The organism is Halobacillus sp. B23F22_5 (genome assembly GCF_043497085.1).
Classification (GTDB): Bacteria; Bacillota; Bacilli; order Bacillales; family Halobacillaceae; genus Thalassobacillus.
On record NZ_JBIEKI010000003.1, the window covers coordinates 173,014 to 230,684 of the forward strand.

55 protein-coding genes (2 of these 55 only partly in view) are annotated in these 57,671 nt (G+C 43.9%); 2 read left to right on the forward strand and 53 right to left on the reverse strand.

Features of this window, described 5'->3' with window-relative positions; genetic code table 11:
• From ACGTN9_RS06240 to ACGTN9_RS06425, 38 genes are all read right to left on the reverse strand, one after another.
• Nucleotides 1-738 carry the 5' portion of an ABC transporter ATP-binding protein gene (locus ACGTN9_RS06240; RefSeq protein WP_499591492.1) on the reverse strand. Its footprint begins 246 nt before the window's first position, so the window shows 738 of its 984 coding nt (coding positions 1-738); the start codon lies at nt 736-738; its stop codon lies beyond the left edge, outside the window.
• 16 nt (nt 739-754) lie between these two features.
• Nucleotides 755-1,582: an ABC transporter permease gene (locus tag ACGTN9_RS06245; RefSeq protein WP_499591493.1), complete on the reverse strand. Its 828-nt coding sequence runs from the start codon at nt 1,580-1,582 to the stop codon at nt 755-757.
• A gap of 20 nt (nt 1,583-1,602) precedes the next feature.
• Nucleotides 1,603-2,547 carry an ABC transporter permease gene (locus ACGTN9_RS06250; RefSeq protein WP_499591494.1) on the reverse strand — a complete coding sequence of 315 codons (945 nt, stop codon included), beginning with the start codon at nt 2,545-2,547 and terminating at the stop codon, nt 1,603-1,605.
• 65 nt (nt 2,548-2,612) lie between these two features.
• Nucleotides 2,613-4,172, reverse strand: a complete 1,560-nt coding sequence (locus ACGTN9_RS06255) for an ABC transporter substrate-binding protein (protein ID WP_499591495.1) — start codon at nt 4,170-4,172, stop codon at nt 2,613-2,615.
• Nucleotides 4,169-5,251 carry a serine hydrolase domain-containing protein gene (locus ACGTN9_RS06260; protein WP_499591496.1) on the reverse strand — a complete coding sequence of 361 codons (1,083 nt, stop codon included), beginning with the start codon at nt 5,249-5,251 and terminating at the stop codon, nt 4,169-4,171. The genes ACGTN9_RS06255 and ACGTN9_RS06260 overlap by 4 nt, the downstream gene beginning before the upstream one ends.
• 19 nt (nt 5,252-5,270) lie before the next feature.
• A complete protein-coding gene (locus ACGTN9_RS06265) occupies nt 5,271-6,440 on the reverse strand; it encodes an anhydro-N-acetylmuramic acid kinase (protein WP_499591644.1) in 1,170 nt (389 codons plus the stop codon).
• A 319-nt stretch (nt 6,441-6,759) separates the two neighbouring features.
• Nucleotides 6,760-7,695 carry a malate dehydrogenase gene (gene mdh / locus ACGTN9_RS06270; protein WP_499591497.1) on the reverse strand — a complete coding sequence of 312 codons (936 nt, stop codon included), beginning with the start codon at nt 7,693-7,695 and terminating at the stop codon, nt 6,760-6,762.
• Nucleotides 7,696-7,727: 32 nt separating this feature from the next.
• Entirely contained in the window at nt 7,728-8,129 is a 402-nt protein-coding gene (locus tag ACGTN9_RS06275) for a BMC domain-containing protein (protein ID WP_499591498.1), read from the reverse strand.
• Nucleotides 8,122-8,406 (reverse strand): EutN/CcmL family microcompartment protein, encoded by a 285-nt coding sequence (locus ACGTN9_RS06280; protein WP_499591499.1) that lies wholly within the window; start codon nt 8,404-8,406, stop codon nt 8,122-8,124. The genes ACGTN9_RS06275 and ACGTN9_RS06280 overlap by 8 nt, the downstream gene beginning before the upstream one ends.
• Entirely contained in the window at nt 8,403-9,056 is a 654-nt protein-coding gene (locus tag ACGTN9_RS06285) for a hypothetical protein (protein ID WP_499591500.1), read from the reverse strand. The genes ACGTN9_RS06280 and ACGTN9_RS06285 overlap by 4 nt, the downstream gene beginning before the upstream one ends.
• The gene (gene pduL, locus ACGTN9_RS06290; protein ID WP_499591501.1) at nt 9,049-9,708 is read right to left on the reverse strand and encodes a phosphate propanoyltransferase; all 660 of its coding nucleotides are present in this window, start codon (nt 9,706-9,708) and stop codon (nt 9,049-9,051) included. The genes ACGTN9_RS06285 and pduL overlap by 8 nt, the downstream gene beginning before the upstream one ends.
• 41 nt (nt 9,709-9,749) lie before the next feature.
• Nucleotides 9,750-10,040, reverse strand: coding sequence for a BMC domain-containing protein (locus ACGTN9_RS06295; protein ID WP_028783834.1), 291 nt, complete (start codon nt 10,038-10,040; stop codon nt 9,750-9,752).
• A 19-nt stretch (nt 10,041-10,059) separates the two neighbouring features.
• Nucleotides 10,060-11,580, reverse strand: coding sequence for an aldehyde dehydrogenase family protein (locus ACGTN9_RS06300; RefSeq protein ID WP_499591502.1), 1,521 nt, complete (start codon nt 11,578-11,580; stop codon nt 10,060-10,062).
• Nucleotides 11,581-11,709: 129 nt separating this feature from the next.
• Nucleotides 11,710-12,363: an ethanolamine utilization microcompartment protein EutL gene (eutL, locus tag ACGTN9_RS06305; RefSeq protein WP_499591503.1), complete on the reverse strand. Its 654-nt coding sequence runs from the start codon at nt 12,361-12,363 to the stop codon at nt 11,710-11,712.
• A gap of 11 nt (nt 12,364-12,374) precedes the next feature.
• Nucleotides 12,375-13,343 carry an ethanolamine ammonia-lyase subunit EutC gene (gene eutC, locus ACGTN9_RS06310; RefSeq protein ID WP_499591504.1) on the reverse strand — a complete coding sequence of 323 codons (969 nt, stop codon included), beginning with the start codon at nt 13,341-13,343 and terminating at the stop codon, nt 12,375-12,377.
• 12 nt (nt 13,344-13,355) lie between these two features.
• The gene (locus tag ACGTN9_RS06315) at nt 13,356-14,720 is read right to left on the reverse strand and encodes an ethanolamine ammonia-lyase subunit EutB (protein WP_499591505.1); all 1,365 of its coding nucleotides are present in this window, start codon (nt 14,718-14,720) and stop codon (nt 13,356-13,358) included.
• An 18-nt stretch (nt 14,721-14,738) separates the two neighbouring features.
• Complete coding sequence (locus tag ACGTN9_RS06320; protein WP_499591506.1) at nt 14,739-16,166, reverse strand: ethanolamine ammonia-lyase reactivating factor EutA; 1,428 nt, start codon at nt 16,164-16,166, stop codon at nt 14,739-14,741.
• A gap of 135 nt (nt 16,167-16,301) precedes the next feature.
• Nucleotides 16,302-16,817 carry a EutP/PduV family microcompartment system protein gene (locus ACGTN9_RS06325; protein WP_499591507.1) on the reverse strand — a complete coding sequence of 172 codons (516 nt, stop codon included), beginning with the start codon at nt 16,815-16,817 and terminating at the stop codon, nt 16,302-16,304.
• Nucleotides 16,818-16,837: 20 nt separating this feature from the next.
• Nucleotides 16,838-17,179 (reverse strand): ethanolamine utilization microcompartment protein EutS, encoded by a 342-nt coding sequence (gene eutS, locus ACGTN9_RS06330; RefSeq protein WP_028783841.1) that lies wholly within the window; start codon nt 17,177-17,179, stop codon nt 16,838-16,840.
• Nucleotides 17,179-18,456 (reverse strand): ethanolamine utilization protein EutH, encoded by a 1,278-nt coding sequence (gene eutH / locus ACGTN9_RS06335; protein ID WP_499591508.1) that lies wholly within the window; start codon nt 18,454-18,456, stop codon nt 17,179-17,181. Before eutH ends, eutS begins: the two co-directional genes overlap by 1 nt.
• Before the next feature lie 171 nt (nt 18,457-18,627).
• Nucleotides 18,628-19,224, reverse strand: coding sequence for an ANTAR domain-containing response regulator (locus tag ACGTN9_RS06340; protein ID WP_499591509.1), 597 nt, complete (start codon nt 19,222-19,224; stop codon nt 18,628-18,630).
• Nucleotides 19,225-19,227: 3 nt separating this feature from the next.
• Nucleotides 19,228-20,652 (reverse strand): GAF domain-containing sensor histidine kinase, encoded by a 1,425-nt coding sequence (locus tag ACGTN9_RS06345; RefSeq protein ID WP_499591510.1) that lies wholly within the window; start codon nt 20,650-20,652, stop codon nt 19,228-19,230.
• Between the two features lie 111 nt (nt 20,653-20,763).
• Nucleotides 20,764-21,609: an ethanolamine ammonia-lyase subunit EutC gene (eutC, locus tag ACGTN9_RS06350; protein ID WP_499591511.1), complete on the reverse strand. Its 846-nt coding sequence runs from the start codon at nt 21,607-21,609 to the stop codon at nt 20,764-20,766.
• 30 nt (nt 21,610-21,639) lie between these two features.
• The gene (locus ACGTN9_RS06355; RefSeq protein WP_499591512.1) at nt 21,640-23,001 is read right to left on the reverse strand and encodes an ethanolamine ammonia-lyase subunit EutB; all 1,362 of its coding nucleotides are present in this window, start codon (nt 22,999-23,001) and stop codon (nt 21,640-21,642) included.
• Between the two features lie 311 nt (nt 23,002-23,312).
• Nucleotides 23,313-24,770, reverse strand: a complete 1,458-nt coding sequence (locus ACGTN9_RS06360) for a sodium:solute symporter family protein (RefSeq protein WP_499591513.1) — start codon at nt 24,768-24,770, stop codon at nt 23,313-23,315.
• A gap of 34 nt (nt 24,771-24,804) precedes the next feature.
• On the reverse strand, nt 24,805-26,424 hold the full coding sequence (locus ACGTN9_RS06365; protein ID WP_499591514.1) for an N-acyl-D-amino-acid deacylase family protein: 1,620 nt from the start codon (nt 26,422-26,424) through the stop codon (nt 24,805-24,807).
• Nucleotides 26,417-27,631, reverse strand: a complete 1,215-nt coding sequence (locus ACGTN9_RS06370) for a YgeY family selenium metabolism-linked hydrolase (protein ID WP_499591515.1) — start codon at nt 27,629-27,631, stop codon at nt 26,417-26,419. The genes ACGTN9_RS06365 and ACGTN9_RS06370 overlap by 8 nt, the downstream gene beginning before the upstream one ends.
• 21 nt (nt 27,632-27,652) lie before the next feature.
• Entirely contained in the window at nt 27,653-28,882 is a 1,230-nt protein-coding gene (gene dpaL, locus ACGTN9_RS06375; protein WP_499591516.1) for a diaminopropionate ammonia-lyase, read from the reverse strand.
• An 11-nt stretch (nt 28,883-28,893) separates the two neighbouring features.
• The gene (locus tag ACGTN9_RS06380; RefSeq protein ID WP_499591645.1) at nt 28,894-29,271 is read right to left on the reverse strand and encodes a RidA family protein; all 378 of its coding nucleotides are present in this window, start codon (nt 29,269-29,271) and stop codon (nt 28,894-28,896) included.
• A 143-nt stretch (nt 29,272-29,414) separates the two neighbouring features.
• The gene (locus ACGTN9_RS06385; protein WP_499591517.1) at nt 29,415-31,196 is read right to left on the reverse strand and encodes a sigma-54-dependent Fis family transcriptional regulator; all 1,782 of its coding nucleotides are present in this window, start codon (nt 31,194-31,196) and stop codon (nt 29,415-29,417) included.
• 322 nt (nt 31,197-31,518) lie between these two features.
• Entirely contained in the window at nt 31,519-32,304 is a 786-nt protein-coding gene (locus ACGTN9_RS06390) for an SDR family oxidoreductase (protein ID WP_499591518.1), read from the reverse strand.
• Nucleotides 32,305-32,334: 30 nt separating this feature from the next.
• Nucleotides 32,335-33,336 (reverse strand): 2-hydroxyacid dehydrogenase, encoded by a 1,002-nt coding sequence (locus ACGTN9_RS06395; RefSeq protein WP_499591519.1) that lies wholly within the window; start codon nt 33,334-33,336, stop codon nt 32,335-32,337.
• Between the two features lie 16 nt (nt 33,337-33,352).
• The gene (locus ACGTN9_RS06400; protein ID WP_499591520.1) at nt 33,353-34,885 is read right to left on the reverse strand and encodes a tripartite tricarboxylate transporter permease; all 1,533 of its coding nucleotides are present in this window, start codon (nt 34,883-34,885) and stop codon (nt 33,353-33,355) included.
• A 12-nt stretch (nt 34,886-34,897) separates the two neighbouring features.
• Nucleotides 34,898-35,371: a tripartite tricarboxylate transporter TctB family protein gene (locus ACGTN9_RS06405; protein ID WP_499591521.1), complete on the reverse strand. Its 474-nt coding sequence runs from the start codon at nt 35,369-35,371 to the stop codon at nt 34,898-34,900.
• Between the two features lie 56 nt (nt 35,372-35,427).
• Nucleotides 35,428-36,447 (reverse strand): tripartite tricarboxylate transporter substrate binding protein, encoded by a 1,020-nt coding sequence (locus ACGTN9_RS06410; RefSeq protein ID WP_499591522.1) that lies wholly within the window; start codon nt 36,445-36,447, stop codon nt 35,428-35,430.
• Between the two features lie 127 nt (nt 36,448-36,574).
• The gene (locus ACGTN9_RS06415) at nt 36,575-37,744 is read right to left on the reverse strand and encodes a UxaA family hydrolase (protein WP_499591523.1); all 1,170 of its coding nucleotides are present in this window, start codon (nt 37,742-37,744) and stop codon (nt 36,575-36,577) included.
• 1 nt (nt 37,745) lies between these two features.
• Nucleotides 37,746-38,045 (reverse strand): UxaA family hydrolase, encoded by a 300-nt coding sequence (locus ACGTN9_RS06420; RefSeq protein WP_499591524.1) that lies wholly within the window; start codon nt 38,043-38,045, stop codon nt 37,746-37,748.
• 15 nt (nt 38,046-38,060) lie between these two features.
• Nucleotides 38,061-39,326, reverse strand: a complete 1,266-nt coding sequence (locus ACGTN9_RS06425; protein WP_499591525.1) for a nickel pincer cofactor-dependent isomerase, group 22 — start codon at nt 39,324-39,326, stop codon at nt 38,061-38,063.
• A 317-nt stretch (nt 39,327-39,643) separates the two neighbouring features.
• On the opposite strand from ACGTN9_RS06425, the gene ACGTN9_RS06430 reads away from it, so the two are divergent.
• A complete protein-coding gene (locus ACGTN9_RS06430) occupies nt 39,644-41,359 on the forward strand; it encodes an IlvD/Edd family dehydratase (RefSeq protein ID WP_499591526.1) in 1,716 nt (571 codons plus the stop codon).
• Between the two features lie 629 nt (nt 41,360-41,988).
• Here the strand turns inward: ACGTN9_RS06430 and ACGTN9_RS06435 are convergent.
• The 4 genes from ACGTN9_RS06435 to ACGTN9_RS06450 are packed head-to-tail and all read right to left on the reverse strand — an operon-like array spanning nt 41,989 to nt 45,463.
• A complete protein-coding gene (locus ACGTN9_RS06435) occupies nt 41,989-42,897 on the reverse strand; it encodes a fumarylacetoacetate hydrolase family protein (RefSeq protein WP_499591527.1) in 909 nt (302 codons plus the stop codon).
• A 24-nt stretch (nt 42,898-42,921) separates the two neighbouring features.
• Nucleotides 42,922-43,995, reverse strand: a complete 1,074-nt coding sequence (locus ACGTN9_RS06440) for an Ldh family oxidoreductase (RefSeq protein WP_499591528.1) — start codon at nt 43,993-43,995, stop codon at nt 42,922-42,924.
• Nucleotides 43,988-44,671, reverse strand: a complete 684-nt coding sequence (locus ACGTN9_RS06445; protein ID WP_499591529.1) for an RraA family protein — start codon at nt 44,669-44,671, stop codon at nt 43,988-43,990. Before ACGTN9_RS06445 ends, ACGTN9_RS06440 begins: the two co-directional genes overlap by 8 nt.
• A gap of 57 nt (nt 44,672-44,728) precedes the next feature.
• Complete coding sequence (locus tag ACGTN9_RS06450) at nt 44,729-45,463, reverse strand: FadR/GntR family transcriptional regulator (protein WP_499591530.1); 735 nt, start codon at nt 45,461-45,463, stop codon at nt 44,729-44,731.
• A gap of 187 nt (nt 45,464-45,650) precedes the next feature.
• Between ACGTN9_RS06450 and ACGTN9_RS06455 the strand changes: the two genes are divergently transcribed.
• Nucleotides 45,651-46,316: a FadR/GntR family transcriptional regulator gene (locus ACGTN9_RS06455; RefSeq protein WP_499591531.1), complete on the forward strand. Its 666-nt coding sequence runs from the start codon at nt 45,651-45,653 to the stop codon at nt 46,314-46,316.
• Here the strand turns inward: ACGTN9_RS06455 and ACGTN9_RS06460 are convergent.
• The 11 genes from ACGTN9_RS06460 to ACGTN9_RS06510 form a co-directional block, all read right to left on the reverse strand.
• Nucleotides 46,269-47,243, reverse strand: a complete 975-nt coding sequence (locus tag ACGTN9_RS06460) for a hypothetical protein (protein ID WP_499591532.1) — start codon at nt 47,241-47,243, stop codon at nt 46,269-46,271. The two genes, ACGTN9_RS06455 and ACGTN9_RS06460, sit on opposite strands and share 48 nt — an antisense overlap.
• A gap of 492 nt (nt 47,244-47,735) precedes the next feature.
• Nucleotides 47,736-48,698, reverse strand: a complete 963-nt coding sequence (locus ACGTN9_RS06465; RefSeq protein WP_499591533.1) for a 2-hydroxyacid dehydrogenase — start codon at nt 48,696-48,698, stop codon at nt 47,736-47,738.
• Nucleotides 48,699-48,731: 33 nt separating this feature from the next.
• Nucleotides 48,732-49,766 carry a LacI family DNA-binding transcriptional regulator gene (locus ACGTN9_RS06470; RefSeq protein ID WP_499591534.1) on the reverse strand — a complete coding sequence of 345 codons (1,035 nt, stop codon included), beginning with the start codon at nt 49,764-49,766 and terminating at the stop codon, nt 48,732-48,734.
• Nucleotides 49,767-49,977: 211 nt separating this feature from the next.
• Entirely contained in the window at nt 49,978-51,228 is a 1,251-nt protein-coding gene (gene larC, locus ACGTN9_RS06475; protein WP_499591535.1) for a nickel pincer cofactor biosynthesis protein LarC, read from the reverse strand.
• A complete protein-coding gene (larB, locus tag ACGTN9_RS06480; protein ID WP_499591536.1) occupies nt 51,209-51,904 on the reverse strand; it encodes a nickel pincer cofactor biosynthesis protein LarB in 696 nt (231 codons plus the stop codon). The genes larC and larB overlap by 20 nt, the downstream gene beginning before the upstream one ends.
• Nucleotides 51,905-51,928: 24 nt before the next feature.
• Nucleotides 51,929-52,564 carry an urease accessory protein UreH gene (locus ACGTN9_RS06485; RefSeq protein ID WP_499591537.1) on the reverse strand — a complete coding sequence of 212 codons (636 nt, stop codon included), beginning with the start codon at nt 52,562-52,564 and terminating at the stop codon, nt 51,929-51,931.
• Nucleotides 52,565-52,568: 4 nt separating this feature from the next.
• Nucleotides 52,569-53,381 carry an ATP-dependent sacrificial sulfur transferase LarE gene (larE, locus tag ACGTN9_RS06490; RefSeq protein ID WP_499591538.1) on the reverse strand — a complete coding sequence of 271 codons (813 nt, stop codon included), beginning with the start codon at nt 53,379-53,381 and terminating at the stop codon, nt 52,569-52,571.
• A 90-nt stretch (nt 53,382-53,471) separates the two neighbouring features.
• A complete protein-coding gene (larA, locus tag ACGTN9_RS06495) occupies nt 53,472-54,734 on the reverse strand; it encodes a nickel-dependent lactate racemase (RefSeq protein WP_499591539.1) in 1,263 nt (420 codons plus the stop codon).
• 150 nt (nt 54,735-54,884) lie between these two features.
• Entirely contained in the window at nt 54,885-55,685 is an 801-nt protein-coding gene (locus ACGTN9_RS06500) for an enoyl-CoA hydratase/isomerase family protein (RefSeq protein ID WP_499591540.1), read from the reverse strand.
• Nucleotides 55,663-56,880: a CaiB/BaiF CoA transferase family protein gene (locus ACGTN9_RS06505; protein ID WP_499591541.1), complete on the reverse strand. Its 1,218-nt coding sequence runs from the start codon at nt 56,878-56,880 to the stop codon at nt 55,663-55,665. The genes ACGTN9_RS06500 and ACGTN9_RS06505 overlap by 23 nt, the downstream gene beginning before the upstream one ends.
• An 83-nt stretch (nt 56,881-56,963) precedes the next feature.
• On the reverse strand, nt 56,964-57,671 hold the 3' portion of the coding sequence (locus tag ACGTN9_RS06510) for a tripartite tricarboxylate transporter substrate binding protein (protein WP_499591542.1). It continues 267 nt past the right edge of the window; 708 of the gene's 975 nt are visible here — the last part of the coding sequence; the start codon falls outside the window, past its right edge — the gene reads right to left on this strand; its stop codon occupies nt 56,964-56,966.

Consider the following 57,671-nt stretch of genomic DNA (forward strand, 5'->3'; position numbering starts at 1 on the left):
ATGAAACAGGCTGACGACATCGGTCTCCTCTACGATTTCACCGGCATACATGACGGCCACCCGCTGGCAGGTCTCCGCTATCACTCCTAAGTCATGTGTAATCATGAGGATGGACGTTTCGAAATCATCCCGGAGCTCTTTCATCAAGTCCAAAATTTGTGCTTGAATGGTTACATCGAGCGCCGTTGTCGGCTCATCAGCAATCAATAGTTTTGGGTTGCATAACATGGCAATGGCGATCATGATGCGCTGCCGCATTCCTCCGGACAACTGATGTGGATACTCTTTCATAATTTGCTCAGGGCGTGGGATACCTACCCTCTCTATGATTTGCACGCACGCTCGTTTCATTTCTTTTTTAGATAGCTTCGTATGGAACTTCAGTGATTCCATCAATTGGTCTTCGATAGTAAAAAGGGGATCAAGCGCGGACATCGGTTCCTGGAAGATCATCGAAATTTGATTGCCACGAATTTTGCGTAGCTGCTTCGAAGATAATTTCAATAAGTCCTTTTCCTCTTCAAATACAATCTCCCCTTTGGAAACTTGTAAGGGGGGACTTGCGAGCAACCCCATAATAGCTAACGAAGTTAAACTTTTTCCACTGCCGGATTCACCGACAATGCCATAAATCTCCCTTTTTCCTATTTCTAAGTTGATATTTTTAACGACATTCAATACCTCTTCATCCATTTTCACATCGATTTGCAAGTCCTTGATTTGTAAAATAGGTTCCATCCTGACTGCCCCCTCTCTATTTCAATTTTGGATCCAATAAGTCTCGTAAACTATCCCCAAGCAGATTGAAACAGAAAATCGTGATAATGATGAACAAAGCAGGAAATATCGCGATCCACGGAGCAATCTCCATATACTGGCGGCTCTCATTCAACATCGCACCCCACGAAGGATTTGGAGGCTGGATGCCAAGACCCAGGAAACTTAAGGCGGCTTCTGTCAAAATCGCTCCAGACAGTGCTAATGTACTTTGAACGATAAATGGGGCCAGCACATTCGGTGACACGTGCCGGAATATGACTTTGTGCGTTTTGACCCCGATTGCTTTTGCGCTGGTAATGAACTCCATTTCCTTGACCGCAATGACAGCGGCACGCACCGTACGCGTAAATACAGGCGTAAAAACAATCCCGATGGCAATCATGGTATTTTCTAAATTAGGTCCCAGTACTGCCACAATGGTCAGTGCAAGTAGAATATCCGGGAAAGCGAACAATATATCCATGATTCGCATAATCACATTATCTATCCAGTTCTGAAAGAAGCCCGCGATCAATCCGAACACAAAGCCTAACGAAGCACCGATTCCAACAGAAATCAGCCCTACATACAACGAAACCCTCGCCCCTTCTACAACCCGGCTGAAAATATCTCTGCCGAATTCATCCGTACCGAACCAATAAGTTGCGCTCGGTCCTTCCAACATATGCTCTTTATACATCTCCGTCGAATCATGCGGGGAAAGCCACGGACCGAAAAGACCAAGCAATAGCACAAGGCCTACCCCGATGACACCAACAATTCCAACCTTATCTTTCTTTAATCTAGCCATGATTTCTTTCATAGTTACCACTCCGAAATCAATTATTTATATGTAATCCTCGGGTCCAAATACGAATAAAGAATATCAACGAATAGATTGATAAGCACAAAAACGGTCGCTATGAACAGGACAGCTCCCTGAACAACTGGATAGTCACGCTGGTTGATCGCTGTCAAAACCATCTGACCTAATCCTGGCAATGAAAATATTTGTTCAATGATGACCGTACCACCAAGCAACGTACCGATTTGCATACCGATAATCGTCAAAATAGGAATCATCGCGTTTTTCAATGCATGATTAAAAATGACAATCCGCTCACTGGCACCTTTGGCACGTATTGTCCGGATAAAATCCTGGCGCAGCACTTCTAAAATCGACGACCGGGTCATCCGCATGACCGCTCCAGCCATCGCAGTCCCTAACACAAACGCCGGCAACATCATCATCTGCAGGTTCTTCATAGGGTCTTCGAATAACGAGACATAACCAGCTGGTGGATAATAGGAAAACGCCAGCGATAATACCAGTAATAGCAACGTAGCCAAAGCAAAGTTTGGTACCGAAACGCCAAGCAGGGAAATGATCCGGACCCCGAAGTCTGTACTGGTATTCCTTTTCAAGGCGGCTACAATTCCGAGTGGAATAGCGATAATCCAGGAGATGAACGCAGATAACATTGTCAACTCTAAAGTCAATCCGAAGCGGCTGAGGATATCACCCAAAATCGGTTTCCCTGTACGTAATGACACTCCAAAATCACCTGTAAGCACACCGCCCATCCACTGCAGGTACTGCTGATAGATTGGAAGATTAAGCCCGAATTGTTTTTCTAATTGTCTCCTGGCTTCATCCGTTGCTTCCGTTCCAAGTATCGTACTGACTACGTCACCGGGAATCATTTTCATAATCAAAAAGATGAATACAGAGATACCGAATAACACCGGTATCAACATAAGTAATCGTCGTAAGATATATGCTAACATGAGGACTTCACACCTTTATCAAAGTGATGAAAAAAGGGCAGAAATCGCTCTCTGCCCTGTGATTTTTATTCCATGATGACGACATCGTTGAAATTCTCAGGCTCATTAGCCGTTGGTGAATAATTATCTACATTATCACGTACAATGAAAAACTTTTCCGGAGAGACTAAGAACAAGTTTGGCGTCTGCTCAATGACACGTTTTTGCGCTTCATTATAAATCTCTACGCGTTTCTCTGGATCGATCGTTGTACGCCCTTCTTCGGCTAGCTGATCAATTTTTTCATCCGAAAATCCCCAGACGTTGGCTGATCCATCGGTGGAGAAGAAAAAGCCGATTGACCGATCCGGGTCCGATCCTGAACTGTTACGCCCGACCAGCATTTCGTGATCTCCGTTCGTCCAGGTATCAATGTATTGACCCCATTCCAGCTGCTTGATTTCTGCCTTGATGCCGATTGCTTCTAATTGCTGTTGTAAAAGCTGAGCGGTGTCAACCATATCCGGGTAAGTAGATGCTGTAGAAATCACCGTTTCAAAACCATCTTCATAGCCTGCCTCTGCTAACAATTCCTTCGCTTTTTCGATGTTCTGCTGGTAAAGTTCTTCCTGAGTGACGTCGATAGCCCATTGACCCATAGATTCCGGAATAGGTCCTGATAAAACGGCATCTCCCTTCCAGACGACATCAGCAACTTCCTTACGATCGACGGCCAGGCTGATTGCCTGTCGTACTTTTACATCATTGAACGGTTCTTTATTCACATTGAATCCGACATAGCTATATTCCGTAGATTGATAGCTTTTGATTTCTACTCCGTCGCTTTTTTCAGCAAGCGGAATCGACTGGGAAGATAACGTAGTTACATGTACCTCTCCCGTACGGATAGCAGCAAGACGTGCAGATTCATCTTTCATCGTCAAATAAGTGACACCATCCAATTTCGGCTGTCCATCTTTATAGTAATCTTCGTTTTTCGATAGTTTGACATGGTTGTCAGGTAGCCATTCATCTAATTTAAATGGACCTGTTCCGACGGCTGCCTGATTCAAGTCACCATTTTCTTCTACCACTTCTTTTGCCACAATCGCTGCATTCGTACTTGCAACATAAGAAAGGAAAGGAGCGTATGGCTCAGAAAGAGTGAATTTGATTTCAGTAGGACTGATCACTTCAATGGATTCGACTTTGTCAAAATAGGATTTAGCGATAGAAGCTGTCTCTTCATCCATGATCCGCTCAAAGCTATATTTAACATCGTCTGCTGTCATTTCCCGGCCATTATGAAACTTGACGCCTTCCCGCAGTGTGAACACGTAGGTAGTTTCATCCGGCTGTTCCCACTTCTCTGCCAGTTCCGGCTGTACTTTCATGTCTTCATCAAACGTTAATAGGCTGTCATAAATTTTTTCATAAATACGAATCGAGGAATGCGCAGGGACTTTATGCGGATCAAGCCCAGCAGGCTCCTGGTCATTCCCTATTTTCAAAACCTGTTCAGCGGCAGCCTCGCCACTTCCACCATCTGCACCCGCTTCATTGCTCGAACCTTCATTAGAACAGGCACTTAATAAAAGTGTCGCCATGACAATCCCCATCAATAAAGCCATCCAATTTTTCTTCATTTATTTACCTCCTTTTTATAAAACGCTTTCAAAATTTCCTGATGCACATCCTGTCGTAACTCATTCAACGCTTTGGGCTTTTCCGTGTGTAAACGGTTCGTCAGCAGCACTGTAATCAACTGATGGCTATCGGAAATCCATAAGGATGTCCCGGTAAAACCTGTGTGTCCATAGCCTTCAGGAAACATCGGTGCAAACTGCCATCCTAACCCTCTAGCGCCTCCGTAATCCTGTTTGGCAGCCTGTATGACACTTTTATCTATCCACTGCTCGCCATGCCACACTCCTTCATTCAAATAAAGCTGTCCCAGTTTAGCGACATCTTCTGCATTTGCAAACAATCCAGCATGACTTGCCACACCATTGAAATAGTAAAAACCATTCCCATCATTGACCTGGCCGTGAATGGGCTGGTCGACAGGCCGCCATTCATCAAAAGTCAGTCCTCGTTCCCGGCACATCCCCTGCTCGATTTGATTGCCGTACTCTGTCGCTGCTATTCTATCCTTCGGTGTATGTAAAGGGTTATAAAAAAGGGTAGGTAATCCTAACGGTTTGGAGATGTAATGCTCGACAGCATCCTTCAAGGAAAGAGAGGTTTCCGTTTCTATGATTTTCCCAAGCAGCATGAAATTCAAATCACTGTAGACCGAGCAATTTTCCTTTGGGTACTCGGTCAGGATATCAGCTAGAATCGTAAAAAAATCTTCTTCCTTACGCGTATAAAATGGGTACCAGGCCGGCAGTCCAGAGCTGTGGCTCAACAAGTTCTGGACAGACACACCAGACAGTCGTTCTCTTAATGTTTTTGAGCCAGCCACTTCCGGCAGCAGCTCATCTACATTGGAAGATAGCGCAAATGTTTGTTCACTCACCAATTTCAGGATAAGCGTGCTCGTGACGATTTTCGTCAGTGAAGCAATATCAAAAACAGTATCCTTCTCCATCGCAACTGGTAATGGTTCACGTACTGCCGAACCAAAAGCTTCATGGAAAACAACCTCACCCTGCTTGATGACCAGGCAAACCGATCCTGGAACTTCAGCCTGGAGCAGCTTTCTTGCTAGACCTTCATTCATTTACGCACCCCCTTCAGCTTCATGGCAGCACCAGTTTTCCCATCACAACTGGCTTTTCAGCCCCGGTAGCACTCGGAAGATTATTCGCTGAACCGTGAAGGAACTCATTCCCAAGTATGGCAAACGTGATGGCTTCCTTCGCATCACTTGAGAAACCCACGTCTTCCATGCGAATCACCTTCTGTTGTAAAACCACCTCCAACCCTTCCAGAAGTACGGGGTTATGGACACCTCCCCCAGCTACAATCACTTCCCCGGTTGTGTAAGCAGTATCGACAAACGTTTGAATATGGTAAGCGATGGCTTTGACAGTAAAAGCCGTAATCGTGGCAACCTTATCCTCAAAGGATAACTTCCGCTCACTGCCCGCTTCCCATAATCGTTTCGCTAATTCCCAGGTATACAGCTCTCGTCCAGTTGTTTTCGGGAGTCCCTGCTTCATATAACTGTCTGCTTTAAAAATCTCTTCCAGCCAATCTTCATCGACCTTGCCAGCTTGAGCCAATTTCCCGGCATCATCATATTTCTGTTCGCCATTTGTACCAATCCGGACAAAAGCGTCAATCAATACATTTCCCGGACCAGTATCCATCGCGATGACTTTCTGCGTGCCATCACCTGCAGCCAGCACGGTCAAGTTGCTGATACCCCCGATGTTCACGAGAATTCTGCCTGTTTGTTCATCCCGGAATAAAAGGTCATCCACAAATGGAACCAGCGGGGCCCCCTGGCCGCCAGCTGCCATATCAGAAGGACGATAATCACCGATGGTAATACAGCCGGTCTTCTCTGCAATCACAGCCAGCTCTCCAATTTGCAACGTCGCAGATTGTTCTGGCATATGAAAGATGGTTTGTCCGTGTGAGCTTACAAAATCAACCTCTTGCATGGTAAGGCCTGCGTTTTTCGTCACCACTTTTGCTGCCTCTGCAAATTTTTCACCAAGCGTTACATTGGCCTTACAGATTTTGTCCACGGTCGATGTGGAGGGGTGACACAGAGCCAGAATTTCTTCTGTTTCTTTTACAGAAAAAGCGATACTTTCAAAGGCCCGCAAATAAACGGAAGTCTTTTTTCCATGGTTATGTATCTCGACTAATGCAGCATCAATCCCGTCCAGTGATGTCCCTGACATCAGGCCTACAGCTAATTTTGACGATTTATTCAGTATTTCAATTACCTGTTTGATCTACTTACACCTCCCCCACTAAATATCGAATTTTTCAGAATTTTACTTAGGTTGATTATACAAAATAAAGTTACATTAATCAATATAATTTATGTAGTATTATTACAATATCGACCCTTATCCTAGTGAGACCGTTTAAAGACGCATATATTTTTAAGAGAGCGCATTTCATTCGTTCGAAAGAGCAATCCAAAGTTATGAGAGCGCATTAATGCAGAAAGCTCTGTAATCCATTCGGTGATCTTCTGTTAATAGAGTTCGCACCATTTCACTCCACCATCAAAAAACGCACCCAGGACAGTCCCATAGGTGCGTTTCTTTATACGAGAGCTAAAACTTCCTTCACTGCTCCTGCTGAACGATTGAGCGCCTCTTTTTCCTTCGTCGTCAATGGCAGCTCGATGACGCTTTCGATGCCATGGCCTCCCAAAATAGTAGGAACACCAAGATAAATATTTTCATAGCCATATTCGCCTTCAAGGTAAGCGATGGAAGGAAGAATCCGCTTCTTATCCTTGACGATCGCTTCAGCCATTTGGACAAGCGAGGCCGCGGGGGCATAGTAGGCACTGCCCTGGCCGAGCAGGTTGACGATTTCACCGCCGCCTTTCCGGGTCCGCTCGACGATGGCTTCCAGCCTGTCTTCAGGTATGAGTTTTTCCAGCGGGATACCGCCAGCGTAAGAGTAGCGGACTAGCGGAACCATGCTGTCTCCGTGGCCGCCTAAGACAAAACCGGATACATCTTCGACGGAAACGCCTAGCTCTTGGGCTACAAAGGTATTGAAACGAGCTGTATCAAGGACGCCTGACTGTCCGATGACCCGGTTCTTTGGAAACCCTGTCGTCTTATAACAGACATATGTCATTGCATCAACCGGGTTACTCAACACCAGAATATAACTGTCCGGGGCGTAACGGACGATGTTTTCAGAGACCTCTTTCATGATTTTCGCATTGGTCGCGACAAGGTCGTCCCTGCTCATCCCCGGCTTCCTTGGTATTCCGGCAGTGATGATAACCATGTCGGCGTCCTGGATATCTTTATAATCAGCCGTTCCCGTAATAGTGGAATCGAATTTCTGTACAGGACTTGCCTCAACCATATCCAGTGCTTTTCCTTTTGTCGGGTTTTTCATTGAGGGAATGTCGACTAACACAACATCCCCTAGTTCTTTTTGAGCAATCATTAGAGCGGCTGTCGTACCGGTAAAACCCGCGCCGATGACTGCGAATTTCCTTCGTTTAAACGCCATGATCCAACCTCCATCATAGGTGTTTTATACACTCAGGCTTCCTTATCTGTATCAGATTCCAGAGTTTCTTCAGCATTGTTTTTCTTGGTGGTTTTCCTGCGCCCTGCCGGTTTCTTTGCCGCTTGAGGCGGTACTACAGGCGTCTTTGCTTCTTTTTGAGCTTCCTTTTTCTTTAAAACTTCCCTGGTTGCATCATCAGGATGTGGGATGACATAGTAAGAAACAAGTTCACCGACACGCTGGGCTGCGTCTTTTCCCGCATCAACGGCAGCCTGTACAGCTCCCACATCGCCTTCTACAAATACCGTCACTAATGCAGCATCGATTTTTTCCTGGTTAACTAATGATACATTCGCTGACTTCACCATCACATCTGCAGCTTCAATGGAACCAATCAGCCCTCTTGTTTCAACCATTCCTAAAGCTTTAGCCATTTCCTTCACCTCTTTCTACCTCGACAGCATCAATGATGCCTATAATCAACGCATCAATTGGCAATGTTTTATTTTCATCCATATAGGAAGCGGCACTGCCTCTGGTTACCATGACTTTGTCACCGACACCTGCTCCAATCCGATCGACGGCGATAAAATTGGCTGGCTGGGAAGCCGACAGGGATGCCTCAGGCTGGACAACCAGGAACTTCAAGCCGGTGAGACCATCTTCTTTCCGTGTTGCCCAAATGTTACCGACCACTTCTCCTACAATCATTTGCCGACCTCCTCTGCCTCATATTCAATAATTTTGATGTTACGTTCTCTTGCCGTGTCCCTTGCTAATGGGGTAACGATCGTTTGTACTGACACATGTATCTCTCTATCTTGCCATTTTTCCAAAATCGTCTGGGTTAGCAGTTTTTCTTTAAAAATCCAGTCGTCTCTATTCTCAATTTCACCTTGCCCCAGTTGTTCCATTTCTGTAAAAGAAACCCCATAATCCAGTAATTTTTCATAATTGCCTATAAGCATTTCTTTATAACGGGAGTTGATGTTCGGAGATTTCTCGCTATTACTGGCTATCCACCTCAACTTATCGTGTAAAACAAAATGGATATCGGATCCTTGCAGCATCAATTCAGCAAACAGGCGGCTTTCAGCTGTATCCGTTATACCTGTGGCACTTTTAACCAGCAAGTCCTGATCAACCTGTAAAAAAACTGCCTGATCTGTGTTCACCTGAACATCACTGTCTGATGGATCCATGACAACCGGCTTCCAATGACGCTCTAAAAGATTGATTGTCTGTTCATCTACCGCTCCGTCAGATATCACTGAAAGCTTCGGCTTGCCGCCTTCCACTTCACCCATATGCCGCTTCAGTACCTCGGCGACGATTTCTTCAACCATTTGTCTGTCAATCATAGGCATGACCAGCTTTTATCATTGTAGCTGTATCCCCTGTTCTTACCGAAGCAGCGTTGGCTTCGTCGGTATCGATATGCATTTCGAGTTTATATCTCGGCGAGACACGGATCAGAATATTTTCGAACGTGAGCGGTCTTTTTTCGCTATCCATTCGCATTTTTACATAGTCACCGTTATCTACTCCATATCTCTCCGCATCATCAGGAGCCATGTGGATATGAGCCTCGGCGATGATTAATCCCTCATTAATATAGATGCTTCCTTTTGGCCCGACGAGTGTTACAGGGGAGGAGCCTTGAATATTGCCAGATTCCCGGATTGGTGGTTTCAATCCAAGTTTGAAAGCGTCCGTCTGGCTCACCTCGACTTGTGTCAATTTACGTGCCGGTCCAAGGATCCTCACCTTTTCAATGCTTCCTTTCGGCCCGACAATCGTGACCGTTTCATTGGCCGCAAACTGGCCCGGCTGGGATAGATCTGCTTTTTTCGTCAGGTCATATCCGGAACCGAACAGCTGCTCCAGGTCTTCCTGTTTTAAATGACAATGTCTGGCGGAAACCCCAATTGGAATCTCCGCCTTCTTTTTGTTGTTTCCTTGAAGCTGTGTCATCACCTCATCAACGATTCGTTCTACATCATGTCGCTCCATTCCTCAGACCTTCCTTTCCCTTCGAACCTGGTGATAAAGACTTATTTATCTAGTTCGACTTTTGGAAGAATGCTGTCCAATTCATTATGAGGGCGAGGGATGACATGGACGGACATCAATTCGCCAACACGCTGAGCAGCTGCACTTCCGGATTCGGTCGCTGCTTTTACTGCCCCGACATCACCGCTGACAAGAATCGTTACGATTCCTCCTCCAACATGGACTTTCCCTACCAGGTTGACATTCGCTGCCTTTACCATTGCGTCTGCTGCTTCCACCGATGCTACTAAACCTTTTGTCTCGATCATTCCTAATGCGCCATTAAGTGCCATTTTAAATTCCTCCTAATTTTTATTGGTATTGTTTGATGACTCTATCAACAATGGCAGATACGGTTTTCGTATCGACCTGCTTGCTATCTACTTTTTTCATAACCTTGGAGACAATCATTTCGATATCCGGCTTTTCCTCTGAGCTTTTCTCAGGTCGTTCATAAGTCTTAGAAGGCTTCGGAATCTCCACATCCTTGATGCCGTAAGCCAGACGCTTGATGTTCAGCAGATGTTTGGCGGTAATATTATCAGAAGTGATGTTTCCGCCATAAGATCCGCATCCTAAGGTCATCGATGCTTTCAGACCGGTTGTTGCTCCAACAGCACCGATACTCGACATCGTGTTGACCACGAGCCGGGAAACCGGCATTTCCTGGCCGAACATCCGGGCGACCTGATCATCATTCGTATGAAGCGATAAGGTGTGCCCTCTTCCTCCCAAATCCAGCAGGTCGCGGCAGATTTCTTTCGCTTCACTGATGTCTTTGGAAGTATATAAGGCGAAGATCGCAGATAACTTTTCGATGGAAAAAGGAACCTTTTTTCCGATTTGATCTTCTTCTGCAATCAACAATCTCGTATCGCCCGGAACCTCTATTCCAGCCATCTCTGCAATTTTGACAGCAGGACGGCCGACGATTTTCGGATTCAGTTTCCCCCGGATCGGAGAAATGACATCCTCCATTTTCTTCTTTTCTTCTGCATTGAGAAAATAAGCGCCGTTGTTTTTTAACTCCCGAATCGTCATTTCCTTGATATTCTGATCAACCACGATCGCCTGCTCGGTAGCACAGATCGTGCCATTATCAAAGGTTTTACTATCGACAATCATCCTGGCTGCCTCTTTGACGTTGCAGGATTTCTCCATATAAACAGGTACGTTTCCAGGTCCGACTCCATAAGCCGGTTTACCGGAACTATAGGCTGCTCTTACCAGCCCTCCGCCTCCTGTCGCTAAAATCAAATCGACGTCCCGATGATGCATCAGCTCTGTCGTCGCAGGCATCGACGGTTGTGAAATCCAGCCGATAATCCCTTCTGGAGCACCTGCAGCGATTGCCGCCTCCTTACAAACTTTCAAAGCCTCCACGGTACACTTTTTTGCTGATGGATGGGGGCTGACGACGATGGCATTGCGTGTCTTTAATGCAATTAATGTCTTGAAAAATGCGGTTGACGTCGGGTTGGTGGTAGGAATAATGGCAGCTACCACGCCATAAGGATAGGCGAATTCTGTAAGCTGATTCTGTCTATCTTCATGAATGACTCCGACCGTTTTTTCATCTTTGATCGATTCATAAACATCCCGGGAACCGACCTGATTCTTGATGAGTTTGTGTTCGACTACGCCCATCCCGGTCTCTTCTACTGCCATTTCCGCCAGCCGCTGGGACTCACGGTAGGCAGCATCAGCGACACTTTTTACGATGCGGTCGACCTGTTCCTGGGTAAACGATTCATATTTTTTCTGCGCTTCATCTGCCCGCCGGACAGCTTCGCGCATCTCCTGAATCGATTGTAAATCCTGATCAAACTCCATCACACTCAACTCCTTTCTTTTAAGATCTGTGACAGTTCTATTACCATACTGTGAGCAACGGGGTCAGGGAAACGACTTTCATTCGGTCTTCCCTGAGGAAAAGGAGTAAATTCCTTCCCCATCAATTGATTAATATCCCTTTGGATTGGCTGCCACTCCCAGCACGGCATCCCGGAACGCATCGGCTGCCGCCTGGCAGGAAGACTGGCTTCCTGTCAATAATCCGCCGCCAAAGTTCGTTTCCGTCGGCGGCCCATAAAAGGCCGCCAGTGTCACATCGGCCGCCTTCATAGCAGCATCAATCCCGTAGGAAGCTTCTAAGGGCGGAGCAATCAGATAAGCAAGTGCTTCGCCAGGTTCAATTCCTGCTTCCTTTGATAAAAAGGTTCCAGTCCTGGATATCACATGGGCATATAAAGCATGGGTTTTCGCTTCATCGATTGCTTCGAAATAAGCTTCACTTTCGGCCACCTGCTCGACAGCCTCGATGCCGCTTTTCACCTCTTCCGGATTCGGCCCGGCCAGAATTCCGATAAACTCTCCCGATAACGGTCCTGAAGCGTGGTCAGCTCCTGCATAAAAGGACTGGGCGTAAACGACTTCGACGTCTGCCCGCTTGGTAGCTTCATCGAGAGCCGTGACTCCTACGTCATCCATGGTTATCGTGAACATCGCAAGGCTCCGGTGATTTTCGTTAAGATTCAACTGTCTGGCAAGCATAGGATCAACATTCGGGATGATGCGGATGGCAAGGATGTCTGCATAAATCGGATCCAATCTCAATGTCTTCCCTCCTATCCTTCCTTTTTGACAAGTTCTACGCCACTGGCTTCATAGTCTAAAATTTTCTCAATCACACTTCCGAGGTAAGCTCCTGCTTCTACTGGCGGGATACCGCCACGATGGATATTGGAGACGACCATCCGGTCCGATTCGATCGTGTCGATCCTTGGTTTATAGCAAAGGTAGGCACTCATCGATTCAGCACTGACCAGTCCCGGCCGTTCTCCTACCAGCAGCACGATCACTTCCGGTTTCAACATTTCGCCGACGTCATCCATGATCGCCACTCTCCCCTTTTCAATGAAAAACGGGGTACCAACATCAAGTCCGAGGCTCTTCAACGATTGCTGCAAAGATAGGTAGACATCTTCCAGATTTTCATCGATCGCTTTCGAGCTTAATCCATCGGAAACGATGATCTGTACCTGCGGGGCGTGCCGGCATCGTCCTTCGATTTCCTTCTTCGCTTCATCCGATAGTCTTCGCCCATAGTCAGGCCTCCTGATGTAGGACTCTTTATCGGTAACTTTCGTTTTGACGGTGAACAAATCAAGGTCCTTCAGCAGGCTCTCATCAACTTTTCCGAATACTGCATCCACTGCTGCCGCATGATCGTAACGGAATTGCAGCCATGTATTCGTTTTCGGACGGGGCCCTGCCCTCCCGACTCCGATTCTTGCCGGTGTCTTATTGGTCAGCTGCTTTAAATCATCCCAAACTTCCTTATCGGGTTGCTGCTTTGGCACCTTTGTCCCCTTATTCTTTGTCTGATTTTCCAGAGTATGGAAGGAGGAGATTTTCGCCTTTCCTTCTGCCTCTTCTGCTTGGCGAGAACCATTAGAAACCTGGGTCACATTCGGTTTTTCCGAGGTATAATCCCAGACCTTCACTCCTTCCTGTGAAGATGCTTCTTCTGCTGGTTGATCGTTCAATTTCGATACGACGATTTCAGTGATTTTTTCAATCATCGCTTGGTCCATCGTTCCCACCTCCTATCGGGTAAAAAGTGTTGGATCGCCTGCCCGGCTGGTAAGCATGCCGTTTTCTAAAATCCCCATCTCCTCCAGCCACTTTTCAAATTGCGGGGAAGGCCGTTTATTGAATGTTTGGCGTAAGGTTGCGACATCGTGGTAACTCATCGACTGGTAATTCAGCATACAGTCATCCCCCATCGGGGTTGCGATGATAAAGTTGACACCAGCTGTCGTGAGCAGCACGCCCAGGTCTTCCATATCATTCTGGTCCGCTTTCGTATGGTTGGTATAGCAGATGTCGACGCCCATCGGAATCAGGTGCATCTTTCCCATAAAATGATCTTCAAGACCGGCACGAAGGACTTGTTTGTTGTTATACAAATATTCAGGTCCGATGAAGCCTACGACCGTGTTGACGATGAACGGATCGTAGTAGCGGGCAAATCCATAGTTCCTTGATTCCAGTGTCATCTGGTCGATGTCGTGGTGAGCTTCCGCTGATAACTCCGAACCTTGCCCGGTTTCAAAATACAGCCGCTGCGGGCCTGTTCCGGTCCCCTGTGTTTTTGCCAGTTCATTCGCTTCTTCCAGAATTTTGGCATCGATCCCAAAGGAGCGGTTGGCTGTTTCTGTCCCGGCGATACTCTGGAAAATCATATCGGCAGGAGCTCCCTGTTCGATCGCCTTCATCTGGGCGGTCACGTGTGCCAGTACGCAGTTTTGGGTCGGTACCTTCCATTCCTCAATAAAATCGTGGGTGGCGTGGAGCATCCGCTTCACACTTTCTACCGACTCCTCGACCGGGTTGATGCCGATGACCGCATCGCCGATGCCATAGGAGAGGCCTTCTTTCAGGGAAGCGATCATCCCTTCTACGCTATCAGTGGGATGGTTAGGCTGTAGCCTTGATGACAACGTGCCTTTTTGGCCGATGGTGATGTTGCATTTCGTTAAAACTTCCAGCTTATTTGCTGCAAAAATCAAATCCAGATTGGACATGATTTTTGCGACAGCAGCTATCATTTCACTGTTCAGTCCCCGGCTGATCCGCTTCAGATCCTCCCCAGTCGTTTCGTTAGCAAGGATATATTCTCGTAATTCGGCCACCGACCAGTGTTTGATAGCATCATAGATTTTTTCATTTACTTGTGATTCGATGATCCGGGATACTTCATCCTCTTCCGGCGGGAGGAGCGGATGGTCACGGATATCTTTAAGCGTCAAATCAGAAAGGATCTCCTTAGCGGCGATCCGCTCCTGGACACTTTCGGCTGCAATTCCTGCCAGCCTGTCCCCTGACTTTTCTTCATTCGCTTTTGCCAGGAGACTTTTAAGGGATTGGAATTGATAAGTATGTCCTAAATGGGTAGTGGATAGTTTCACCAGACTGCCTCCTTTCTGTTAATGAAACGTCAACGTTTTAATGACAACCGGTACAACGCCTGATTGCAGTACCTTTCCGATATCGAGATAGTCGCCATGCTCAACATAGATTTGGTCGATACAGACCGCCTGCTGGTCAGGATATTGGATCCGGATGGCCTGTCCGAGCGACTTGGCCAGGTCCCGTTCCAATACGATAACGGCCGGCTGCTGTTTCGTTTTCTTCTGTACCGCTGTGACTAGAGCATCTGCCAGGCTTTGCATTTGCTTGAATCCCAGCAGGGGAAGATCTGCTAAATAGAGCGCAAAGTTCTGCCCCTCTTTCGCAGGATCATAGATTTCAACCGCTTCTTCTATCAGCTGCGGCAGCCGTGCCAGCTGTTCATCGAATCCCCCGCCAAAAGGAATCCGGTAGACTGGGAGATTCCGGAGCGGAAGGGTATCCTCATCTACCTGAATCGTAGCTCCGCTGATTTCTGTTGTTTGCGTCCCTGCCCCTAACACCGTAGCCCGGACGGTTTCCGTGGGTTCGATCCATTCCCAGATGGCTAAGTCAGGATTTTCGGTCAGGGATTTCGCTAACAAAACTCCGATATCGTCATACATATCTGTCGCTGCGCAGTTGGCTTCATGATAGATACATTCTGAAACGCCGCCGGAGAACATCACAACATCGATCGGGTGCTCCCAGCTCGGTTCGTGTCCTAACAATAAAGGCTCCGACTCATCCAGCTGATTTTTCAACATGGCGGCAATCGTCTCTGCCATATAATCCGTCAGTGGTTTAACAGACGCTTCTTCAAAACGGTCACCTTCCTGAACAGATACACCCAGCTGTTTCGCCACCTTTTTAATGGAAGGAGCAATATAATCGATCATCCCTGCCTTCATTTCAACCAGTTTGCCGCCGACGTGAAGGGTGCAGGTTCCAAGCAGCTCTCCGTAACGGTAAACTGCGATGTTCGCCGTCCCGCCTCCAATGTCTATATTGGCAATCGTTTTGTTCGTCTTTTTGGAATATTCATAAGCGCCTGATCCGCGGGCAGCAATGATGCTTTCTAAATCTGGCCCGGCCGTTGCAACGAGAAAGTCACCGGCATGGGCGGATAAATGGTTGATCATTTCTTCCGCGTTTGATTTTGTAGCCGTTTCTCCGGTAATAATGACAGCCCCCGTTTTGATATCGGATGATTGCACGCCTGCTTCCTCATATTGAGAAAGCACTAGCTTTTCTACTTCCGGCATATCGATTTCATTGCCCGATGCGAGCGGTGTACGGAATATCGGGCTTTTATGAATGACTTCTTTATCAATGATTTCGATGCGAGGCATATGGGTGCCGCCAGCAGTATTCATTAGTGAAAATCTGCTGATCACTAGTTTTGTGGTGCTTGTGCCGATATCGATGCCGGCACTCAATATATCTTCTTTTTTGTTGTGATCCATATGCACCCGCCTCCTTTCAAAAATAAAAAGGCACCTCATACGAACTATCCGGCTGGATAGCTGTATAAGGCGCCTTTGCCTACTTCTATTCTTTTTTAAAAATTCTATCTATTCAAAATGGTAGCGGATAAATGATTATTTGTAAAGGCTTTCATTAAAAATGACATGATCATCCAGTTGTTTGTCGACATACTCCCGCATCTCTTTCAAGCTGTTATATTGGACGAGTTGCCTTACGATCTCCAGGCCCCTTCCTTCTTCTGCAGACGTAATCACAATCGGCCCCTTTGGTATTACCCGTTTCAGTTTGTCGACCGCTTTTGGGATGTCGGCTGATTCCACATCTGCCTTCGTCACAACCCCGATCGGCAATTTATTGATTCCAGTACTGAATCCCGGTGGAAAAATGGTCTTTTTCTTCGTCGCATCCTGAATAAATAGCACATGAGTTACTTCAAGCGACGTTGCCATGATGTTTTTATAATACATAGGATTTTCGGTATATTCACCGGGGGTATCGACAATCCAGTCGTCATAAATCAGCGACTGAGTCTTTACTGCATTGTTCGTACGGCCGAGCAATGCTTTCGTAAGCGTCGATTTTCCGGCACCAATGGAGCCTACCATCATCGCCCGGTTTTTCTTTGCCATAACCTGATCCTCCCTTCCTGTTAAGATTTCGTGATTTCAGAAGGGGTGTATCCGAGCATTTCTGCTAAAAACCGGTTGACTTCACGCATCGCCATATCCACTTCTGCTACACTCCCCATCAGTACAAGGCTCCCGGTGAATCGATCCAGGAAACCGATGCTGACATGGGCAGCTTTCGTTGCATAATCGCCTGCGATGATGACCGTTTCACTTGGAGTACAAGTGAGAATGCCAAGTGCACCTGTTTCTTCGATACCTAACTTCTCGAACATATCCACATCAGGGTTGGCAATAAGGTGGCTTAACGTAATCTGCTTACCTGGCACAAACTCCTGGATGAACCGTTTCTTTTCTTCACTCATTATTTAGCCTCCGATGCTGCCACAACGTCGTCCTCGAATTTTTCCTCTTCTTTATATTCATCTTTTTCAATGACTCCAGACTCACGATCGATTCGTTCCAATTCACGCGCTTTCGGAACAGAAAGCCAATAAGCGAAACCGATGGCAGTCAAACCGGCAGTGAATTTTCCGACGATAATTGGAAGTATCAATGTCGGCTGAAAGTTCGCCGTAAAGGATAAGTGATCGCCCAATAAGAATGCGGCACAGACACCGAAAGCGATATTGATGACTTTGTCTTTCGGCGGCATCGAACGAACCAGCTTGAACATCGCAAGAATATTGGCGATTGTTGCAACCAGCCCGGCACTGCCGACCGCACTAAGGCCAAGTTTCCGACCCATTGCTTCCAGTGGACGGGAGAAATATTTTTGCAGTAAATAGACCATCGGGAAAGCACCTGCGAGCATGATACCAATGTAACCCGCGGTTTCAAGTGCCCGGAACTGGTCTTCACCATCGGCCATGATCGGGTCGAATCCCCACCCGCCGAACACATTGGTGAAAAGTCCGGTGAAAATTTCGACGATGGAAAATACCAGTACCAGCTTGATGCCGGCGTCCATCATTCTTCCAAACCACATGAATCCTTTAATCATCATGTCTGGGAGGAAGTATAAGCCTAAGGCCAGCAACACAACAAACACAATCAAAGGCGTCAAGTTAGAAAAAATCTTCAAGTAACTGATCGCAAATTCATACGTAGATTCTGTATTCGTAGAAATAATGTCCCTTACTTTCGTATTGGTGAGCGTTATCAGGACACTGGCGATAAAGACCCCAATCGGAATCGTTAAGATCCCCGACATGACGCCAAGCGCCATATACTTATGATCCCGCTTATCCAGCATCGCGAGTCCCATCGGAATCGAGAAAACAATGGTCGCACCTGCCATGAACCCGACAATTAACGCCATGATCCAGCCTTCATAGGATTCCTGTAGGGCTTCCGCTAACTGGTAACCTCCCATATCAGAGGCCAGTATCGTCGTTGCAGCGATTGCCGGGTCGGCACCGATCTTCTCAAATAACGGCCCGAATACCTTATCAATGAACGCGGATAAGTACGGAATAGACGCCATGACACCCGCAGCAGGAACGAAAATGTGACCGACAGTATGGATCCCTTCCATGAATTGGCCGCCGAGTCCTTCTTCACTATTTTTAATAGATGCAATCGCACCGGCAACCGCACAGGCCATGATGATATAAATTACAATATTTCCAACCAAGACCATATAAGTTCCTCACTTTCATTTTTTGGATTTTGCTGTTTCCCTGCCCCGCAAAATCTCCCTAATGGGGAATGGAAACCTAAACTCTTAAAACAACAACCTAAAAAGACAAAAAGGTGCCAGAGAATGGGGAATTGCAAAAAATTCTCCAATCAGCCAGCACCTTCGCCAGAATTATTCACTTGTAGCTTGCAGTTGTTTCGTCGAATACTTCTTCACAATATGCTTAGCAACCCTTTCAAGGGGAACCTGTTTGTTCATGCTGGTCTTTCTCATCTTTTTATAAGAAACTTCTTCGCTGTATCCGAAACGATCCATTAAAATTCCTTTAGCCTTTTCAACGACTTTCCGCTCTTCCAGCCGATGATTCGCTTCCTTTACTTTCTCCCGGTATTGCTCGGATACATCGCCCTGGTGTAAAGCGATTTCCACTGCCGGGATCAGCCTGTCATCGGATACCGGTTTTACGATATAACCGACAATGTTGGCTTCTTTTGCTTTATCGATAAAATCCTGTTGACTATATGCAGTCAGCAAAAGAATCGGGATATTGAATTTTTGCGAAATGATTTTACTAGCTTTCAAACCGTTAAGCTTCGGCATTTTGATGTCCATGATGATGAGGTCCGGCTGTTTTTCGTGAACAACTTCAATCGCCCTTTCCCCATCACCTGCTTCCCCGACTACCTCATAGCCGGCATCTTCCAGAATCATAGAGATATCCATACGAACAATAGACTCATCTTCTACTAGAACAATTCTTTTATTCATAGATTACCCTCTTCCTTTTAAAGGAAATGTTATAGCAGCCTCTGATCCTTGATCGACTTTTCGAATCTTAAATGTGCCTGCCAGATCGTGCTCGACCATCATATTGACAATATCCAGACCTAACGATGACTTACTATGTGGTACATAGCCGACGCCATCATCTATCACCTTAATATGAATGAACGCTTCTTCCTGCTTGAAAGTGACCTGCACCTTGCCGGTATCTCTTCCTTTGAATGCATGATTAATGCAATTTTGAATCAGTTCATTAATAATCAATGCAATCGATACGGCCCGTTTCGACTCGATGGTCAATGGCTCTCCGTCAAAATGGATTTGAATGTTGGCACCAGCCTGTCCTTCGGTATACACCAGCATGTTGCCGATTTTTTCGATAAGCTCATAGATATCGACTTCATCGATGCTGCTGTTCGATAAAATGACTTCATAGACAGAAGCAATGCTTAAGATGCGGTTCAAACTTTCCAGGAAATAAACCTTGCTTTCTTCTGGAATCCCTCTTCGCATCTGAAGACGAAGCAAGCTTGCCACCGTTTGAAGGTTATTTTTGACGCGATGATGGATTTCCTGGATTGCAACTGACTTCATGACCAGCTCCTTTTCCTTTTCTCGCAGTTCGGTCAGATCCCTTAAAATGACGAACATGCCGTTATACTTTTCGTTTTGCGGTAAATGAATTTTTTTGACCTTAAAGATCTTATCGGAGATCGCCATCTCTCTTACCAGCAGTTCATCGGATTCTGTAATGACATCCTCTAAAAATGGCAGATAGTGAATGATGTTTTCTCCACATCTGCATTCTTCCCCGGTCAGCCCATGAATCAAATTGATCGCCGCCGGGTTGGTATAAAGCAGATTACCATCCGGTTCGACGAAAAATAATGCTTCCTCAATCAGCTCCGGAATGATAGGCTGATTATCAGATACACCCACCAGCACGCCGCTTAAAGATTCGGCAGTTTTTGACAGCGCTTTCAATTCTTCCTGTTTTTTCAGTTGATCACTGATATCTTTCTCCATGATCAACGCAGCAATGATATCTCCTTCCGAACCGTGGATCGGAACGACACTTTGCTCGACTTTCTTTCTTTCCTGTGTAATCGCCCGATTCGATGTCATCGGGTTACCTGTGCGAAGGCAATAAAGGACAGCAGGTTCAAATGCTTCATATGCTTTCATGCCCGCTACCTGGTTCTCATATATCGGTTTAGCAGTAGTCGGTGCAGCCTCCGCAACTACGATTGCCTGTTTTCCATCTGCCATAAGACAATCGATGAAAATGTTGGCTTTAGACAAGTCTGCGGTCAGCTGAATCGTTTGACTGACTTCTACGATCTTTTCTATATCATCATTGGATAAATTCGTATGCTGTTGACAAATAGACTCGATAGATGTAGTTGCTAACATCAGACCTTATCACCCCGCCTATCTTTTTTCCTATAGTCATGTTACGAAACTACTAGTCATTATAATCGGGGGTGATAGTTTTGTCAATATTCAGCAAATTTTGTCAATTTATCAATTATTCTTTAATTGAGAATACTTGACCCCGCTTGCTTGATGATGAAGCATCCCTTCAATCACCTCAGATAGATAAGCACCTGCTTCAATCGGAGGAACACCCCCTTCATGAATATTGGAGAAGACAGTTCGATCCGCTTCGACACTATTTTCGTTTGGACGATAAATCAAATAAGCACTAATACTTTTTGAGGTAGCAAGCCCTGGCCGTTCACCAATCAACGATACGACGATATCGCAATCAACCAACGAGGCGACTTCATCCTGAATCCATACCCGGCTTTTTCGGATGAATACAGGTTTTCCCATGGATATTCCTTTGCCTTCCAGCCCCTGGACAAGCGCTGGCAGCAAATCAGGAATCGTATCTTCGACCCCAGTTGAGCTTAGTCCGTCAGATACAATGATCTGCACCTGTTTACCCTTTGGCGCATTTTCCTTCAGCCACTTGGCAGAAGCATCATCAAGTTTGCGTCCGACATCTAAGTTCATCAGATATTCCTGCATCGATTGTGCTTTGGAACGAAGAATTGGCAGGTTCATAGCTTCGAGGACAGAGTCCGCGACGTCTTTGAATACGGCATCCTGTGCTGCCGCATGGTCCACCCTGAAATCAAGATAGTTCTTCGTCTTCATCCTCGTGCCGGATCGGCCGATTCCTATTCGAGCGGGCGTACCTTGCTGAGCATGTGCGATAGAATCTTTGTTTTTCGGCTCGTCTACGGTGACTTTTTTTTCAAAATGATAAACAAATTCTTTTTCGGCTGTTTGATCAGCAGTTTTTTCCTCAGTGTTCCCTTCCATCTCTTTCATGACTTCTTTTACAATACTTTCAATATCCATCAGATCACTCTCCTTTCCCGTAAAATTTATTTAATCAAAAATGGACAAGTCACCAGCATTTTCCGTAAGCCGGCCGTCTTCCATGATTCCCATTTTCTCCAGCCACTTTTCGAACTCTGCCAGAGGTCTGAGACCAAGCATTTCCCGCAAACTGGCATCATCGTGATAACTGGTATCCTGGTAGCTCAACATGACATCATCACCGCCAGGCACTCCCATGTAAAAATTGGCACCGGCAACAGTGGTCAACATCCCGGCAATTTCCTGGTCATTCTGATCACACTGCATGTGGTTCGTATAAGTTGGTGCGATTCCCATCGGCAGGTTATGGAGTTTACCCATGAACAAATCTTCCAGGTCACAGCGGATCATCTGCTTCCCGTCAAACAGCGTTTCAGGACCGATAAAACCGGACACATTATTGACCATGAACGGCTTCCAATGTTTCGCATATCCATAAGTCCTTGCCTCAAGTGTCTGCATATCTACACCAGAATGGGCATCGAGCGACACTTCTGACCCTTGGCCAGTTTCAAAATAAAAGAAGTTCGGTCCTGCCGATGTTCCTTTATGGCGCATCAGCTCGTAGCCCTCGTCTAAAATTTTCTGCGAAACCCCAAAGTCTTCATTAGCTGTCTGCGTCCCTGCCAGGCTTTGGAACATCAAAGCAACCGGTGCCCCTTCTTGAAGCGCTTTCATTTGTGTCGTGATGTGAGCAAGCACACAATTCTGCGTCGGTATCTTCCATTTTTCAATCAATTCATGACTCATGGTCAATATCTTGGCGACCGAAGCCACTGACTCGTTATTTGGATTGATACCGATGACTGCATCGCCTGACCCATAGGACAATCCCTCTTTGATCGAGGCAAGAATCCCGTCCGGGTTATCCACCGGATGATTCGGCTGACAACGGAAGGCAAGCCTTCCCGGTTCACCAATTGTCGTATTACAGTGGGCCTGGTGCTTCATTTTCTGCGATGCGAGCACCAGATCAATCGATGACATCAGCTTCGCGACTGCAGAAATCATTTCGCTTGTCAGCCCTCTGCTCAACCGCTTGAGATCATTTCCGTTTGTTGAATGAGCCAGGATATATTCCCGAAGCTCTCCTACTGTCCAGTCAGCTATTTCCTTGTAAATAAAGTCGCTGACATCCTCATAAATGATTCGGCTCACTTCATCATTTTCATAGGGGATGACCGGATTTCCATAAATATCCTTCAGCTGCAGCTCGCTTAAAACATACTTAGCAGCCATACGCTCCAGTGAGGAAGCAGCCCCGATCCCGGCCATCACATCCCCTGACTTCTCCTCGCTTGCTTTTGCGAGAACATCGGCGATCGAACTAAATTGATACGTTTCGTTCCTAAGCCGACACGTTAACTTCATTCCACTCACCCTCTTTGTTTTGGTCATTTATAAGTGTCGTGAAAAACAAAAAGGTGCCCAACCATTAGAAATCCTCTAATGAGTTAGGCACCTTTACCTACGTAAATTCACTTTTTCCTAGTATATCAAATGTATTTCTGAAAATAAAGATTTTTCTGTTTATAATAATTTCCATATCGAATATTCGCAGGCGCACCTTTATGAGGAAACTCACACGTTTATTAAGCTAAGTTGCACGTATACGCACGAACTCGCACATTTACGACTCTCAAAAAAATGAGCCTCTGAAAACCAGAGGCTCACTGTTTCTATTATTCTACTTTTGCTTTAGGATCCAAGTCTTCCATAACATCTATCTCAGCCGGGCGGCTGGTAAGATGAGAAACGACATAGAAGGAAATCGCACTGACAATTAATGCTGGATAAATTGGATCGAGACCGAAGAATGGTAGTATGCCACGTTCGGCCAGTACAACGGTCAGACTTCCTAAAATCAAGGAGGTCATACTTCCCGCTGCGGTTGCCCGCTCCCAGAAGTGGCCGACTACATAAGGCAGGAAGGCACCGCCAGCTCGTAACGTGAAGGAAAACATGAGAAGTGCAATCAGGTTAGCGAAATCAAACACGGCAATGGCGTAGCTCAAACCACTGACAAGCAGCATCGTCCAGCGTACCATTTTTAGGAGTTCTTTGTCTGTGGCATTTTTCTTGATGTAGGGATGGTAGATATCATTGGTGAAGATTGACCCTGCTGCCAACAGGTTACTGGAAGCACTGGACATGGTGGCGGAAATCAATGCGGCAAATAGGATACCAACCACTACGGATGGCAATACTTCCACTGCCATAACAGGCAATGCATATCTTGCGCCTTGTTCAGCAATAATGCTGCCATCGATGAGACCATTTTGTACCATGCCATACATTAGAATCCCAATAAATGCCGGAATAAAGGCAAAAATGACATACACGGCTGAAGTGATATAAGAAGCGTGCTTAGCTGCCTTTCCATCCTTAGCGGAGTAATACCTTTGTACAGCCTCCTGCCCGACGGTAAAAGATGCGACATACATGACAATCAAGGCAAGTATCGTTCCAAAACCGGCCCCATCGACCATGCTCCATTTTTCATCTGGTACATTTGCCGTAAGTTCGGCAAACCCGCCGCCATAATCTAGCGCAAACGGAATGATTAATGCCATCCCGGCAAGGATGAAAAACCATTGAACCACATCGGTATAAACGACACTGAACATCCCGCCCATGACACTGTAAGCAGCTACTACAACGGTAACTACCGCTACAGATAGCGCGTAGCTCCAACCGGTCATAACAGAAAGAATGGTTGCCGATGCGATTAGCTGAACCGCAGTCAAACCGACCATCGGCAGCAGCATGATGATCGCCGTGACAAACCCGTTTTTCTTGCCATAGCGTTTGGAAAAATATTCAGGCACGGTTTTGACAAGAGCCTTACGCAAATGTGGAGCGATAAAGGATAAAATGATGAAGGCTACCGCCATTGCGGTTACGTACCAGAATGCTGAGAAGCCCCAATCCCCATAGGCCATTTCCACAACACCAAGCGATGAACCTCCACCGACCTCGGTGGCCGCTAAACTTCCAGCCAGCAGCCACGGTCCCATTTTTCGTCCGGCAACGAGGAAGTCTTCATTATTCTTGATTTTCTTAGAAGCTATAAATCCGATCAACACCATAATAGCTAAATAAATGACAACAATGCCGATTACCGTTAAATTTACTCCCATGTTAGTTCCTCCTCAAAAGTTTTTCTTTATTGGCTTACGAACTGACATTCAAAGGTGCTGTGGCATAAGAACGACGGAACACTTCCCCAGCAGGTTTGCGGAAAGCTTCTTCTCCGTGAATCACAACCTGACCATTAACGATAACCGTCTGGATGCCTTTATTGAATTGGCGAGGATTTTCATAGGTAGCCTGATCAATTACTTTATCTGGATTAAATATGACAATGTCTGCCGCCAATCCTTCCCTGATAATTCCCCTGTCCTGCAGGCCGATAATTCTTGCCGGCTGTGAAGTCATCCGACGGATCATATCTTCTAACGGCAATACTTTTTCCTCTCTGACATACTTTCCTAAAATCCGTGGGAAAGACCCGTAAGCACGTGGATGTGGTTCCCCGCCGAGCAGTCCATCACTTCCAATCGTCCCTGCCGGATGGGCCAAGATCTTCTTAACTGACTCCTCATCCATGACAAAATCAATCATCCCAACGGCATTTTTCTCTTCTAAAATCAAATCCAAAGCGAGTTCCGCATAATCCTGACGCCCCTTCATCGCCCCGATCTGCTCAATCGTCTTCCCGACAAACGAATTATTCTCCGGTGAATCAACGGAGGTAATGACGATCCCATCCCAGCCTGCCCACTTAGACATGCTGTCCCAGCCTTTCAAAGCGCTGGCCATTTCTTTGACAATGCGCTGTCGAAGCTCAGGCGTTTCTAACTTTTCCAGCATCGCTTCTGTTCCACCGTCATGTGCCCATGGTGGCAAAATCGCACTCAGCATCGTGCTTCCAGCGGTATATGGATACTGATCAAAGGTAACTTCCAGCCCATCCGCGCGGGCTTGATCGATTTTCGCTAAAACTTCAGGCGTCTTATGCCAGTTGTCTTTGCCACAATTTTTCAAATGGGAAAAGTGGAGATGGGCACCGCAGCGTTTCATCATGTCAATCAGTTCCTGCATCGATTCCAGAATTTCATCGCCTTCGCTGCGCTGATGGATGACAAGCGGGACCCCGTATTCAGCAATCACCTGGCACAACGCTTCAAGCTCTTCCATTTCCGCAAAGCAGCAAGGTGGGTAAATCAAACCTGTCGATAATCCGACTGCACCTTCATCCAAAGATCGGCGTAGCACCTCCTGCATCTGCTTGATTTCATCAGCCGTGGCAGGGCGATTATCAAGTCCCATCACTTCCATACGGATATTGCCGTGAGGAGCAAGGGTTGCCAGATTATAACTCGGTTCGTTTCGTTCGATTTTATCCAGATATTGTTCGACAGTGTCCCAGTCCCACTCGATTGGCGGTGTGCCATCCAAGCCAGCCAGGTTCTTTCTCCAGGGTGACACATAATTTGCCGGAAGCGGTGCCGCTGCAATTCCATCCTGCCCTAACAGATCGGTGGTAATCCCTTGCCTAACTTTTGCTTCAATTAGCGTTTCATCAATAATGACAAGGTCGGAATGGGTATGCATATCGATAAAACCGGGACTGACAATTTGATGATTGGCATCAATCACTTCAGCTGCTTCGACATCATCGAGCTTTCCGATTCTAGCAATTTTTCCATTTTCAATCGCTATGTCTCCGTAATACCAGGGTGATCCGGTTCCATCGATAATTTTTCCGTTACGAATTAATAGATCATACATAGTTGGATTCCTCCTTAGTGGCTTCAACTGAACTTAAAGCTTTCATGATCACGGCATATCCAGCGGTGGCATTTACTAACTGGTCGATTTCGATATATTCATCATCGATATGGGCGAGCGATTCCGGTGATGGACCGAATCCGATTGTAGGAATTCCTGCTTCTCCGGCAAAATGGCTACCATTCGTGCAGAAGGAATAATGAGAAATTTCAGCGTCCAGCCCTAACAACTGCAGTCCTGTGCGAGAGGCTTGCACAAAAGTTTCCTGATCGTCATATAACCAGCCTGGGAAAAACCGTTCATCTCCGATGATTTCTCCGGTATAGCAGCGTTCTTCTCCAGTGGCATAGCATACACTTGCTTCAAACGTCGGGTCTTCCTTTTTCAGCTTCGCAATCAAGTCCTCGATAGGAGCGAGCACCGATTCTTTCGTTTCATTTACCAACACTCTGCGGTCGAAGGTAGCTTTACAATTGGACGGCACAACCGATGCCCCAGGGTAAGGTGACGACTTGATATCCGTCAGTTCCAAGATCCCTTCTCCCATCACTTCATGCTTAGCGACCGGAAGCTCTCGAATTTCGTTAATTAACTTTGTCATTTGATAGACAGCATTCAGCCCTTTTTCTGGATTGGAAGAATGCGCCGGCTTGCCGAAGGTTTCCACGACGATTTCCGCCCGTCCCCTTTGCCCGCGATTCAGATTCAAATTGGATGCTTCACCGATAACCACGAAGTCGGGTTTCACTTTTTCACTGACAATGCGGGTAGCAACTCCTTCAAAGCACTCTTCATGAACACTGCAAGAGACTACGATTTTTCCCGGGAATGAGCGGTTCGTATCTTCCGCAAAATTAAAGCCGGCGGATATCATCGCACTGACAGCACCCTTCATATCGGAAGTACCACGCCCATATATCTTGTCATCTTTCACTTCTCCGGAAAATGCACCTACCGACCACTGGCCTTCCTGAACAGGGACTGTATCGATATGTCCATCGAATAACACCGTCGGCCCCGGGCGATCGCCATTCCAAATCAGCAGGACATTGCCATATTCATCGGTAACAACTTCATCAACGCCCCTTTCTTTGGCATAAATCTGAATCGTTTCCGCTACTTGATGCTCCTCTCCGGAATAACTTTTGATTTTCACTAAAGACTGGCACAGTTCAATTACGTCATTTTGTCGCTGCTCTGCTAACATGTAAAATTCCTCCCCTGATTGTTATAGATTCGAATAATGGCCTTTCCAAACGACATCTCGGTAATGCTTGGCATCGGTATCTCCTTCTGTACTGATCAGCAACACGCGCGAATGTTCATCCAAATTGATTTCATTAGAAATAGGAGTGTAGTTTGGATCCTTCCTTAAAAAGTGAAGCAAGCCCAGTGTTACTGCTCCTGATTCACCGGAAATAATACGCGGGTCATCTGCCAGCGGGCTGCTGTAGATTCTCATCCCCAGTGCGGACACCTGGTCAGCGCAGGAAAACGAAGCGCTCGCATATTGTCTCAACACCCGAAAAGCTCTTGTGTTCGGTTCTCCACAGGCAAGACCCGCCATGATGGTATCCATATCACCCGTCACCAGCTCTCTTTCACCCGTTGGAGAAGAAAATGACCGATAATAACAGTCGGCCTCATGTGGCTCTACCACTACAATCGTTGGAGCTTCCTCCCGGTAGTGCTCGACCAGATAGGCAGCAATCCCCCCGGCAAATGAACCGACGCCTGCTTGAAGAAAAACGTGAGTAGGAGGTTTTTCGTGACGGCCTTCCAGCTGATCGGTGATTTCTTTCGCCATCGCAGCGTACCCTTGCATGATCCATAACGGAATTTCATCATAGCCCTCCCAGGCCGTGTCCTGAACCATAATCCAGTTATTCTTTTCAGCCAGGTCGGCACAGAAACGAACAGCGTCATCATAGTTGAGCTCGGTAATGTCAGCTGTTGCACCTTCCTTCCGTATCGCTTCCAGACGTTCCTGCGAAGAGCCCTTCGGCATATAAATAACGGAATTATAACCGAGTTCCCTCGCTGCCCAGGCTACCCCTCGGCCATGGTTTCCGTCAGTTGCTGATATAAATGTAAGATCCCCCAGCTGCTCCTTTACCTTTGCTGACTTCAAAATATCGAACGAAAGGTTCTCGATATCTTCACCAATTTTGTCGGCAAGACATTTCGCCATCGCATAAATGCCGCCCATGACTTTAAAGGCATTTAATCCGAAGCGGTAAGACTCATCTTTCACATTGATTGCTGACACATTCAATTCCTGAGCAAGATTATGCATTGGGAATAATGGCGTTTCAGTATAGGCTTCATGGGTTTGCTGGAATGCATGAACCTTGGCTATTTCTTTTTGTTGGAAAAAGCTTAGCTCCTCCTGGTTATATTCACTGGAATAAAAATTGTTTTTCGTCCATTGAATGGTCTTCAGTTCTGTCTTCTGCATGTCGTAACCTCCTAGTCAATTTGTGCAATGACTTCTATTTCCACTAAAGCGCCTTTTGGAATGGCCGCCACTTCGACGCAGCTTCTGGCTGGTTTATGGTTAGAAAAATATTCGCCATATATTTGATTGACCTGCTGGAAAGTATCGATGGAATCGAGAAAGATCGTCGTTTTTACGACATCTTCAAGGCGCAGGTCTAGTTCTTGCAATAATGCTGTTATATTCTCCATCACTTGTTTGGTTTGTTCTTCTACTGTAGCGCCGGAAATCTCACCGCTCTCTGGGTTAAGTGGCAGCATTCCAGAACAATATACCTGTCCATTTGAGATGACTGCCTGCGAATAAGGTCCGACAGCAGCTGGAGCTTTTACTGTTTCTACTTGTTTGATCATGATTCAGCCTCCTTTTTTGCTTTCACTTATATACCTTGCAATTATCGTGCCAATATTAAGAATATTAAGTTAATGGCATTGTCTAAAAAAATAACACTGACTGTAATCTCAAAATGAGACTAGAGCCAGTGTTATTCCTGTCATCCCGCAGGAGTATCAATATGAGATGATGTATCAATCTGATACTTCTTGATTTTCCTGAATAGCGTAGCTCGTCCGATATTCAACAATTCACTAGCTTTATCCATCGGCAAATCATTCTTTTTCACGTAAATTAAAGCTTTCTCGATTGTTTCTTTCTCTATTTTTTCAAGTGAAAAGGAAGGGAGTTCTGAAGCTTGTTCCTGTTGTTTCACTTCCAATTTCCGTGAAATGATCGGCTTTGCTTCCTCTAAGGTGACCCAGCCATCCTGAATAAAGTTGAACAAATACTCAATGAAGTTCTTCAGCTCCCTGACATTCCCTTTCCAGGAATGATGCAGCATCAATTCCTTCACTTCTTTGCCAAAACCAAGCACATTAGCGTTGAATTCTTCATTGAATTGTTTAATAAAATAATCACTCAACGCAAGGATGTCTTCCTTCCGGCTTCGAAGGGCAGGAATCATCATTGGAATCACATTTAAACGGAAATATAAATCCTCACGGAATAATCCTTTTTCGACCATCGACTGCAAGTTACGATTGGTTGCGGCAATCACTCTGACATCGATATGCTTCGTTTTTGTGCCGCCAAGCCGCTCCACTTCCATCTGCTGCACAACTCGCAATAGTTTCACCTGTAACTGGGCCGGCATTTCACCAATTTCATCTAAGAAGATTGTTCCGTTATTGGCCAACTCGAACTTACCAGGCTTTCCCGTTTGATTGGCTCCTGTAAATGCCCCTTTTTCATAACCGAATAACTCACTTTCCAATAAATGATCCGGAATGGCACCACAATTGACAGTAATGAATGGGTGATCCTTACGAGGACTGGCCCGGTGGATCGCTTTGGCAAACTCTTCTTTCCCTGTACCGCTTTCGCCGAGGATTAAAATACTGGAGTGAGATTGCGAGGCTTTAAAAGCATAATCCTTCACTTCCTTTATTTGAGGACTGATCCCGATGATATGATCGAACGCTTTCTTTTTCGTTTCAGCAGCCTGATCAGCAAGATTTTGAATCTCTTCGACAGCCTGGATAATCAATAAGTATTCTGTGGATTTCGGTGATGTGATCAGTTTTTGCAACGTAACAAACAGCGGCTGTTCCCGTTCATCTATAGTCAGATTGATAGTCTGTCGTTTATCCGGTGTGTCATAATCAATCTCTTTTAACAGTTTACAGACACCTTCTTTATCTGAATCATCATTAATACCAAGCAGCATTTTAGCCTTCACATTCATTTCAGCTAATTTCCCCTGCTCATCCATGATGATGATTCCCTGCTCAACCAAATTCATCATCTTCGTCATTTTCAGCGAGTTGTTGGTGAGTTCCTCGAGCATCTCATGTTCATGCAGTTTACTAGCTAATAGATTTGCCATCTTTTCAAGGAAACGCAGAATATCGTCCGTGTTGTCAAATAAACGGAGACGCTGATCCTCATTGAAGGCAAGCAGTCCTATAACGCCAATTGGTTCCCCTTTATACGTGATAGGAGAACAGATCTCCCCAGTCTCCGAACAATTTTGATAGAATAAGCACCGTTCACACACCGACTCGAAGCCAGGATTTTCGATGATAACAGGACGGCCAGTACGAACGGCAGACTGATAGACCAGGTCCCCTTCCATCTGCTGAAGCACACCGCTTTCCTGCTCCCCCGTTCCTGCTACACGAATGAAATCATGGTTGGCGATTTCTACTTCTATTTTAAGCACGGAAGCAATCGCATCTGCTATATTCTGCACTGTCGGCTGGATATCCATCAAGTCCATCTTCATCCCTCCCTAGTTGTGTAACAGTATAACACGATAAAGTTTAGAATTTTCTAATATCTTGTTAGGAAATCTTACAAAGAAATTAACGAATCTCTTATACTTATAACAAGAAAGGGGGGGGAGCAAATCATTTTTCGGCGACTTTAATAATGCATTAGTAACTAAAGAGCTTTTTCATCTGCAATATTATACATACAAAAAAGATGATCCCTTCCAATATAGAGATCATCTTTTTAGATAGCCTGACTTCCAAAATGTCAGCAGCAGGAGATACACTTTTTCCAGGCTCTACTTTACAAGTACTATTTTCTATAGGAATTTAAATCGACTTAACCATCCCTCCGTCGACAACAAATGAACTCCCCGTCATATATGTACTGGCATCAGAAACAAGGAAAGTAACGACTTTTGCAAATTCTTCCGGCTTACCATAACGTCCTAAAGGAATATTCTTTTTAGAAGCTTCCTCGATATCTTCCTTAGCGACCCCTTGTTTCTCAGCTTTCATCTGATCCAGGTGAGCCACCCGGTCGGTAGCAATTCTACCCGGCGCAACAGTATTGACAAGGATATTGTATGGAGCCAGCTCCTCAGCCAAACTTTTAGCTAATCCAACGATTCCTAAACGGAAGGTATTGGATAATATTAATCCTGGTATTGTTTGTTTGATAGAAGATGAAGCAATATTAATAATACTGCCTCCTTCTTCTTTCAAGTCAGGAAGAACTTGCCGTATGATCCGGATATAACTTAATAGATTTAATTCAAACGCTCTTTGCCAATCTTCATCACTGAATTTCTCAAATGTACCCCCTGGCGGTCCTCCCGCATTGTTTATGAGGATATTTATTTTGCCGAAAACTTCCCTGGTTGTAGCTATAAGGTTTTTGATATCTTCCTCACTTGTAATATCAGCAGGAAAGTAGGAAACATTCCCTTTCCCTAATTGTTTAAGCTCTTCATAAACAGTCTGCAATTTTTCTTCGTTTCTGCTGGTGAGCATTACATTGGCACCTTCAGTGACCAGTTGTTCAGCTATTGCTTTTCCTAATCCCTGGCTTGACGCCACTACTAATGCGACTTTTCCATTCAGATTCAAATCCATTTAAAGCTCCCCTTTTGAACAATTATATTTCTATTCTGTAGAAACTTTGCTTTCCCTAGGCTGTTTTACATTATTAACAACGAATTCAGGTGTTTGGCCTTCCTCTACTCGCTCAATATTTTGAAAGGCCGTTTTCAAGACCCTATTTAAAGTGTCTCTCGTCCCTGCTCCAATGTGAGGAGTAGCAATGACATTTTCAAGGTTAAACAGCGGGTTATTAACTTGTGGCGGCTCTTGCTCCCAGACATCTATACCTGCACCGGCAATTTTCCTTTCCTTTAGTGCTTGATATAGAGCGTCTTCTTGTACAATTCCTCCACGTGCAACATTCACTAAAATAGCATGCTGCTTCATCAGCTCCAGCTCCTGTTTCCCAATAAGTCCCTTCGTTTCAGGTAATAGTGGGATATGAAGACTGATGATATCTGATTGGATCAACACTTCTTCTAATGATAAAAATTTTGCACCCAGCGCTTTCTCGTGTTCTGGTGCTGCTTGAAATGCATCATAGTAAATAATGTTCGCTCCAAATGCATGTGACCTTTTCGCTGTTTGACGACCAATGTTACCAAATCCGATTAAGCCATGCGTTTTACCTTCCAACTCAAATGAGGTTGGTCGATGCTCCCACATTTCCCATTCACCAGATTTAGTTGTTCTGTTCATTAATGGTAATTTTCGATATAAAGCTAATATCATTAAAATTGTCAGTTCAGCTACACCTGTTGCATTTGCACCTGGTGTATTGGAAACAGGGAATCCATACGTATCGGCAGAGGAAAGGTCAATATGATCTACACCTATCCCTGTCTTTTGAAGAAATTTCGCATTAGTGGCTTTTGAAAAAATCTCGTCTCCTGTTTTGTGAGTAGCTACTAATAAATAATCGACCTCTGGAAGAATTCTTTCACGTTCGTTATCACCCATCTCATGCCAGAAATATAAATCAAATCCTGCCGGTTTATGGCCTAATAAGATAGCTTTAAATTCTTCCGTCGTTTTATCAAAATAAAGAATTTTTTTATTCCCCATGATTTCCTCCTATTTATTAACTGATTTTTGTTTCCTGAGTATCTTTCAAATTGGTCGCATTCCTTTTTTCCCACCATTTCATAACCAGTGGTGAAAATAGAGAAATTACAGTAAGTGCAATCAGTACCACAGAAATAGGCCGTGTAAAGTAATAAGTTAGCAAGTCCGTTTTAGCCATTAACATAGACTGTCTCAGCCCGTTTTCGGCAATTGGTCCTAGAATCATCCCAAGGATAACTGGAGCCGGATGGAATCCGGTTTTTCTCATAAAATATCCGATTACACCAAAGACCACCATCACCCATACATCAAAGATATTATTATTGATGGCATAAGAACCCACTACACAAAGGCCAATGATAATAGGGGCAAGTAACTTTTCAGATACGCCGGATATCTTTACAAAGAACCTTGCGCCCAATAACCCGATAACACCAAGCAATAAGCTGGCAATAATAAAACCAAATATGACAGAGTAAGTGATGTTAGCATGGGTGGTGAATAGTTCATGTCCGGGAACAAGCCCCTGGATCATCAAGCCGCCCAAAAGAACAGCAGTAGTGGAACTTCCAGGTATCCCAAGAGTTAACAAAGGAATCAACGCACCACCGGTAACCGCGTTATTAGCAGACTCCGGTGCAGCAACCCCTTCAATATAGCCTGTTCCGAATTTTTCCTTGTTTTTTGAAAAGCGCTTTGCTTCATTGTATCCAACCCAGGACCCAATATCACCGCCTGCTCCAGGAAGCATCCCTACGAATGTCCCTATCCCGGAAGATCGCAAAATAGAGACCCATACTGTTTTAAATTCCTTCTTAGTCGGGATAACCTTACCTGACATAGCATCGGATGAAATTTTTTTCTGCTTCTTTCCCCGGTTTTCCGCTTGGATCATCACCTGGGATAAAGAGAACAGCCCGATCATGGCTGGTACAAGTGCAATGCCTGATTCTAGTGACATACTTCCAAAGGTAAACCTTGGATAACCAGTCAAAATATCAACACCGATAGCACCAATTAATAAACCAATTACCCCAGCCGCTAATCCCTTTACCATGGACTTTGCCGCAAGACTGCCGATAATTGTCAGTCCAAAAACAGCAATAAGAAAATATTCAGGCGCACTGAAAGCTAATGATATCTTAGATAGTGGAGGTGCAAGGAATAATAAAGCCAATGCACTGACTGTTCCTCCGATCATGGAAGATATAGTAGCCATTCCGATCGCCTTGGCCCCCTGCCCTTTCAGGGTCATTTGATAACCATCCAGACTACTGGCCGCTGAAGCCGGGGTACCTGGGGTGTGAATCAAAATAGCAGAAATGGATCCCCCGTATAATGCAGAAGTATAAATAGCTGTTAACATGGTTAGACCCGCAACTGGTTCCATTCCAAAAGTAACAGGAACCAGCAAAGCTACAGCCATTGTGGCACTTAGTCCTGGCAGTGCTCCGATTATAATACCTCCGAAAACTCCCAGGAACAACGCAAGTATGGTTTGGAAAGATAATAGGTTTTGAACAACTTGTCCTAAAATTTCAGCGTTCAAATTCAGCACCTCCTATTCAAAGAAAATTCCAGCTGGCAGTTGTACGTTCAGTTGCATGACGAAAACTAAATAAATAAATAAGTTTAAACCTACAATAGTGAAAGCATAAGCTTTCCAGCTTCTTACTTGCATATAACCAAGGTAGGAAGCCATAAAGAGAATGGTAGCAGGAAAAAAACCGATGAAAGATAACAGCCATACATAAACGACTACTATCGCCAGTGTTATAAGTGGGGATTTAAGTAGTTTCATATTTAATGGGGCTTCATCCCCATCATATTTTAATTCTTCTCCCTCTCTTAATAATTTCGTTTTCTTTATTCCTTTTAAAATAATAAAGATCCCAAAGAGCGTAAATAAAACCAATAAGCCTTGAGGGTACCTGGCAGCTTCTTCAATCAGTCCAAGCGTTTTGGTAAAAAGGAAGATAGACACACCAATAACGATTACTCCTACATATATATCCTGATGGAGTTTACTGCTCATATTTCCTTCCTCCTTCTATGTAGCAACCGGGCATTTCTGCCCGGTTGATGTTATGATTACCAGCCCATAAGATCTGATAGAGCTTTTACTCCTTCTTCGTCTTCCTTCAACAGCTGGTCATATTCTTCTCCATCTAAATAGTCTACCTGTAATCCCATTTCACCCATTTTCTTTATTTGTTCCTCATTTTTAATTCCTTTTTCAAAAGCTGCACGCAGGATTTCAAGTTTTTCCTCATCAATTCCCGCTGGTGCTGCCAGTCCTCGAGCAGACCAGGAATATACATCTTCATATCCGCTTTCAGCTAAAGTTGGTACATCCTCAAGGAATGGAGACTTTTCTTTACTCATGACAGCAACAATTTTAACCTCGCCATCCTTATGAAGGGATGCCAGTTCTCCTACGTTGGCAAATAAAACGTCTACATGGCCGCCAAGGACAGCTGCGCGACTATCGGCAGCCCCACTGTTATGGACAGCCTTAAACTTGGTACCGAATTTGTCATTCAACTTCAAAGATGCGTAATGATCATCACTACCAGCTCCAGTAGAAGTTGCAGTCAACTCATTTTCCTTGGCATACTCCATAAGCTCTTCAATAGTCGAAAAACGATCATCATTTGGGCGAATAGCGATGGCACCTGGGTCTGTCACATGGTTGGCAATCGGAGTAAAACTATCAAGGCTTTGATCGCGATTGTATTTCGGGTCAAGATATCCAGTCATCAAGTTAGGAGTATTGATATAACCGATGGTATATCCGTCTGGATCAGCATTAGCAAGCTCTGTCCAGCCAACCCATCCTCCTCCACCAGGTTTGTTGATAATATTCATATCAACGCCCAATTCTTCCTCAACATATGGAATCAGGATACGCGCCCCAGTGTCCGTACCTCCACCAGCCGAGTAAGAAACGATGACATTGATCGGTTTATCGGGAAAACCTTCTGCACTTTCACTGTCTGATCCTCCATTTCCTCCTTTATCATCTGACGAAGTACCACTCGCGTCTCCGTTACAAGCGGCCAATAACAAAATAAGTCCAAGCAACATAAATGCAGATAGTAATTTTTTCAAAATATTCAGCTCCTTATTTTTGATTTTTAAAACGGTTTACCAGCAGCCTTCTCATGCATTTTTTATGTATAACCCCCCCTTTAGTAAATTTGAAATTAACGCTGATAAAAGCGCTTTCATTTAACGCCTATGGAAGACGAGTGACGCAAAATTGTTCATCATGCCCTAATATCTCTGCTTTTACATGTTTTCCAGAAGCGACTTCCAGGATTTCCTGGTAGATTTCTTCTCCTGCTTGCTCAATCGTTTTTTCTTGCTTCAAAACAGTTCCTGCGTTAATGTCGATGTTCTCTTTCATTTTGATATATGTTTTTGGATTCCCAGTAATTTTGATTACTGGTATTCCAGGAAAACCTGTAGGAGTACCACGTCCGGTCGGGAACAAAATAATCTGAGCTCCTGCTGCAACTTCGCCAGTTGATACTTCACCGTCATGTCCTGGTGAGTCTAATAAAAATAAACCTTTTTTATCTGGCTGATGACCATACTGAATCACCCCACTGAAAGGAGAGCTTCCAGACTTTTTCATACTTCCCAGGGACTTTTCTACTACACTTGATAAACCTCCGTCATAGTTCCCTTTAGAAATAAGGTGGGTACGGTCTTTATTAGTCGAACCCTCTGTTTGCCTTCTGAGCTTTTCTTCAGTAAGACTGATCGTGCCTCTTATCAAACTGGCAACCTCATCATCCACTGCTCTTCTGGCTAATATGTCTTCTGTTCCTATTAATTCAGTAATTTCACTTAATATTGAGGAACCACCCTGGCTCACAAGTTTATCGGATGCATATCCCAATGCAGGGTTGGCTATAAGCCCTGAGGTCATATCCGAGCCCCCGCAGTTCAACCCAACCATTAATTCGCTGACTGGAAATTCCTCTCTCGTTTGCCTGGAAGCGATTTGCTGCATTTCCCGTGCTATCTTGCTCCCTGTTTGTATAGCAGCTAAAGAATCACCCTCTTCTTGAATCACTACTGTTTCTAACATTTTCTCGGAAGGGGCAATCCCCTCTGCCAGTTCATAGGGCGAAAAACGTTCACAACCTAATCCAACTACCACGACCCCCGCAAAATTCGGATTCTTGCCTATCGCAATTAAAGTCTTGGCTGTTACCTCGAGATCTTCACCTACTTGACTGCAGCCAACGGGATGTCTGAAATAAACACAGCCGGGTACTTGGTAAGCAATCCGTTCCGCTACCTTTGCGGCACAAAAAACGGATGGTATAACAGCAATCTGATTTCGTATCCCTACTCGTCCATCTTTTCTGGCATAGCCCATAAAAGTGTCGGTCAATCTACTTCATCCCCCTCTCACAATACATGTTGTGGGTATGTATCCATCCCCCTGTATTGACTACTTCGCTCATCTTCCCGATTTCCTCTCCATACTTTAAGACGCTTTCGTCTTTTCCAATTGGGCAAAGCGCCAATTTATGACCAAAACTTATGTCATCTAAAGCAGTAACCCATTGCTCTGATTCTCCCAGCCTAACCGAGCATTTTTCCCCTTTTTTCAAATCCGATAGAGCTACCGCAACATTGTCATCAGGGTGTATGACCAGCGCCCCTTTTTTCGTTTGTGTAGCTGTTTCCAAGAGCCTCCCTCCTTTCTAATAAGAATGAACCGTGATTTTTTTGGCCAGATTGCCATTTTCATCATGGGAAAGCTCATGTTCACCTAGTATTTCGAAACATACTTGATCGTCTTCCATCTGTTTTAACACGGCTTGAGAAACGAATATATTACTTAAATGAAGGGTATTTGGAATTTGGACAACTTTACTATCATTTATGTCTTTATCTGGTCCGAGGCTCTGAATGGCAGTTTCAATGGTTTCTTTTTCACTTTCATATATTAGTGGAATCATAGCTCGTTGAAGGTATGTACTGGTTAGTGCATTCGTGTAGGTGGATTTTTTATCAATCTTGTTAAACAAACGTTTAGTGGTGAAATCAGCAAGCCCAACTCCTTGAGCATTACCAAATGAGGCATCATTAAGGTCTAAAACAGCAATTTTACTTATCCGAGGCTTTGTTGGTTCAGGTACACCATTGATCCTCCATCTTCCAATGATATTGGGATCCATGCCAGTACCACTGAAACTCTTTCCCATTTCTTCTACAATTAATAGATCAATATCTTCAATCGGAAGCTGTGGCATCATCTTTTTTGACCACTTTAACAGCTCGGCTTCTTTTTGATGCCATTCGGATTTGTTTATCGCGACGATGTCGGCAGTTTCATCGTAGCCATTCTCAATGATAGCCAATCCCATCAGTATATTTGTGTTTTCAAGGGCATACTTGGATACGCTTTCAATATTTTCCGCCATTTGTAATGCTCCATCACTATGTACAAAAGAAGCACCTTTTCTTTTTCCTAAACCAATAGTGACCATTTTACTGAGCCCACTCTCAACATTGCCGCGAAATGCTGTATGAGCTTTGACACGATTGACAACAATTATCCCATCAGCTTGAAACGCTATTTCATCCATATAGACCGGTTTACCATTGGGTGTTGTGCCAACGAATTGTGTTTCCATTGAGGATCGGATTGGAGCTCCTACCGAATTTTCCGTAATACCCAGGTGCTTTAATACTTCCAACTGTCCTTCTTTCGTGGCACCGCCATGACTCCCCATAGCTGGTACTAAGAAAGGGTTGAAACCCATGGAATTAAGCGTGTCTACTGTAGCTTTTAAAATTGCTACAATGTTAGTGATTCCTCTGCTTCCCGCTGTGATAGCTATGTCTGCAGAGGGAGGCAACTGACTTACAGATAAGTTTTTCAAAACTTCTTCTTGAACTTTTTGCTCTACAGAGCTAAGTTTTTCACTTGAAAATTTCTGTTTAATCTCCATCATTTTCACCATCATTTCCTCCCCCTCTTTTCTAAATTAAATTATTATATTACTATGGTCAGACCAATTTGAGTATGTAAATATAAAATTTTGTAAATTATATTGATTTGTTGTTATCTTATAATATTTCAGAAAATTTTGTCAAGAGTATTTATACAACTTTTTAAAATGTTTATAACGGTCCATGCGCTAAAGATCCGTATTTAACTACATAATATTCTGAATTTTATTTCTATTATTTCAATATTATGATAGTATATGGATAAAGATAGGCGATACATATTGGTCATACCATAATATAAAGTGTTTTTTATTAAGGAGGAAATAAAATGACTGGGAAACAAAAAGAAAAAAAACTTACCTCTTATGGAGATGCCGGCTTCAGCAAATTCATTAGACAGGCATTCAACCGACAACTGGGGTTTGAAAAAGAAGATTTTGAGAAGCCTGTCATCGGTATTTGTAATACGAAAAGTGAAATCAATCGCTGCCACTCCCACATTCAACCGTTAATCGATGCCATTAAAAAAGGTGTATTAATGGCTGGTGGTATTCCTTTGGAGTTCCCTACTATATCTCTTGGGGAAATCAATACAAGTCCGACCACGATGCTGTATCGTAATATGGCCGCAATGGATACAGAAGAAATGATAAAAGCCCAACCTATTGACGGTGTTGTTCTAATTGGTGGGTGTGACAAAGTGACCCCATCACAACTGATGGGTGCAGCGAGCGCCGACATTCCCTCCATCATGATTACAGGCGGACCGATGAACAATGGTGAATATGAAGGGAAAACGCTTGGAGCTTGCTCAGATTGCCGGTTCTTCTGGCAAGAATATCGTGGCGGAGAAGTCGATGAGGAAAGTATTGAAGAGATCAACGCAGCTCTGGCACCTACAGCTGGACACTGTATGGTAATGGGAAGTGCAAGTACGATGGCTGTTTGTTCTGAAGCGATGGGAATGATGCTCCCTGGAGGCGCGGCCATCCCAGCAACAGAAAATAAACGAATGAAACATGCCATTGACACAGGCAAAAAGATTGTAGAACTAGTGGAAAAAGATGTGAGGCCTTCCCAAATTATCACAAGAAATTCTCTTGAAAATAGTATCCGGGCACTAATGGCGGTTGGCGGCTCAACAAATGCTGTCATTCACCTCACAGCAATCGCCGGACGCCTGGGCATTGAATTACCCCTTGATTTATTCGATCAATTAAGCAGGACGACGCCTTTTATTGCTAATTTACGGCCAGCTGGTCAATACCAAATGGAAGACTTTTATAAAGCAGGTGGAACTCCTGCTGTTCTAAAAGAATTAGAGCCCCTCCTCCATTTAGATGAAATGACAGTAACAGGTGCTCCTTTAAGAGACAGCCTTCATGATGTCAAAGTGTCTGATGTTTATCGAAACATCATCACCACATTTGAGTCTCCTTTACATAAAGAAGGTGGGATAGCTGTTCTGAAGGGTAACCTTGCACCAGATGGTGCTGTCATCAAGCCGAAAGCTGCTTCATCCGAATTATTAAAACATACCGGGAGAGCAGTAGTGTTTACATCTTCTCAGGATCTGGAAAATCGGATTGATGACCCAGAACTGGATATCAGTCCCGAGGATATCATGATTTTACAAAACACTGGACCAGTAGGGGCACCAGGAATGCCTGAAGCCGGGATGCTGCCAATCCCCAATAAGCTGCTAAAACAAGGGGTACGCGATATGGTGAGGATTTCAGATGCACGGATGAGTGGAACAGCATTTGGAACAGTAATCCTGCACGTTGCTCCCGAATCAGCAGTCGGTGGACCAATTGGATTGATTAAAACTGGCGATATAATAGAACTTGATGTGGAAAACCGCAAATTGGAACTTCACGTATCGGAGGAGGAATTGGAGCAAAGGAAAACCGAATGGACAGCTCCGGTGTTTGAAGACAGGGGGTATACACGTCTCTATCAAAACCATGTCTTACAAGCAGACAAGGGATGTGACTTCGACTTTCTCCTGGCGACAAACAAGGATAAAGTAAAAACAGAATAAAAGTGTCAGGAAAAAAAAGCAATTCTGATTATAATTGCCTCAGACTGTCGGGAAAATCCCGGCAGTCTTTATTTTCTCCTATACTTTAATTTTTTTACCACATTAATCCTATTCGATGTTGAAGCAGTCGTCTGGACACTGGTTATCCAAATGCTCCCCCCCACGTAGTGTGGGGCCGCGGAAAGCGAGCGGTATTTGCCCACGCGGGACATAAAAAAACTTGCAGAAAAACCAGAGGCCACTGAAAAACTGAAACTCTATGGTTGATATAATTTTCCAATAACGGTTTGCGTTGAATTTAATTTGTACAAGAAAAAAAGAGTGACTTTCTTTAACAAATCAAAGAAAATCACTCTTTTCAGATTGGCCTCTGTTGAATCCACGCTGAGCATTCGGTGGTGACGCCTGCGGGAACAGCGCGATCAGAAGCCACTTGGTCAAGTGGTTTTATTGACCAAGTTAGCTGTGGCCGTGCCCGCGGCAAGCACCCACCGACAAGCGATTCGTGAGAATCAACAACAAGCTTTAACAGCTCTTCTAGATTAGAAAGGACTTTTCAGCGAAAAACCATAAGGTTTCTCTGCAAACTGAGGCATTCTCTAATCACAATAGCCTTTTTAATACTACATTTACTTGTTGGCTGCTTCTACTTCTTCCCGTACAGATGATACTTTTAAATCCTTGACCGGGTTTACTAGTTTATTAAACCCATCAATCTGACATTCTACAACATCGCCATCTCTTATTACGACAGCTCCCGGGGTTCCTGTAGAGATGATGTCACCAGGCAACAGTGTCATAACTTTGGAATGAAAGGAAACCAGATCCCAAGGTCTGAAAGTCATATTGGAAACGACATTTTTGCGATGTAATTCCCCATTGATAACAGTGGAAACATTTAAATCTAATACCTCATCGACTTCATCAGGAGTAACGAGTTCCGGACCAAAACTGAAGAAAGAATCAAAGCTTTTCGATCTCGTTAAATACCGTGGGTTATGTTGCAAAATATCTTCAGCAGTCATATCAATGATCGTAGTAAAACCTGCAATAACATTCGGCGCATCTTCTTCGCTTACATTTTTACACTCTTTCCCGATGATAATGCCCAGCTCAGCTTCAGCAGTTGTCCGCTCTGATTGGTGTGGGACTTTAATTTGGTCACCAGGACCAATGATTGTTGTGTCTGGCTTCATAAAGCTTGCCGGCTCTTTATTGGGTGCTTGTTCGCTTAAGTCAGAGGCATGTTCTACATAGTTCAGGCCTATCCCCCATATTTTTCGTGGGTGCCTATATAAAGGTCCGTATTCAATGTCCTCGTTAGAAATGACTTCAAAGAAACTATCTAATTTACTTTCACCTTCGGCCTGGTACCATTCCTGTAAATGGTTGAGTTGTCCTGATTGTACTAAGTCAAATAAGTTTGTACTCCAATTAAAATTAAGATTGCGATTAATGGATTCAATTAATATGGCACCCTTCTTCGTAATGACAGCAGCCTTTTCTTCTCCATTTCTTTTTACAGTAGCTAATCTCATACATACTCTCCCCTTTAATTTATGTTAGACATAGGTTTGAATTAACGTAGGCTCTATTTTATATCGTTGTGCAACCTGGACAAGTTCATCGATCACTTCCAGTGATAATGGAATGCCATTTTCCTCTCGGTCCTTTGCGGTTTCTATTTCCATTTCCCCAGGAAGGTATATCTTTTTTGCACCATCCATTAATGGAACTTCCCTTACTTCCCTGATGATTTGATCCATTCTCTTCTTAAATGTATCCAGCTCCTGGAATAAGTCGGCTCGCATGACTAAAAAGAACTGCCCTACGTTTTGGGAATGGTTTAATTCCTTATATAAATCGCCAATATAAGGGCCGAATGCAGCCCCGGTAAAGAGCGCAGACAAGGTTTCCACTAAAAATGCTATCCCATAACCTTTATGTTCCCCGACAGGTAATACCACGCCATCCACTGCTTTACTAGCATTAGTGGTGGGAGTGCCTTCAGGCGATAACGCCCATCCTAATGGAATTTCTTGTTTATTCTTTTCTGCCAATAATATCTTTCCTCTGGCCACCTTACTTGTAGCCATATCAAACAAGATATTAGATTCTTCCCCTGCAGGCACCCCATACGCAAATGGATTGGTACCAAAAAATCGTTCCTTCCCTCCCCAAGGAGGCATATTGGAAGGAGCGTTGGTAGTGGCAATGGCAATACAATCATTATCAACAGCTTTCTTAACGTAATCAGCCATCATTCCACAATGATTGGAATTGTTGATTCCTACAATTCCGACTCCTGACTTCCTGGCTTTATCAACTGCCAGTTCCATTCCATAGGTGGCAACAGGGATTCCTGAGACATTTTGAGCATCAATTAAAGCACTGACAGGAGATTCACGCTTGATAACCGGATCAAACTTTTTATTCAAAAGGTTCTTATCCAGGCGTTTTGTATAAATCCCTACTCTACTGACACCGTGAGAATCTACTCCTCTCAAGTTCGCGAAAACAAGGTGCCTGGCAATTAATTTAGATTGTTCTTCATCCAGTCCAGCCTTAAGAAAGATTTCCTTCACAAAGGTTTCTAAATTTTCTTTAGGAATCCGTTCCCCTTGATAATTATTCAAATACTAAGCACCCTTTCTTTTGAAGGACTTCATCCACCCATGTTCGATCCCATGTACCATCATAAATAGACTTGATGATTTCCACTTCTTTTGCTGCTAACTCTTTTGCATCTTTCGCTACAGCAATAACATCTTCCTTAGGAATAATAATGACTCCATCATCGTCTGCTACGACAATGTCGCCCGGTGAAACAGGCACGTTACCACAACTGATTGTTGTATTAATTTCCCCCGGTCCTTCTTTATATGGACCACGAGGAGTTCCTCCTCTAGCAAAAACCGGGAACCCCATATCGGCAATACCTTTCAAATCCCGAACAGGACCATCAACAATATAGCCAGCAATTCCTTTAACTTTCGCATAGTGACACATGAGTTCCCCTAAAATAGCATTTCCCATGTCGCCGCAGGCATCAATGACAATAATGTCTCCAGGTTTAGCAAGATCCATGGCTTTATGTACAAGAAGATTATCCGAAGGATGTGTTCTCACGGTGAATGCGCTTCCAACAATGTGCATGCCAGGATGATTAACTGGTTTAATAGAATGATGCATCGCCCACTGTCTTCCCATTACATCGCCAATATTAGGGGTAGGTATATTTTGAAACCCTCTTATTACATCTTCCTCTAACCTCTCAAAATTTTCCTTGATTCGGAACCCTACGTTTCTCATTCGTTTCCTCCTTTATAATTTTATTATGGTCTGACCATTTTATGGTGAGAAGAACCATTACATCGGTTCTTTACTCTGCTTAATATTTGCCCAAATTTTCTTCTCATTTTGTGTAAGGTGATGCCTCATTGCTTCGGAGGCAGCCTGCGGATCTTTTAGTTGAAGCGCATTCAGTATTTGTTCATGTTCTTTGTATGCCTCTATAAATCTTCCCGGCACCTTTGAAGATTGCATTTTACTTACTCTCATTACTTCCTCAAATTTATTAGAAACCCTGTCAAACACATCTTTATAAATAGAGTTGTGGGAAGCAAGGATGATGGAGTAGTGAAAGATATAATCCTCTTCCAAACCCAGTGAGCCGGCCTTATGGGCATCTACAAGGTTTTGATGTGCCTGGCGGATCACTTCTATATCTTTATCTGTAGCTCTGATAGCAGCTAAAGCGACAGCTTCTACTTCCATTCCACGGCGAAACTCTAAAACTTCTTGCATTTCACTGCGATCAAGCAGGTTGTTCGTTACCCTCTCTGCAATACTCTCTCCGTATAACTCTTTTAAGAAGATTCCAGCTCCGGTCCTTTTTTCAATGACCCCATTGGCATGCAGGACACTCATTGCTTCTCTGACAGCTGTTTTACTTACTTGGAATATGGTTGAAAGTTCATTTTCAGATGGCAGCCGCTTCCCCGGCCGTATCCCCTCTTCATGAATGTATTCTTCTATTGCCAGAATAATTTCTTCAAACAATCGTTTTTTTCTAATCGGCTTTAATGCCATTGCTATCACCATCTTATTAGTTAATGTATTACCTTCATCCTGTTATTTGTTATGATGGTCTGACCAATATTTCAAAAAATTTTAACTCTTAATAATTACTTTATAAAAAATCTATCGTGACGTCAATACCCTGCTCACTATTTTTGTATAAAGCTTTTTGGTAAAATATATTACATAAAGGAAAAAGACGGTGATACTAATGAGTAAAAAATACCAACTAGAGACAGTACCACGAATGTTTGAGGAAGTCATACGACAAATCATTTTTTATATTCAAGATGAAGAATTAAAAAAAGGTGATAAACTGCCACCAGAAAGAAAATTGAGTGAATTACTTGAAGTAAGCAGATCTTCGGTAAGAGAAGGTTTAAGAATATTAGAACTCCTGAGATACCTGGAATCCAGACAAGGTGGAGGGACGTTTGTTTCTGAACCGCCTCCCTTTTTGATACCTATGACCATTACACAGAACCAAACAGGCTCGAAAGAATTGAATAAATACTTTGATATCGCTTTAATGAACGCCGAGAAAATTATTTTTACATCTTTAAAACAGGATACTTCCATCAGTCTTAAGTCAGGAAAAAACGAAAACTTTTGGAAAGAATTTTCCGTATGGATCAATGAACTTGGAAAACAATTATCGAATGAGTATTATATCTCCTTATGGAATAATATTTATGCCCTGTTAACCAATCATCATTTCTTCCAGACTGTTACATCGCCGTTAAAGCTTGATGACCTTAAGATCGCTTTCTACAAAAAAGATCGAAAAACCCTGCAGGAATTTTTTCAGTCCATTCAGGAACAGTCTAACTCAGTGGACGGCATAAACGAAGATGGTTCCTATGACGAACATCGATAAAAGGTAGATACCATTCCACTTGAAGCCTACGTCCACTCCTGAATGTTTGACGGAACCACTAACGAGTAGATTCAGTGGGTTAACCGGACTTAATACTGCTGCCATTGACCAGGAAATCATAATCAGAAGTGCAAGAACTTCAGGTGTAGTACCAATAAAAGATGCATCCATTTGGGTAACAAGAGCGGTAACTACAACTATTTGATGAATACCTATAAAGCATAAGGAAACGATGATTCCCATCACTGCCAGTATGAATAAGAGAAAAGACATAGAGGCAATATGGTTTAGAAATTTCCTTATAGATGCTGCAATAATTGTACCTTGCAGCGCTTTTCCGAATAATCCCGCACTAATGAACAGAACCACTTCATTGTTCATACGTGGCAGAGAGCGGTCTTTAAATTCCATAAAGTGTTTTTCTACCCTTTTCCATTGCCTGGTGACCAGTGACCATAGGAGTGGATAACCTACTGATACCAAGCTTACTAAGAACATCATCGGCCATTTTGTAATGTATTCCAATAAGAAAATGGATCCCATTAACAAGGTGATAATTCCAATTAATGACCATAATTTTTTCCTATGCATACTATTTTGCTGGCTATTCACCTCTTTGAGTTCCGTTATGGCCGCTTCTTCTTGCTTGCCTTTCTCTGTACCATTCGCTCGGGAATAAAACCGGAACAGCAGGTTACCTATGACCATTTGTATAACTGCCATGGTTAAACCAAGTGGAACATAGCTCGCAAAAGGAACTTCAAGGTAATACAAGACCAGGGCTACGGAGGCAAAATACGGCGACCATAAAATAACAGTAGAAAATCCAACCAGATAAGACTTTGCCAATAGCACCGATGAGAGTTTGATATCTTTGATGGTTTCGTGTAAAACACGTATAGAGCCCAGGTTTAAGACAGGTCCCATGCAAAAGATAAAAAAGGAGATACTCCCGAAAATTTTCTTTGTATCTACCGCCATATTCTCCAGAAAGAACCTCACAGTCTTGAAATATCCTTTGATTTTTAAAGGGATGGATAGTAAGGGTACTAACAGGACTAAAACTAATAAAGGGATATTCATAGTAATCCCACTTGAAAGCTCCGCTATTCCCTCTCCTTTTGACAGCGTAAAAAATATTCCCAGAATAAACATAATACCAGACAGCATACGAGGTGTACTTTTTGCGTGACGTAAACTCAAAAGGAAAACAATCAAGCTTAGGAGCGCTAAGGCTATTTCAAAGTTGATTGCCTGAATAAAAAAGTTCAAAAAATAAAAAAGGCACATTCCTATAATCAGGTTACTTTTCAATCCGAAACTTCTATTTGCAATTTGTTCTGCCTGCACCTGTGCCACTTTCACTCCACCTTCTTAATCCCTTTAATAATTCCCTTTATCGATGTGACATAATACTGCTTAAACGACTACATGCTTTGGCGTTTGCTTTGTTAATGCTCGTAATAGATTTTCGGCTGCAAGGTCAGCCATTCTTAATCTTGTTTGAATGCTGGCACTCCCGATGTGAGGAAGTGTAACGACATTAGGCAAAGCTAGGAGGGGGTGATCCAAAGGTACGGGCTCTTGTTCAAACACGTCCAGACCTGCTGCCCAGATTTTCCTATTCTTAAGTGCATGATACAGAGCCTCTTCGTCCACAATCCCTCCTCGTGCCGTATTAATAAGAACGGCCGTTTCCTTCATCAATGAAAGCTCACTTTCAGAAATAAGATGATGTGTTTCTGGAGTATATGGGGTCAGGACACAGACAAAATCCGAATCACGTAAGAGCTCCTCCAGCTCTGCATAAACAACTCCCAGCTCTTCCTCTATATCATACTTTCGATTCCGATTGTGGTATAAGATGTTCATATCAAATCCTTTTGCCCTCTTAATTACTGCTTCACCAATTCTTCCCATTCCGATTATCCCCAGTGTCGCCCCATGAATGTCTTGTCCTGTCAGTTGCATAGGAGACCATGTTTCCCATTTTCCTTTTCTTAAATAGTCAGATGATTCTACAATTCTTCTTGCTGTTGCCATTAACAAGGTGAACGTTAAATCAGCCGTGGTTTCAGTCAGTACACCAGGGGTGTTTGTTACCGTAATGCCTCTATTTTTGGCTGCTGTGATATCAATGTTGTTATACCCCACGGCCATATTACTGACAACCTTTAAGTTTCTCGCACCTGAAAGCAGCTCCTCGTTGATTTTTTCTGTCAGCATACAAAGCAAGCCATCGACTTCTTGCACCTCTTTTAACAAAACTTCCCGAGGTACCTCCACATCTTCTTCTTCCCACATTTTCACTTCACAAATTTCTTCTATCTTTTTCACTACGCGGTCATTCAATTTCCTGGTAATATACACCTTTGGTTTCACTGACTTACCTCCGATTCTTATATTATAATTTTTTTATTCATTGGAAAGTTCAACATGCTGGTTGCCTCCACAAGATTCTCGAATGATCAAGCGGGGATCTAGTGTCGTTACATCTCTTTGAGTACTGTCTGGATTCCTGGTCAGTTGGATTACTTTGCTGGCAGCAATCTCACCCATCTTGTAAGCTGGCTGGTAAATGGTTGTGAGGGGTGGATCAAGGTGCGGCGACCATAATGTTTCATCATAACCAATTAAGGAAATGTCCTCTGGAACACCGAGATTTGAAGATTTTATGGCTTGAAGAATTTCTAAGGTCATTAAATTATTAGTCGAAAGGATAGCATCCGGACGTTGGGGAGTTGATAATAGCTGGCATGCCTTTTTGAATGCTTCGCCTTGCTTTTCCTCTACTATCTGGATCAGGTTGGAATCGACATCCATCCTATTTTCCAAATGTCCTTGTTTATAACCAGTAATTCTTTCTAAACGCGGACTTATTTGTGATGGGGAGTATACGAACATGGCAATCTTTTGTTTGCGTAGTTTTACAAAATGATCAATGGCCAGTTTAGTTCCTCTCACATTATCCATGACAATGTTTGGAATCGGGAGACCCGGCAGGCTGCGGTTAATCGTAATAAGCGGCAGCTTGGAATTCACTAACTTTCCATACAAGGGGAAATTTTTCACTGTCGGGTTAATAATCATGCCATCCACTTGCTTCAGCTGAAAAGAACGGATATGTTTTTCTTCCAACTCAGCATCTTCATTTGAATTACAGATCATTAAATTGAAACCATGCAATCTGGCGGCATCCTCAATCCCTTCCAAAACATCCACCCAAAAAGGGTTTTTCAAATTAGAAAGTAACACCCCTAAGACGTTTGTTTTTCTGGATTTCAGGCTTTTGGCAAGTTCGTTCGGCTGGTAATTCAAGTCTTCAATCACCTTTAAAACTCTTTGGATGGTATCTTTTTTGTTGTGATTATAATTACCATTAATGATTCGGGAAACGGTTGCTTTAGAAACGCCAGCTTGTTTAGCTACGTCCCCGATGGTCACTTTCATAGGAAATCCACCTCGATTCATGGATTAAGGAGAAGGGGGAAAGTTTGGAAAACGATTTAGGAAAACGGTTTCTAAAAAGAATCATAGCAGTTAGGTATGGTAATTGCAAGATTTTTCTGACTTTTTATCTGAAATATATGAAGGTTGAATCAGAAAAGCAAAAAAGGAAGCTGGATAAATGCCAGCTTCCTTTTTTTGTGATTATGAACGACTATATCGTTATTTGTTCTGCGGCTATCTGCTCAACCAATTTATACACCTTATTAAAAGGAACGTGGTGCTTGATGGAAACCTCTTTAATATCCTCATATTCAGGAGTGATTTTATAAATGTCTCCGTGTTTATATCCGATTTTCACACTGACTGTTCCATAAGGTGTATCAATCTCTTGAAAACGCCGATCAAGTATATTCCTCTCCCATTTTGACTTACGTATTCCAAAGGTGCTGGTTTCCCTTAATAATAAATCCTCGAAAATGTAAGCGTCGTCCGGTTTGCTTAACAAGGTAATCAATATACCAGGCCGGCTTTTTTTCATGGTAATCGGTGTATAATATAAATCCAAAGCTCCCTTAGCCAGCGCTTTTTCCATTAAATACCCCATTGCCTCTCCTGCCATATCATCGATGTGACATTCAAGCACGGTAATTGACTCCACTTTAGCACGTTCTTCTGCTTCAAAAAGTACCGCTCTTAATACATTTGGGTGATTAAAATCCTTCTTCCCTGCTCCGTATCCGATATTTTCTATACGCATGGCAGGCAGGGGACCGAAATCACTAACTAAAGCTTTGATAAAGCCAGCCCCGGTGGGAGTCGTCAGTTCACCTTCCACCTGGAAGTCGGCTAGAGGCACCCCTTTAAGAATTTCTGCCGTAGCAGGAGCAGGGATTGGATACAGCCCATGTGCCATCATTAGTTTTCCATAACCTGTCGGAACGGGTGAAGCGATTATTTTATCGACTTCTAAACTCTCCAAGGCGAGACTTACACCGATGACATCGATAATGGAGTCCATGGCTCCTACTTCATGGAAATGCACTTCAGAAGGATCCATTCCATGTATTTTCCCTTCCGCCCTGGCAATCACTTCAAAAACAGATAGGCTTCTTTGTTTCACTCGCTCAGGCAAGTCACTTTCTTCAATCATCCGGAAAATCGTTGAAGCATGGCGGTGAGGATGGTCATGATGATGGGTAGAATGATGATCATGAGAATGGCTATGAGCAGATGAAGCTGCCGTATGAACATGCTCATGAGCAACTTCATCAAATTGAAGTACTAACTGTTTAGAAGAAATCCCCTGTTTATCTGCCTGTTTTACGTCCATGGTAAATGGATCAATAGGCAGCTTTTTTAATTGAGATGCAATGTAATCCATATCCGCGCCTAAGTCGATTAGCGCGGACAAGGTCATATCTCCAGAAATGCCGGACTGGCAATCAAGGTAAAGGTTTTTCATGTCCGACCTCCTCTGAGGCAAGCTGTAAAATCAACGCAGCCTGATACGCAGCCCCAAATCCATTATCGATATTTACGACACTCATTCCAGAAGCGCAGGATGTAAGCATCGAAAGAAGCGGAGTCAACCCTTCCAGATGTGCCCCATAACCTACGGAAGTCGGGACAGCAATTACAGGCCTTTTCACCATCCCGCCTACCACACTCGGCAGAGCCCCTTCCATCCCGGCTACTACGATCAGCACACTTGCCTGGGTGATTTCTTCCCGATGGGCAAGTAAACGATCGATCCCGGCGACGCCGACATCATAAACCCTCTTCACTTTACAGCCCATCCATTCGGCTGTAAGTGCAGCTTCTTCTGCAACAAATAGATCCGAAGTACCCGCACACAACACTAATATTTCCCCAGGATACCTTCTGGTCGGTTCGCCATATAATAAAATTCGTGACGTTTCATCATATTTCGCTTGAGGAAACGCTTCTTGCAATGATAACGCTTTCTCTTCAGATAAACGGGTGACCATCACTTTTTCATGGTGGTCGATCAACCGGCTCATTATTTGAGAAATATGGTCTGCTGACTTTCCTTCTCCATAAATCACTTCAGGGTAGCCTGTCCGCTGTTCGCGATCAGTGTCTACTTTACAGAAACCTAAATCTTCGAATTTCTTCATTTGGTCCACCTTCTGTCTTTTTACTTATGTAAATAATCCATCTATGAAACCCACCATATAAATATAATAGAGGCCATAACCAATACTTAAAATAGCAGTCGCTTTTGTAAGAACAAAGCTGATCCGGTTCTTATTTACAGCGAAAAGAAACGGAATACTAAGGGCAAATGTGAATAAGAGCATTCCTAAAATTGTTCCAGTTCCGAATGTGCCGATATAGAGAAGCGCATCCTGGAGTGAATCAACCATGGAAAAAACCAGGAGAGTCATCGCCGCACTACCTGCAAGTCCATGGACCTGTCCAATAAACATAGATTTGAGAAACAAATTGCCTGATGTGTTTCTACTTTCCTTTGGAGCATGATTTTTTGCTGGAAAAAACGTAGAAATCCCTAAATAAACCAGCATGATACCAACACCTAATTCAAACGTCTTTTCCCAGGTTCCTGAAATACTGGTTTGGGTGAAATGTAAAACTAAAAAAATGAACAGTAAAGTCAGAGTATGCCCAATTCCCCAAAACACACCTAAGAACCCTGAGCGCCATGGTGATTTATTCTTTCCAACGATAGTCGAAACGGCTACAACATGATCCGGCTCCAAAGCATGTTTGATACCAAGCAGAAAGCCAAACCCAAGAATCGCGAATAAACTTTCCATAATATTACTTCACTGCCTGTTGTAAGGTTTTGTTCATGCTGCCGCTTTTATAGCCGGATAAATCCATGGTAACGTAAGTATAGCCGAATTCTTGCAATTTAGCGGTAATCTCACTATGGTGCTGAAGTAAAACAGGCATATCCTGTGGTTCAACTTCAATTCTGGCGATTTCTCCATGAGTACGAACACGAACTTGACGAATCCCTGTAGACCTGACTACTTGTTCAGACTTATCTATTCTCCTCAGTTTCTCGATCGTTATCTCTTCTCCGTATGTAATCCGGGAAGAGAGACAAGCAAAGGAAGGTTTATCCCAAGTTCGTAACCCCATCTGCTGAGATAACTCCCGGATCTCACTTTTGTACAGATCAGCTTCCTGCAAAGGCCCCCGGACATTGTATTCCCTTGCTGCTTTAGTGCCAGGCCTATGCTCGCCCAGGTCATCTGCAATCAATCCAAAAGCAATGTTTTTATAACCTTGCTCTTTCATAATCGGGATGAGATGTTCGAAAAGGCTTTTCTTGCAGAAATAGCAGCGGTTGGCCGTATTCTCTGAATACCCCGGTATATTCAGTTCAGAAGTTTCGATTATTTCATGCCTGGCATCAAGCTGCTCTGCAAGTTGTTTTGCTTCCTGAAGTTCTTCAAATGGATAGGTTTCACTATCCGCTGTCACTGCGAGTACATTTTCTCTTCCGAGTGTATCCAGAGCTACTTTCAACAAAAAGGTACTATCCACTCCACCAGAAAATGCAATCACAACCGTTTGCATTTCATTTAGAATTTCTTCCAACTTTTCTAACTTATGATTTAACAATGAAACCCTCCTCTATTTCCTTTTTTAAAAACTAATGATTATTTACTCTATATTAACACTATTCCGACAATTTCTGCCATCGTTTTTCCGTTATTCATCAACATAAGGAATAGTCAAAGGTCCTAATGGCAAGACGGCAACGCTCATATTTTCTCCATAAGTATATTTTAAGTCTTTTAATGTTTTAGTAATATCCTTGGTTGGTGTCAGCATGGCCTGTTTCACCTGTTCATCTGGAAGCTTTGAGTAAACATAGACATCAGCCCACACTTGTGTTACTGCCTGCTTTTGCACCTGCCACTGGTCAAACATTTTAAAATCGGGATCATTGATCATGTCCAGTAATGCCTGAGGAGTTTTTGCCATTTCAAAAATTTTCGAGTAGTTTCCATGGTCAGGAAGTCCATCCGCACATTCAGCAGCTATGATGATGGCTCCTCCTTTTTTTACGATCTTTTGAGCGGCACTCATCCCTTTGACAGCCTGATAAAGGTTTTGATCGAGAGGATAACCTGAGTTTGAAGTAATGACCACATCAAACCGTTGTTCGCTCTGAACCATAGCATGCTCTTTAGCAAACCTGCAGCCTCTATCATGTGCTTCATAGAGCTCGCCAGCGAATACAGCCGAAATTTCTTTTTCCCTGTTCAGTGTCACGTTCAGCATAAAATGTGGTTTACACATCCGGTTGATTTCACGCGTCATTTCCTGCACGGGGTTGTCATCCATATTCCCCCATGTCGAACGTGGGTCCCCTATCATTCTGGCATTATGAAAAGTCATGATCGTTTCTATGCCGGCAATACCAGGCATGACCCCCTTCGGACCACCAGAGAATCCTGCAAAAAAATGAGGTTCAATAAAGCCCGTTACAATTCGAAAATCCGCTTCCACATAATCCTTATTTAAATATACATCACATCCGAATTTACTTCTTCCAAGGTTCACGAGGGTATCTTTATCATGACAATGATTATTTACGATACGAATATTTTCTACGATCCACTCGCCAAGCATTTGGACAAATTCTTCTCTTGTTTGATCTCGATGCGTGCCTGTCCCATTGATGATAACAAAATTCTCTAAGGGAACATGGTTCAGTTCTTCTATCAATCGCGGAACTAACAGGTGGTTAGGGGTCGGCCTGGTGATATCACTGATGACAATGGCCACGGTATCACTGGATTTCACCATATTTCTTAAGGGCGGGGTGCCAATCGGATTTGAAAGAGCCTGGCGGATCGCTTTGTCTTCATCTTTAACTTTGGGCAGGTTTTTCGGTTCTACTAAAAACGATTGTTCTGGTAATTCCAGATTCAGTCCTTCTTTGCCATATAGTAATCTTGTTTGCACCTGAAAACCTCCGTTATCTTTTTTTATCATTGTATACTGTTTACTGCTCTTCGTCATGAAAGACTTCTAGATTTGAATGCCATTTAGTTACTTGTAAAAAAACAAAGCAGCCTTATATCCAGGAACTATAAGGCTACGAAATTAAAACTATTACTTTCTTTTCATTTTTTCTATCGCTTTTTGGTGATCCTCATGAAATACACTGAGGGCCATCTGTGAGGAAACATAATCCAGGGATTGACGAAGGGACATACTCATCCCTTCCTTAACGACCCTTTTCATCATCTGGATGACTTCTTGAGGGCCATTAATCAGCTTTTCGATATAATCACGGGTAAATGCTTCCAGTTCCTCATGAGGGACAACATGGGTCACCAGGTTCATCTCTTTGGCTTCCTTGGCAGTCTTCACTTCTCCACTCCACAGCATTTCCAATGCTTTGTCCATCCCAATGATTCGTGGGAGGTAATAACCGCCACCATCTCCAGGTACGATACCTGCATGGATATACGCTTCCCCAAGTTTTGCGCTTTCAGAACAGATCCTTATATCACACATAAGCGCCATATCCAGTCCCGCTCCCATAGCGTGCCCGTTGATCATTGCAATCATAGGCTTATCAATTTCATCCATTAAAAGCGGGATTCGCTGGATGTTCTTCCAAAGGCTGTTTTTCACATGGAGGGGGGTGCTAATAAAATCATCGTCCTCTTCATTCGTTTTTCCGATGAAACCTTCCCCGGCTATCATAGACTTTACATCGCCGCCAGCACAGAAAGCACGCCCCGCCCCTGTCAGCACACCGACTCGGATATCAGGATCGTCTTTGATCTCTCTCAATGCCGCAATCCATAAATCGATCATTTCTTTACTGAAGGCGTTTAGTTTTTCCGGACGATTCAAAATGATATAAGCAATCGACCCTCTTTTATCCAGTAACAGTTCGCTCATAGGAAGAAACCACTCCATCCTCTACTAATTTATCAATTTCGTGGTCGCTATATCCAATACCCTCTAAAATCTCCCTAGTATGTTCGCCTAATAGATTGGAAGAAGATTGCACTTTCACTTCCGATCTTGAGAAATGGATAGGTGTCTTAATGACCGGTACATCTCCAAGTTTCGTATGTTTACTATTGGCGATCACATCATGTCCTTTGATCAAATCACTGTTCACCAGTTCATCGATCCCCCAAACCGGCCCATGGAGAACATTTCTTTCTTCGAATCTCTCACACCATTCTTCTGTGGTTTTCTTCTGGAACACTTCATCTAAAATAGCTGCTAACTCAGAACGATGATTGACGCGTTTGTGATTCGCATCATATTTTTCAATCAGTAAATCTTCTCTCTCAATCGCACGGCAAAAGGGTTCCCATGCATGGTCGGCTTGCGCCCCGGCCATGATCCAGCCATCTTTCGTCGGGAAAGCCTGGTAAGGGACTACCTGGGAATGCTGGTTTCCCATCGGTTTCGGGTTTTCGCCGGTGGCAATATACTGGCCAAACCGGGTAGATAAGTTTAAGACCATCATATCAATCAGATTAATATTTATTTTCTGTCCCAAATCACTTTTTTCCCGCTCGTATAATGCTGCAGATATCGCACCAAACCCAATAAAAGCTGTCGTGTTGTCTGCTATCGGCACACCAGGAAGGATAGGTGGAGAATTTTCATCCTCTGCCGTCATACTCATCACTGCCCCCATCCCTTGAATGATAGGGTCCATGCCAGGCCGCTTGGCGTATTTGGGATCATACCCAAACGCCGAAATGCTGAGGTAGATTAGCCTGGAATTAATCGTTTTTAGTTTCTCATATCCCAATCCCAGCTTATCCATAGTACCAGGACGGAAATTTTCTATAATGACATCTGCATCTTTGACCAGTTTTAAAATGGCTTCATAACCGGCCTCTTCCTTCAAATTGATCGAAAGGCCTTTTTTTCCATGATTATACGCTACGTAAAGGAAGCTTTCACCGTCTTTGAAATAAGAGCCGGACTTCCTTACTTGATCTCCAGCCGGAGATTCTACTTTAATTATTTCTGCACCAAGGTCTGATAATATATTTCCGCAATAGGGGGCTGATAGCCAGTGTGTAAATTCCAGCACTTTGACCCCTTTAAATACACCTTCGTTCACCATTGATTTCCTCCCTGCTTATTAACATTTTGCAAGTCCATGCTAAACAAATACCTAGACAGATCTGCCTAGGTATTTGTTTACAATTAATATCCTAATAATCCACTTAAGTCTTTTACGGAGCTTTCATCTTCCTCAAGCATGCTTTTATATTCCTCAGGTCCCAAATGCTTGACCTGTAATCCCTGGGCTTCCATCTCCTCTACCTGCTTCTTATTCTCAATCGCTTTCTTAAAGGCTTCACTCAAAATCTCAAGCTTCTCTTCCGATAAACCCGCTGGTGCTCCGATTCCTCTCGCTGATCTCGAAGTGACTTCAGGATATCCTGACTCCTCCATCGTAGGGACTTCTTCAATGAAAGGTGATCTTTCTTCGGTCATAACAGCTACAGCTTTTAACTCTCCGCTTTTATGCAGATTTGCTGCCTCGCCGACTTTTGCTACAAATACATCAACATGATCCCCCAAAACCTGAGCAGATCCCTCCGCAGCCCCTTTCGTATGTACAGGGGTGATGTTTGTATCGTAAAACTTATTAAGCTTTAATATTGCCATATGATCATTACTGCCAACTCCGGACGTAGTAGCGGTTATCTTATTATTTTGAGCATATTCTACTAATTCTTCTATGTTGCTGAAACGGTCATCATCCGGTTTGATCGCAATTACTCCCGGGTCCAGCACGTGGTTAGCAATAGGCTGGAAACTTTCCAGGTTCTGACTACGATTAAACTTCGGATCCAGGTAACCGGTAATGATGTTCGGAGAATTGAGGTATCCGATCGTGTATCCGTC

What these genes read in the sequence shown, in the direction of transcription:
- ACGTN9_RS06245 (WP_499591493.1), bottom strand. Translation starts at nt 1,582, where the DNA reads ATGAAAGAAATCATGGCTAGATTAAAGAAAGATAAGGTTGGAATTGTT.
- ACGTN9_RS06250 (WP_499591494.1), bottom strand. Translation starts at nt 2,547, where the DNA reads ATGTTAGCATATATCTTACGACGATTACTTATGTTGATACCGGTGTTA.
- ACGTN9_RS06255 (WP_499591495.1), bottom strand. Translation starts at nt 4,172, where the DNA reads ATGAAGAAAAATTGGATGGCTTTATTGATGGGGATTGTCATGGCGACA.
- ACGTN9_RS06260 (WP_499591496.1), bottom strand. Translation starts at nt 5,251, where the DNA reads ATGAATGAAGGTCTAGCAAGAAAGCTGCTCCAGGCTGAAGTTCCAGGA.
- mdh (WP_499591497.1), bottom strand. Translation starts at nt 7,695, where the DNA reads ATGGCGTTTAAACGAAGGAAATTCGCAGTCATCGGCGCGGGTTTTACC.
- ACGTN9_RS06275 (WP_499591498.1), bottom strand. Translation starts at nt 8,129, where the DNA reads ATGGCTAAAGCTTTAGGAATGGTTGAAACAAGAGGGCTGATTGGTTCC.
- ACGTN9_RS06280 (WP_499591499.1), bottom strand. Translation starts at nt 8,406, where the DNA reads ATGATTGTAGGAGAAGTGGTCGGTAACATTTGGGCAACACGGAAAGAA.
- ACGTN9_RS06285 (WP_499591500.1), bottom strand. Translation starts at nt 9,056, where the DNA reads ATGATTGACAGACAAATGGTTGAAGAAATCGTCGCCGAGGTACTGAAG.
- pduL (WP_499591501.1), bottom strand. Translation starts at nt 9,708, where the DNA reads ATGGAGCGACATGATGTAGAACGAATCGTTGATGAGGTGATGACACAG.
- ACGTN9_RS06295 (WP_028783834.1), bottom strand. Translation starts at nt 10,040, where the DNA reads ATGGCACTTAATGGCGCATTAGGAATGATCGAGACAAAAGGTTTAGTA.
- ACGTN9_RS06300 (WP_499591502.1), bottom strand. Translation starts at nt 11,580, where the DNA reads ATGGAGTTTGATCAGGATTTACAATCGATTCAGGAGATGCGCGAAGCT.
- eutC (WP_499591504.1), bottom strand. Translation starts at nt 13,343, where the DNA reads ATGGACCAAGCGATGATTGAAAAAATCACTGAAATCGTCGTATCGAAA.
- ACGTN9_RS06320 (WP_499591506.1), bottom strand. Translation starts at nt 16,166, where the DNA reads ATGGATCACAACAAAAAAGAAGATATATTGAGTGCCGGCATCGATATC.
- ACGTN9_RS06325 (WP_499591507.1), bottom strand. Translation starts at nt 16,817, where the DNA reads ATGGCAAAGAAAAACCGGGCGATGATGGTAGGCTCCATTGGTGCCGGA.
- eutS (WP_028783841.1), bottom strand. Translation starts at nt 17,179, where the DNA reads ATGAGTGAAGAAAAGAAACGGTTCATCCAGGAGTTTGTGCCAGGTAAG.
- eutH (WP_499591508.1), bottom strand. Translation starts at nt 18,456, where the DNA reads ATGGTCTTGGTTGGAAATATTGTAATTTATATCATCATGGCCTGTGCG.
- ACGTN9_RS06340 (WP_499591509.1), bottom strand. Translation starts at nt 19,224, where the DNA reads ATGAATAAAAGAATTGTTCTAGTAGAAGATGAGTCTATTGTTCGTATG.
- ACGTN9_RS06345 (WP_499591510.1), bottom strand. Translation starts at nt 20,652, where the DNA reads ATGTTAGCAACTACATCTATCGAGTCTATTTGTCAACAGCATACGAAT.
- eutC (WP_499591511.1), bottom strand. Translation starts at nt 21,609, where the DNA reads ATGGATATTGAAAGTATTGTAAAAGAAGTCATGAAAGAGATGGAAGGG.
- ACGTN9_RS06355 (WP_499591512.1), bottom strand. Translation starts at nt 23,001, where the DNA reads ATGAAGTTAACGTGTCGGCTTAGGAACGAAACGTATCAATTTAGTTCG.
- ACGTN9_RS06360 (WP_499591513.1), bottom strand. Translation starts at nt 24,770, where the DNA reads ATGGGAGTAAATTTAACGGTAATCGGCATTGTTGTCATTTATTTAGCT.
- ACGTN9_RS06365 (WP_499591514.1), bottom strand. Translation starts at nt 26,424, where the DNA reads ATGTATGATCTATTAATTCGTAACGGAAAAATTATCGATGGAACCGGA.
- ACGTN9_RS06370 (WP_499591515.1), bottom strand. Translation starts at nt 27,631, where the DNA reads ATGTTAGCAGAGCAGCGACAAAATGACGTAATTGAACTGTGCCAGTCT.
- dpaL (WP_499591516.1), bottom strand. Translation starts at nt 28,882, where the DNA reads ATGCAGAAGACAGAACTGAAGACCATTCAATGGACGAAAAACAATTTT.
- ACGTN9_RS06385 (WP_499591517.1), bottom strand. Translation starts at nt 31,196, where the DNA reads ATGGACTTGATGGATATCCAGCCGACAGTGCAGAATATAGCAGATGCG.
- ACGTN9_RS06390 (WP_499591518.1), bottom strand. Translation starts at nt 32,304, where the DNA reads ATGGATTTGAATCTGAATGGAAAAGTCGCATTAGTAGTGGCGTCAAGC.
- ACGTN9_RS06395 (WP_499591519.1), bottom strand. Translation starts at nt 33,336, where the DNA reads ATGGGGAATAAAAAAATTCTTTATTTTGATAAAACGACGGAAGAATTT.
- ACGTN9_RS06405 (WP_499591521.1), bottom strand. Translation starts at nt 35,371, where the DNA reads ATGAGCAGTAAACTCCATCAGGATATATATGTAGGAGTAATCGTTATT.
- ACGTN9_RS06425 (WP_499591525.1), bottom strand. Translation starts at nt 39,326, where the DNA reads ATGGTGAAAATGATGGAGATTAAACAGAAATTTTCAAGTGAAAAACTT.
- ACGTN9_RS06430 (WP_499591526.1), top strand. Translation starts at nt 39,644, where the DNA reads ATGACTGGGAAACAAAAAGAAAAAAAACTTACCTCTTATGGAGATGCC.
- ACGTN9_RS06435 (WP_499591527.1), bottom strand. Translation starts at nt 42,897, where the DNA reads ATGAGATTAGCTACTGTAAAAAGAAATGGAGAAGAAAAGGCTGCTGTC.
- ACGTN9_RS06445 (WP_499591529.1), bottom strand. Translation starts at nt 44,671, where the DNA reads ATGAGAAACGTAGGGTTCCGAATCAAGGAAAATTTTGAGAGGTTAGAG.
- ACGTN9_RS06450 (WP_499591530.1), bottom strand. Translation starts at nt 45,463, where the DNA reads ATGGTGATAGCAATGGCATTAAAGCCGATTAGAAAAAAACGATTGTTT.
- ACGTN9_RS06455 (WP_499591531.1), top strand. Translation starts at nt 45,651, where the DNA reads ATGAGTAAAAAATACCAACTAGAGACAGTACCACGAATGTTTGAGGAA.
- ACGTN9_RS06460 (WP_499591532.1), bottom strand. Translation starts at nt 47,243, where the DNA reads ATGGGACCTGTCTTAAACCTGGGCTCTATACGTGTTTTACACGAAACC.
- ACGTN9_RS06470 (WP_499591534.1), bottom strand. Translation starts at nt 49,766, where the DNA reads ATGAAAGTGACCATCGGGGACGTAGCTAAACAAGCTGGCGTTTCTAAA.
- larC (WP_499591535.1), bottom strand. Translation starts at nt 51,228, where the DNA reads ATGAAAAACCTTTACCTTGATTGCCAGTCCGGCATTTCTGGAGATATG.
- larB (WP_499591536.1), bottom strand. Translation starts at nt 51,904, where the DNA reads ATGAAGAAATTCGAAGATTTAGGTTTCTGTAAAGTAGACACTGATCGC.
- ACGTN9_RS06485 (WP_499591537.1), bottom strand. Translation starts at nt 52,564, where the DNA reads ATGGAAAGTTTATTCGCGATTCTTGGGTTTGGCTTTCTGCTTGGTATC.
- ACGTN9_RS06500 (WP_499591540.1), bottom strand. Translation starts at nt 55,685, where the DNA reads ATGAGCGAACTGTTACTGGATAAAAGAGGGTCGATTGCTTATATCATT.
- ACGTN9_RS06505 (WP_499591541.1), bottom strand. Translation starts at nt 56,880, where the DNA reads ATGGTGAACGAAGGTGTATTTAAAGGGGTCAAAGTGCTGGAATTTACA.